This window comes from Flavobacterium galactosi (genome assembly GCF_048158585.1).
Taxonomy (GTDB): Bacteria; Bacteroidota; Bacteroidia; order Flavobacteriales; family Flavobacteriaceae; genus Flavobacterium; species Flavobacterium galactosi.
The window spans coordinates 807400-865070 of sequence record NZ_JBLNKV010000001.1 but is presented as its reverse complement, the minus strand read 5'-3'; the positions used below and the strand labels follow the sequence as shown (position 1 = coordinate 865070).

General features: G+C 35.7%; 45 protein-coding genes and 1 pseudogene (2 of these 46 only partly in view). 22 read left to right on the top strand and 24 right to left on the bottom strand.

Annotated features, from left to right (window positions below; translation table 11 throughout):
* Positions 1-451 carry the 5' portion of a polyprenol monophosphomannose synthase gene (locus ACM55M_RS03685; RefSeq protein ID WP_416856147.1) on the bottom strand. It extends 275 nt beyond the left edge of the window, so only the first 451 of its 726 coding nucleotides appear in the window; it begins with the start codon at positions 449-451; the stop codon falls past the left edge of the window.
* Positions 452-556: 105 nt separating this feature from the next.
* On the opposite strand from ACM55M_RS03685, the gene ACM55M_RS03680 reads away from it, so the two are divergent.
* From ACM55M_RS03680 to ACM55M_RS03670, 3 genes are all read left to right on the top strand, one after another.
* Positions 557-1228 (top strand): DUF4271 domain-containing protein, encoded by a 672-nt coding sequence (locus ACM55M_RS03680; protein ID WP_416856146.1) that lies wholly within the window; start codon positions 557-559, stop codon positions 1226-1228.
* Positions 1229-1241: 13 nt separating this feature from the next.
* A complete protein-coding gene (locus tag ACM55M_RS03675; RefSeq protein WP_416848228.1) occupies positions 1242-1991 on the top strand; it encodes a uroporphyrinogen-III synthase in 750 nt (249 codons plus the stop codon).
* Positions 1992-2254: 263 nt separating this feature from the next.
* Positions 2255-2725 (top strand): Lrp/AsnC ligand binding domain-containing protein, encoded by a 471-nt coding sequence (locus ACM55M_RS03670; protein WP_143387568.1) that lies wholly within the window; start codon positions 2255-2257, stop codon positions 2723-2725.
* A 98-nt stretch (positions 2726-2823) separates the two neighbouring features.
* Here the strand turns inward: ACM55M_RS03670 and ACM55M_RS03665 are convergent, their stop codons facing one another.
* The 5 genes from ACM55M_RS03665 to ACM55M_RS03645 form a co-directional block, all read right to left on the bottom strand.
* Positions 2824-3510 carry a zinc metallopeptidase gene (locus ACM55M_RS03665; protein WP_416856145.1) on the bottom strand — a complete coding sequence of 229 codons (687 nt, stop codon included), beginning with the start codon at positions 3508-3510 and terminating at the stop codon, positions 2824-2826.
* 95 nt (positions 3511-3605) lie between these two features.
* Positions 3606-4202 (bottom strand): hypothetical protein, encoded by a 597-nt coding sequence (locus tag ACM55M_RS03660; RefSeq protein ID WP_416856144.1) that lies wholly within the window; start codon positions 4200-4202, stop codon positions 3606-3608.
* Positions 4192-4662 (bottom strand): RNA polymerase sigma factor, encoded by a 471-nt coding sequence (locus tag ACM55M_RS03655; protein WP_416856143.1) that lies wholly within the window; start codon positions 4660-4662, stop codon positions 4192-4194. The genes ACM55M_RS03660 and ACM55M_RS03655 overlap by 11 nt, the downstream gene beginning before the upstream one ends.
* A complete protein-coding gene (locus tag ACM55M_RS03650; protein WP_416856142.1) occupies positions 4662-5513 on the bottom strand; it encodes an alpha/beta fold hydrolase in 852 nt (283 codons plus the stop codon). Before ACM55M_RS03650 ends, ACM55M_RS03655 begins: the two co-directional genes overlap by 1 nt.
* Before the next feature lie 178 nt (positions 5514-5691).
* On the bottom strand, positions 5692-8733 hold the full coding sequence (locus ACM55M_RS03645; RefSeq protein WP_416856141.1) for a leucine--tRNA ligase: 3042 nt from the start codon (positions 8731-8733) through the stop codon (positions 5692-5694).
* A 311-nt stretch (positions 8734-9044) separates the two neighbouring features.
* Here ACM55M_RS03645 and ACM55M_RS03640 point away from each other — a divergent pair, with 311 nt between their 5' ends.
* From ACM55M_RS03640 to truB, 6 genes are all read left to right on the top strand, one after another.
* Positions 9045-9392: a winged helix-turn-helix domain-containing protein gene (locus tag ACM55M_RS03640; protein ID WP_416856139.1), complete on the top strand. Its 348-nt coding sequence runs from the start codon at positions 9045-9047 to the stop codon at positions 9390-9392.
* 52 nt (positions 9393-9444) lie between these two features.
* Positions 9445-12012 carry a TonB-dependent receptor gene (locus tag ACM55M_RS03635; protein WP_416856137.1) on the top strand — a complete coding sequence of 856 codons (2568 nt, stop codon included), beginning with the start codon at positions 9445-9447 and terminating at the stop codon, positions 12010-12012.
* Between the two features lie 130 nt (positions 12013-12142).
* On the top strand, positions 12143-13018 hold the full coding sequence (locus tag ACM55M_RS03630) for a cell division protein FtsX (RefSeq protein ID WP_416856135.1): 876 nt from the start codon (positions 12143-12145) through the stop codon (positions 13016-13018).
* Positions 13019-13107: 89 nt separating this feature from the next.
* Positions 13108-13350: a DUF3098 domain-containing protein gene (locus ACM55M_RS03625; protein WP_416856134.1), complete on the top strand. Its 243-nt coding sequence runs from the start codon at positions 13108-13110 to the stop codon at positions 13348-13350.
* Entirely contained in the window at positions 13351-14151 is an 801-nt protein-coding gene (locus ACM55M_RS03620; RefSeq protein ID WP_416856132.1) for an undecaprenyl-diphosphate phosphatase, read from the top strand.
* A complete protein-coding gene (truB, locus tag ACM55M_RS03615) occupies positions 14151-14849 on the top strand; it encodes a tRNA pseudouridine(55) synthase TruB (protein ID WP_416856130.1) in 699 nt (232 codons plus the stop codon). Before ACM55M_RS03620 ends, truB begins: the two co-directional genes overlap by 1 nt.
* A gap of 367 nt (positions 14850-15216) precedes the next feature.
* Here truB and ACM55M_RS03610 read toward each other — a convergent pair whose 3' ends face one another.
* Positions 15217-15819: a thioredoxin family protein gene (locus ACM55M_RS03610; RefSeq protein WP_416856129.1), complete on the bottom strand. Its 603-nt coding sequence runs from the start codon at positions 15817-15819 to the stop codon at positions 15217-15219.
* Positions 15820-15924: 105 nt separating this feature from the next.
* On the opposite strand from ACM55M_RS03610, the gene ACM55M_RS03605 reads away from it, so the two are divergent.
* From ACM55M_RS03605 to frr, 3 genes are all read left to right on the top strand, one after another.
* Entirely contained in the window at positions 15925-16704 is a 780-nt protein-coding gene (locus ACM55M_RS03605) for a patatin-like phospholipase family protein (RefSeq protein WP_416856128.1), read from the top strand.
* 67 nt (positions 16705-16771) lie between these two features.
* Positions 16772-17479, top strand: a complete 708-nt coding sequence (gene pyrH, locus ACM55M_RS03600; RefSeq protein ID WP_416856127.1) for a UMP kinase — start codon at positions 16772-16774, stop codon at positions 17477-17479.
* A gap of 79 nt (positions 17480-17558) precedes the next feature.
* Complete coding sequence (frr, locus tag ACM55M_RS03595) at positions 17559-18122, top strand: ribosome recycling factor (protein ID WP_416842508.1); 564 nt, start codon at positions 17559-17561, stop codon at positions 18120-18122.
* A 164-nt stretch (positions 18123-18286) separates the two neighbouring features.
* Here frr and ACM55M_RS03590 read toward each other — a convergent pair whose 3' ends face one another.
* From ACM55M_RS03590 to ACM55M_RS03525, 14 genes and pseudogenes are all read right to left on the bottom strand, one after another.
* Complete coding sequence (locus tag ACM55M_RS03590; protein ID WP_416856126.1) at positions 18287-18727, bottom strand: LexA family protein; 441 nt, start codon at positions 18725-18727, stop codon at positions 18287-18289.
* Entirely contained in the window at positions 18718-19992 is a 1275-nt protein-coding gene (locus tag ACM55M_RS03585) for a Y-family DNA polymerase (protein WP_416856125.1), read from the bottom strand. Before ACM55M_RS03585 ends, ACM55M_RS03590 begins: the two co-directional genes overlap by 10 nt.
* A 164-nt stretch (positions 19993-20156) precedes the next feature.
* Positions 20157-20348: pseudogene (locus ACM55M_RS03580) on the bottom strand (xylose isomerase); the annotation flags it as partial.
* On the bottom strand, positions 20296-20439 hold the full coding sequence (locus ACM55M_RS03575; RefSeq protein ID WP_416856124.1) for an FGGY family carbohydrate kinase: 144 nt from the start codon (positions 20437-20439) through the stop codon (positions 20296-20298). The pseudogene ACM55M_RS03580 and the gene ACM55M_RS03575, both read right to left, overlap by 53 nt.
* Before the next feature lie 75 nt (positions 20440-20514).
* On the bottom strand, positions 20515-20658 hold the full coding sequence (locus ACM55M_RS03570) for a hypothetical protein (RefSeq protein WP_416856122.1): 144 nt from the start codon (positions 20656-20658) through the stop codon (positions 20515-20517).
* 3 nt (positions 20659-20661) lie between these two features.
* Positions 20662-20805: a hypothetical protein gene (locus ACM55M_RS03565; RefSeq protein WP_416856121.1), complete on the bottom strand. Its 144-nt coding sequence runs from the start codon at positions 20803-20805 to the stop codon at positions 20662-20664.
* Positions 20806-20915: 110 nt separating this feature from the next.
* A complete protein-coding gene (locus ACM55M_RS03560; protein WP_416856120.1) occupies positions 20916-21230 on the bottom strand; it encodes a hypothetical protein in 315 nt (104 codons plus the stop codon).
* A 196-nt stretch (positions 21231-21426) separates the two neighbouring features.
* Entirely contained in the window at positions 21427-23175 is a 1749-nt protein-coding gene (locus ACM55M_RS03555; RefSeq protein WP_416856119.1) for a RagB/SusD family nutrient uptake outer membrane protein, read from the bottom strand.
* A 28-nt stretch (positions 23176-23203) separates the two neighbouring features.
* On the bottom strand, positions 23204-26395 hold the full coding sequence (locus ACM55M_RS03550) for a SusC/RagA family TonB-linked outer membrane protein (protein ID WP_416856118.1): 3192 nt from the start codon (positions 26393-26395) through the stop codon (positions 23204-23206).
* A gap of 20 nt (positions 26396-26415) precedes the next feature.
* A complete protein-coding gene (locus tag ACM55M_RS03545; RefSeq protein ID WP_416856117.1) occupies positions 26416-27888 on the bottom strand; it encodes a fasciclin domain-containing protein in 1473 nt (490 codons plus the stop codon).
* Between the two features lie 40 nt (positions 27889-27928).
* Complete coding sequence (locus tag ACM55M_RS03540; RefSeq protein WP_416856116.1) at positions 27929-29725, bottom strand: fasciclin domain-containing protein; 1797 nt, start codon at positions 29723-29725, stop codon at positions 27929-27931.
* An 11-nt stretch (positions 29726-29736) separates the two neighbouring features.
* Positions 29737-31248: a RagB/SusD family nutrient uptake outer membrane protein gene (locus tag ACM55M_RS03535; protein WP_416856115.1), complete on the bottom strand. Its 1512-nt coding sequence runs from the start codon at positions 31246-31248 to the stop codon at positions 29737-29739.
* An 18-nt stretch (positions 31249-31266) separates the two neighbouring features.
* Positions 31267-34545 carry a SusC/RagA family TonB-linked outer membrane protein gene (locus ACM55M_RS03530; protein ID WP_416856114.1) on the bottom strand — a complete coding sequence of 1093 codons (3279 nt, stop codon included), beginning with the start codon at positions 34543-34545 and terminating at the stop codon, positions 31267-31269.
* 1 nt (position 34546) lies between these two features.
* Positions 34547-36751, bottom strand: a complete 2205-nt coding sequence (locus ACM55M_RS03525; RefSeq protein WP_416856112.1) for a fasciclin domain-containing protein — start codon at positions 36749-36751, stop codon at positions 34547-34549.
* A 777-nt stretch (positions 36752-37528) separates the two neighbouring features.
* On the opposite strand from ACM55M_RS03525, the gene ACM55M_RS03520 reads away from it, so the two are divergent.
* The 8 genes from ACM55M_RS03520 to ACM55M_RS03485 all read left to right on the top strand — a co-directional run bounded on the left by ACM55M_RS03520 (position 37529) and on the right by ACM55M_RS03485 (position 52614).
* Positions 37529-39373 carry an NPCBM/NEW2 domain-containing protein gene (locus ACM55M_RS03520; protein ID WP_416856111.1) on the top strand — a complete coding sequence of 615 codons (1845 nt, stop codon included), beginning with the start codon at positions 37529-37531 and terminating at the stop codon, positions 39371-39373.
* Positions 39374-39572: 199 nt separating this feature from the next.
* Entirely contained in the window at positions 39573-41906 is a 2334-nt protein-coding gene (locus ACM55M_RS03515; RefSeq protein WP_416856110.1) for a beta-galactosidase, read from the top strand.
* Positions 41907-42482: 576 nt separating this feature from the next.
* Positions 42483-43559 (top strand): glycoside hydrolase family 43 protein, encoded by a 1077-nt coding sequence (locus ACM55M_RS03510; RefSeq protein ID WP_416856109.1) that lies wholly within the window; start codon positions 42483-42485, stop codon positions 43557-43559.
* Positions 43560-43804: 245 nt separating this feature from the next.
* Positions 43805-44767, top strand: a complete 963-nt coding sequence (locus tag ACM55M_RS03505) for a glycoside hydrolase family 43 protein (RefSeq protein WP_416856108.1) — start codon at positions 43805-43807, stop codon at positions 44765-44767.
* Between the two features lie 11 nt (positions 44768-44778).
* Positions 44779-45810: a family 43 glycosylhydrolase gene (locus tag ACM55M_RS03500; RefSeq protein ID WP_416856107.1), complete on the top strand. Its 1032-nt coding sequence runs from the start codon at positions 44779-44781 to the stop codon at positions 45808-45810.
* A gap of 4 nt (positions 45811-45814) precedes the next feature.
* The gene (locus tag ACM55M_RS03495; RefSeq protein ID WP_416856106.1) at positions 45815-48439 is read left to right on the top strand and encodes an alpha-L-arabinofuranosidase C-terminal domain-containing protein; all 2625 of its coding nucleotides are present in this window, start codon (positions 45815-45817) and stop codon (positions 48437-48439) included.
* 12 nt (positions 48440-48451) lie between these two features.
* A complete protein-coding gene (locus ACM55M_RS03490; RefSeq protein ID WP_416856104.1) occupies positions 48452-50824 on the top strand; it encodes a beta-L-arabinofuranosidase domain-containing protein in 2373 nt (790 codons plus the stop codon).
* A gap of 68 nt (positions 50825-50892) precedes the next feature.
* The gene (locus ACM55M_RS03485) at positions 50893-52614 is read left to right on the top strand and encodes a GH39 family glycosyl hydrolase (RefSeq protein WP_416856103.1); all 1722 of its coding nucleotides are present in this window, start codon (positions 50893-50895) and stop codon (positions 52612-52614) included.
* A gap of 150 nt (positions 52615-52764) precedes the next feature.
* Here the strand turns inward: ACM55M_RS03485 and ACM55M_RS03480 are convergent, their stop codons facing one another.
* On the bottom strand, positions 52765-53637 hold the full coding sequence (locus ACM55M_RS03480) for an AraC family transcriptional regulator (RefSeq protein ID WP_416856102.1): 873 nt from the start codon (positions 53635-53637) through the stop codon (positions 52765-52767).
* Positions 53638-53828: 191 nt separating this feature from the next.
* Here ACM55M_RS03480 and ACM55M_RS03475 point away from each other — a divergent pair, with 191 nt between their 5' ends.
* Together ACM55M_RS03475 and ACM55M_RS03470 are read left to right on the top strand one after the other, a co-directional pair.
* Positions 53829-54425 carry a hypothetical protein gene (locus ACM55M_RS03475; protein WP_416856101.1) on the top strand — a complete coding sequence of 199 codons (597 nt, stop codon included), beginning with the start codon at positions 53829-53831 and terminating at the stop codon, positions 54423-54425.
* Between the two features lie 444 nt (positions 54426-54869).
* Complete coding sequence (locus tag ACM55M_RS03470; RefSeq protein ID WP_416856100.1) at positions 54870-55577, top strand: hypothetical protein; 708 nt, start codon at positions 54870-54872, stop codon at positions 55575-55577.
* An 82-nt stretch (positions 55578-55659) separates the two neighbouring features.
* On the opposite strand, the gene ACM55M_RS03465 is transcribed toward ACM55M_RS03470, so the two are convergent.
* A complete protein-coding gene (locus ACM55M_RS03465) occupies positions 55660-56376 on the bottom strand; it encodes a DsbA family oxidoreductase (protein WP_416856099.1) in 717 nt (238 codons plus the stop codon).
* A 199-nt stretch (positions 56377-56575) separates the two neighbouring features.
* Positions 56576-57671, bottom strand: the 3' portion of a protein-coding gene (locus tag ACM55M_RS03460) for an NADH-quinone oxidoreductase subunit N (protein WP_416856098.1). The gene runs 275 nt beyond the window's last position; 1096 of the gene's 1371 nt are visible here — the last part of the coding sequence; its start codon lies off the right edge, out of view; the stop codon is at positions 56576-56578.

Genomic DNA, 57671 nt, shown 5'->3' with positions numbered 1-57671 from the left:
TAATAAATCGGACATAAACAGAGGCAAAATACGATAGTAAAACACGGCTTAATGGCCAGTTTACCACATTCACACCCGTTACATATCGGGACCCAATTGCTAAATCGGCATCTCCTAAATGGCACGCATTATACAATTTTTCTAAATCATTTGGGTTGTGCGAAAAATCAGCATCCATTTCGAAAATAAAACCATATTTTCGTTCCAAAGCCCATTTAAAACCATGTACATAAGCAGTTCCTAATCCGGATTTCTTGGCTCTTTTTTCTAAAAACAATCGGTCTTTATACTCCGATTGTAGCATAAGTACTCTATCCGCTGTACCGTCAGGCGAATTATCATCAATAATAAGAACATGAAAAGGCTTGTGTTGTGAAAGCACCGTTCTAATAATGCCTTCGATATTTTCAATTTCGTTATAGGTAGGAATTATAACAATACAATCGTTCATATTTTGAGTAATTTCAACGCAAAAGTAAACTTTTTATGCCATTTGATTCATAATAAATTTATAATAAAAAAGAATGATGTAAAAAATTAGTAATTTTGCATCCCTATGATTGAACATATACTTCATCCAAGAATAACCGAAAATAAAGACTGGGCCACACTTTTATTTGTGTTGTCATTTGCTATTATTGCTATTACCAAATCTGTTTTCGAAAATCGTTTTGGTGATTTTGCAAATTTAATTTTTTCAAATAAATACACCAAAATATATAGAGACAGCAGCCATCTTAAAAGCGGTTTTACTGTTTCTTTATTTTTAGTGCAGGTTATTTCATTTGCATTTTTTATTCAACTTTCGTTGAGTCAGTTTGGATATGCCACAAAAACAGATTGGATACTTTATATTCAAATAATCACTTTCCTTATATTTTTCATTTTATCGAAATATCTCATAGAAAAAATTATTGGTACAGCATTCAATATGGAGGAATTTGTAGAACAATTTAACCTCCAAAAAGTGACTTATAGAACCTATATTGGATTATTTATCCTGCCAATCAATATTATTCTGTTCTATTACGACACAATCTTAAGAAATATTCCATTATTTATTATTTGTATAGTATTAATAATGAACATGTTAGCATATATAATTTCAATAAAAAATTATCAAAATTTAATATTAGGTAAGTTGTTTTATTTTATTTTATATCTTTGCGCTCTTGAAATAGCCCCCTATTACTTTATGTATTATTGGCTTACAAAAGGGAGCGCGTAGAAAATGTTAAAATATGAAAGTGAAAACAATTTTGGTGTCACAGCCCGAACCTAAAGTGGAAAATTCCCCTTACTTTGAGCTTCAACAAAAGCATAAAGTTAAAATTGATTTCAGACCTTTTATTCATGTAGAAGGCGTTAATGCAAAAGAGATTAGACTTCAAAAAATCGATCTTAATCATTACACGGCAATTATTTTAACCAGTAAGAATGCTGTTGATCATTTCTTCAGAGTTGCTGACGAAATGCGTTTTAAAGTACCTGAGGGATTAAAGTATTTTTGCCAGTCTGAAGCAATTGCTTTTTACCTGCAGAAATATGTAGTGTACAGAAAACGTAAAATTTACGTGGGTCCTAAAGATTTTGCTGATTTATCTCCACTGATAAAAAAATACAAAGACGAAAAATTCTTATTACCTGCTTCAGACCAATTAAATGCAGATGCGCCAATAACGCTGAATGCATTGAAAGTGGACTGGACTCCAGCGGTTTTTTACAAAACTGTAATGAGCGATTTATCTGATTTAGCAGATGTATATTATGATGTTTTGGCTTTCTTTAGCCCAACCGGAATAAAATCATTGTTTATGAACTTTCCAGATTTCAAGCAAAACGATACCCGAATTGCTGTTTTTGGAAGTACTACACAAAAAGAAGCGTTGGATCATGGTTTAAGAGTAGATATTCTTGCACCAACACCAGCAACACCTTCAATGACAATGGCTTTGGAAAAATACATTGTAGAAGCAAATAAAGGAAAATAGAAAATTACTTTTCAATACAATCAAAAGCCATTCGCAATCCGAATGGCTTTTTTTATGCGACAAAATTGAATAATTACATTATTTCTTAAATGAACTTCTATTTCTTATATGTTGCTAAATACAACCCATATAAGAAATAGAAGTTCATTTGAGCCTAAAAAAAGCACAGTAATCTTATATTTTTATTAACATTAATCATTTTTTCCTTAAATTTGATTTTCAATTCAAACTAAATACAATAGTTTAGTTTAAAATAACAACTTATGAAAATAAACTCCCTTATAGTAGAAATAGACGGTATCGATAAAGAAATTTTACGTGACCTGATGGAAGATGCCCGAAAACCAATCCTTCAAATCGCAAACAAAATAGGGATTTCAGGAGCTGCCATTCACCAGAGATTGCGAAAATTGGAACAATCCGGCGTTATTTCAGGATCCAAGTTTACCGTGAATCATAAGATTCTAGGTTATAATACGATGGCATTTGTTGGGATTTACCTAGACAAAGCAGCTCGGAATCCGGAAGCGGTAAGAGATTTGAAAAAAATCCCTGAAGTATTAGAATGCCATTACACTACAGGAAACTGGTCGATATTAATCAAAATTATTTGTCGTGATAATGAGCATTTAATGCATTTACTAAACACCAAAATTCAGGCCATCGAAGGCGTTTCCAGAACAGAAACGTTCATATCATTAGACCAACAAATTGACAGACAGATTCAATTGTAATTTTGAGTTAATCGATTAATTGTTCATTTTAAGTTATTGGACAAAAAAAATCCGCCTCAGGTTTAAACAAGGCGGATTTTATATTTTTGGAGCGAAAATTAATTTCTTCTTCCGCCCATATAGATTGAAACATAATACAACAAAGTTGCAATAGATCCTAAAGCAGCCACTACATAGGTTCTTGCAGCCCATTTTAGTGAATCTTTTGCTCCAGCCTGCTCTTGTTGTGTCAGCATTCTTTTATTTTCTAACCAAGCTAACGCACGATTGCTCGCATCATATTCTACTGGTAAAGTAATAATAGAAAACAACGTTGTTGCCGCAAAAATCACGATTCCAATTAATAACAACTGAGGAAAAGTTTTAATCATCAAAATTCCAGCCAGTAAAATCCATTGCATGTACGTTGAAGCCACATTTACAATTGGAACCAATTGCGAGCGCATCGTCAACCATCTATATCCTACGGCATGTTGTACGGCGTGACCGCATTCGTGTGCAGCAACAGCAGCCGCAGCCGCATTACGTTGATTATAAACTGCCTCGCTTAAATTTACTGTTTTATCCAAAGGATTATAATGATCCGTTAATTGCCCCGCAACCGAGATTACTTTCACATCCCGAATTCCATTATCAGCAAGCATTTTCTCGGCGATTTCAGCACCAGACATTCCGTTTTGTAATTGTAATTTAGAATAATGTTCAAATTTGCTTTTCAGTCTTGAACTAACTAACCAGCTAAACAGCATAATTGCTCCAGCAAGAATCAAATAACTCATTCCCATATTTTTGTTTGTTTTTTTAAATGTTTAAAATAAAACATCAAATTTTGAACCAATTTTTTACAATGTCAAAATGACACAAGAAAACAGCAACAAAATTATTCATTAACACTAAACTGCTTATTTACAGCTTCAAATTTAGCGATCAAACCGTTGACTCTAGCTTGCTCTTTTTTGATTTCTTTTGGTCTTAAATAAAACCAGGTAAACCCAATCCATCCCAACATTACTACATAAGTAAAAATTCCCCAAAATATTGTCATACGGGATGTGTATTCATACATGTACAAACACAACCCGGATCCGAGCAGTATAAAATATAAACTCAATACGGTAGATTGCAAAAACTGTTGTTTTGTTTTAATCGAAATTAATTTTTGCAAATAGTCATTATTGCTTTGAGCACCATCAATCGTTTTATAAGATGCTACTAATTTATTGTAAACGAATAAATACATAACCATTGCCAAAACAGTTAAAACAATTCCAATTTTGGTTGAAATAAACTCAGGCTGATAATAATACCAGATAGAAATAATAAACGCAATTGTCGCAATAAGCAAAACATTTGTTATAACTAATTTCCTTAAGCTAGCTCTCTTGAAATATTTCAGTTTAGAAAGCAATTCGTCCATATTGGGCTGGCTTACTGCCTGTTTTTTCCATAAATCTTTAAAGTCTATATTATTGTCCATTTTCTTTAAATTTTTGAGTTAATTTTTCTTTTATTCTATGGATTTTCACTCTCGTATTCGCTTCAGAAAGCCCAACGATATTGGCTATTTCTGTTTGTTTTACATCTTCCAGTTCGAGTGAAATAATAATACGGTCGATTTCTGGTAGTTCAGCAATGCATTGGTACAAAAATTGAATCTGAGGTTCTGGCGAATAGTGCTTTTCTTCTATAATATGTATTGGAAGTTCTGACTTGGGAAATCGTTTTTCTTTTTCTATTTGCCTCAGGCAATTATTAGATGCAATCCGAAAAATCCAGGTTCCAATACTGGCTTCATTCCTAAATGTATGGAGTTTTTGCCAAACAATAATAAACGTTTCCTGAGTCATATCCTGCGCAATGTCATAATCATTTACGTAACCCATGCATAAACGAAATATCTTCTGCCAATAGGATTTGTATAATTCTTCAAACTCCATTATTTCGATTGTATAAAGTTGTTTAATTGTGCCAAATACCATTCTTTATCATCATACATAATAAAGTGTAACCCTTTGTTTGAATATTGAAAACTGGCCGTTTTTAAATTTTCGTATTGCGCCTCAATAGGAGCTTTGTAATTTGAAAAACCAAACTCCAGCAATATCAATGAAGGACATTGTATTTTCGCGATTTTATCTCTCAAATCGGTATTGGAAAAATCACAATACATTTCGCCAAACGTTTTTCTGTCTGATTTCATGCTCCAGCTAATTGCTTCATCTTGTTTTGTAGCATCTGCTAAAAGCATGGCCATATTTCTTTTTTGCATTTGATAAAATTCATCTTCAGACATAGCCGTTATTTGAGTGAGCATTGAAGTGCAATCGTTATTTTCTTGTGATTTAAAAGAAGGATCCCTTAAAGCAGCCAAACAAGGAAGCGCATCAACAACTGCAATTTTGTTTATTAGTTCTGGATAATCTGAAGCAAGCGCAAGCGCCAAACCGCCACCCATACTGTGACCAACTATAATTGGTCTTTCGATTTTGTTTGCTTTTATGTAATTGGCAATTTCTGTTTCCCAACTTTTAAATGAAGCATTTGGTTGTGGTTTAACCCCGGCAAAACCAGCCATAGTAAAAGTGTAACAAGTAAATTCTTTTTCAAAATTAGATTTTGTTCCATTCCAGACATCCCCAGAACTGGCAAATCCGGGCAGAAAGATTATGGATTGTTTCCCTTTTCCTGTTTTGGTGATTTCAAACGGATACGATTTAGTTTGTCCGAATACATTTAAACACAATGCTGAAAATAATAAGGCGATAATCAAGAAGAGATACTTTTTCATTTTAATAGATTTAAGTTGTTAAATGATCCAATTCGCCTTTTAGATACAGGACATATTAAAATGTTACAAAAGTTAAAAGTAATTTTTAATTTTCTGTTTATTAGTTGTTTGCAAAACAAAAAAAATCCTAATTCTAAAATTTAGAATTAGGATTGATTATATACTGTGGACGCATTATTTATCCAACCAAATTGATGATTTTCCCAGGAACGATAATCACCTTATTTGGCGTTCTTCCTTCTAATTGTTTGATGGTTCTTTCGTCTTTCATAACGATTTCCTCGATTTGTTCCTTGGTTAAATCCAAAGGTAAAACCATCGTAAAACGCATTTTTCCATTGAAAGAAACCGGATATTCTTTGCTGCTTTCCACCAAATGTTGCGCGTCGAATAGTGGAAAATCAACCGTTGCAATAGAACCTGTATTTCCTAATAACGACCATAATTCTTCGGCAATGTGTGGCGCATAAGGCGAAATCACAATCGCTAATGGTTCCAGAATAGCACGAGAATGACAGTTTTGAGTGGACAATTCATTCACACAAATCATAAACTGAGAAACCGACGTATTAAAAGAGAAGCTCTCAATATCTTCCGCTACTTTCTTGATGGTTTTGTGTAATGATTTTAAGTTGTCTTTGGTTGGTGCGTCATTGGCAACAATCAAACCATTTTCATCAAAATACAAACGACACAGTTTTTTCAAGAATCCAAAAACACCCGAAATTCCTGCCGTGTTCCAAGGTTTTGCTTGTTCCAATGGTCCCAAAAACATTTCATACAAACGCAACGTATCTGCTCCGTATTCATTGCAAATATCATCCGGAGTTACCACATTGTATTTAGATTTCGACATTTTTTCAATTTCACGACCTACTATGTATTTTCCGTTTTCTTCGGTGATAAATTCAGCATCTTTATAATCTTCTCTCCAGTTTTTGAATTTCTCAATATCTAATTCATCCGAAGAATTTACAAACGAAACATCAACATGAATTGGGTTATAATTCGTTTTTACAAAATTCCATTCAACAATAAAATCCTGTGCTTTATATTCATTTTCTACTTCCTCAATAATAGATTTTATTCCCGTGAAATCTCCTGATAAGACATTTGAATAAATATTTTTTGAAATGAAATATTTTTTAAGTTTTACATTTTCCATATTACCAAACTCAACAAGTTTTTTAACCGTCACAGATGGCATAACACGATAAACAAATGCACTCATTCCCAAAATCATTCCCTGATTAATCAGTTTTTTGAATGGTTCTTCGGTTGGTGCAAAACCTTTATCTTTTAGGAATTTGTTCCAAAAACGAGAATACAATAAATGTCCGGTTGCGTGTTCGCTTCCGCCAATATATAAATCCACACTTTCCCAATAGGCCAAAGCGTCTTTACTGGCAAATTCGTTTTCATTGTGCGCATCCATATAACGCATCCAATACCATGAACTTCCTGCCCAACCTGGCATCGTGTTCAATTCAAGAGGATGAATTGTTTTATTGTCGACTAAATCCGTATTAACCACTTCATTCGTTTCTGTATTCCAAGCCCAAATCAAAGCATTACCTAAAGGCGGCAAACCTTCTTCGGTTGGTAAATATTTCTCTACTTCCGGCAAGATGATTGGCAAATGTTTCGCATCAATCATTTGCGGCAATCCATTCACATAATATACCGGAAACGGCTCTCCCCAATAGCGTTGGCGAGAGAAAACGGCATCACGCAAACGGTAATTCGTTTTTCCTTTTCCTTGGTTTAACTTTTCCAGTTCTTCGATAACTTTTTTGGTCGCTTCTTTGTAATTCAATCCGTTTAGGAAATCCGAATTAGCGATAATCACATTGTCTTTCGAACCATACGCCACCTCAGAAATATCGACATTTGCAAAAATGTTTTTAATCTCTGGCATACCTCCCGAAGCTTCGGGATGTCCTTTGAAGAAATTTGCAAAAGCATAATCTCTTTCATCACCACAAGGAACCGCCATCACAGCGCCTGTTCCGTAACCTGCCAAAACATAATCCCCAATCCAAACCGGAATCGGCTCTTTGGTAAACGGATGTTCCGCATACGCTCCGGTGAATACTCCCGAAATGGTTTTAACATCGGCCATACGTTCTCTTTCGGAACGTTTTGACGTTTTTTCTATATAGGCTTCCACTTCCGCTTTTTGTTCCGGAGTAGTTATTTGTGAAACCAATTCGTGTTCCGGAGCCAATGTCATAAACGTCACTCCGAAAATGGTATCAGGTCTAGTCGTGAAAACCGCAATTTTAGCTTCTGAATTTTGAATATTAAATTCCACCGTTGCTCCAACAGATTTTCCAATCCAGTTTCTTTGACTTTCCTTAATGCTTTCACTCCAATCAATAACATTTAATCCTTGTAACAAACGTTCCGCATAAGCCGAAATTCGCATGCTCCATTGGGTCATTTTCTTGCGCACCACTGTAAAACCGCCACGCTCTGAAACACCATTTACGATTTCATCATTCGCCAAAACAGTTCCTAATCCAGGACACCAGTTCACCTCAGTCTCGGCTAAATAGGTCAATCTGTATTGCAGCAAAATTCGCTCCTGCTGTTCTTTTGCGAAAGCGTTCCACTCATTTGCTGAAAAGCTTTCAATAGTATCATCGCAAACTGCATTTAATCCCGAAGTTTCGGGAGCGTTTCCTTCTTTCTCAAAGATGGAAACCAAAGTCGAAATATCTTCGGCTTTATCGCTATTTTTGTTGTACCAAGAATTAAATAATTGGATGAAAATCCATTGCGTATGTTTGTAATAATCCGAATTTGAAGTACGCACTTCTCTGCTCCAATCGAAGGAGAACCCAATTTTATCCAATTGCTTTCTGTAACCCGCAATTTTATTTCCTTCTTTATCCGTTCCTCCGTCAATATTTACCGAAGTCGTATCTTCCGGACGTTGACCCGTTTGAATGGCATATTGTTCCGCAGGCAAACCAAAACTGTCATAACCCATAGGGTGCAACACATTAAAACCTTGGTGTCTTTTATATCTGGAATAAACATCAGAAGCGATGTATCCCAGCGGATGCCCAACGTGTAATCCCGCTCCAGATGGATAAGGAAACATGTCAAGTACGTAATATTTAGGTTTTGTTGCGTTGTTTTCGGCTTTAAACGTTGCGTTTTCTAACCAATATTTTTGCCATTTGGCCTCTATTTCGTTCGGATTGTATTTCATTCCTCTTTATATATTGTTTTTTAATGGAGTCATGCTATCGCTAACTCAAGTCATAATAGGTATTTATTTAACCCTTTCAGGGTTTTGAACCCTGAAAGGGTTGCACAAAAATTGAGTGGCAAATTTACGTTTATTGTACATTGTACCAAAGCTATTTCTTTGACAAAGAAAGAAATAAATAATTATTTAAAAATAAGTAAAAATACTTATGTTTGTAAAATAATATCTACGTACTTTAAATGTATCAAATCTTACAAGATTTTATTTATAAGGAGTTAGTTGTTTTTCACTATATTTTTTAAAACATACTGATGGAAGAAAATAAAAAATACATCATAGCAGTCAGAATCTGGATTGAAGAAGCTGACGGTCCTTTTTTAGGCATTGGAAAGATATGGTTGCTGGAGAATATCGCAAAAACGGGTTCTATCACTAATGCAGCCAAAGAAATGAAAATGGCGTATCGTCAAGCTTGGCAATTAGTGGAAGAAATGAACAAACGTGCCGAAAAACCACTGGTAGAAAAACTACTTGGTGGCAAAGGTGGTGGTGGCGCCAGATTGACAGAAGCCGGAGAAAGAGCCATTCAGACTTTTTATGCATTAGAAAAGAAAATTCAAGATTTTGCCCGAAAAGAAACATTGAATTTGAAATTTTAAAAAATTTGAACAGCAGTATTCTTTTTAAAACATACTGAAAAAAATACCCTTTATGAAATCAAGATTATATCTGATACTAGTATTACTAAGCTTAAAAAGCTTGGCACAATCCCAAAAAGAAAATTCAAAAACAAGCCAAGACAGCCTCAAAAAAGAAATGCTGAAAGAAGTAGTCGTTACCGCTTCCCGTACTCAAGAAACATTTTTACGATCTCCTATAAGTATTGAACAATTAAAAGCTGCAGATGCAAAAAACATGGGTTCCTCATCCAGTTTTGATGCACTCGAAAACTTAAAAGGAGTTCAAATTATCACACCAAGTTTAGGTTTTAAAGTCATCAACACGAGAGGATTTGCCAACACAACCAATGTGCGGTTTGCCCAATTAGTAGACGGCATAGACAACCAAGCACCACATCTGGGGGCGCCCATCGCCAATGCGCTTGGAGCAAACGACCTTGACATCTATAAAATTGAAGTCATTCCCGGAGCGGCTTCTGCACTATATGGAATGAATGCCATCAATGGACTAGCAAATATTCAAACCAAAAACCCCTTTGAATATGAAGGATTGAGCATTCAGCAGTTAACTGGTGTGAATCATGTTGGACATGTAGACCGCTTCTCTCCACAGCTTTACAACCAGACCAATTTCCGTTATGCTAAAGCAATAAATTCCAGAATTGCTTTTAAAATAAATGGTTCCACAACTGGAGGAACGGATTGGGTTGCAGACAACAGAACCGATTTGGCTCCAAATATAAATTCTTCAACCAATTTATATGGAGCTGATAATCCTGCTTTTGATGAAGTAAATGGTTATGGAAACGAATCGGCAAACCGAAGAACGGTAACCCTGAATGGGAAAAAATACATTGTAGCCCGAACGGGATATAGAGAAACCGACATTGCAGATTACAACATCCAAAACTACAAAGGTGATATTGGGTTGTATTTCCGTCCAAAAAAGGGACAGGAATTAGCCATAACGTATAAAGGAGCTTTAATCAATACGGTCTACCAACGTTCGAATCGTTTTAGATTAGAAGATTATACCTTACATCAATATAGCATTGATTATCATACCAATATTTTTCAGATACGAACGCATTTAACCCAAGAGAACACTGGAAAATCATACAATATGCGCTCTCTGGCAGAAAACATGGATCGGGCTTTCAAATCGGACGACCAGTGGTTTGCCAATTATACTACAGCCTATAACAATGCGGTACCCACTGGGGCTACCATTGCAGATGCCCATAGAATGGCTAGAGCAACATCTGATCAAGGAAGATTTATTCCTGGTACTGAGGCTTATAATCAAAAGAAAGAAGAACTGGTCAACACCAATAATTGGGATTTCGGTGCCGCTTTACGAGTAAAATCTTCTTTAGTGCATGCGGAAGGTTTGTTTAATTGGGATAAAGTTTTTGCTGACTTTTTAAAAAAAATCGACACACAACTCTTAAGTGGTTTTGATTATAGAACGTACATCATTGTTCCCGACGGAAATTACTTTGTAAATCCAGTTGATGATGGCAAAAACCTAACCTATGGAAAAACAGGGGGATTTACCCAGTTAAGCAAGGATTTATTTGACAAAAAATTACGTCTGAGTGCAACCGTTCGCGCAGACAAAGCAGATTATTTCGATTTGAAATTTACCCCTCGATTTACTGCTGTATTTTCTCCAAAAGAGGAAATCAACTTTAGAGCTTCTTACCAAAGCGGGTACCGATTCCCCAGTATTTTTGAAGGTTTTTCTAACGTGAACAGCGGTGGTGTAAAACGAGTGGGAGGACTGAAAATAATGTCTGACGGAATTTTCGAAAATTCGTATACAAAAGCATCTATTGATAAATTCCAAGCCCAAGTAACCAGCGATATTAATACGCTTGGTCTAACACAGGCACATGCAATCGACAAAAATAAAGCGATAATCCAGAAAAACCCATATACTTATTTACAACCTGAATTTGTTCGTTCTTTTGAATTTGGATTTAGAGGAGTTACCCTAAATAAGAGTTTGTTTATTGATACCGATTTTTATTACAACTCCTATGAGAATTTTATCGCACAAGTTGAAGCAAGCATCCCTAACACAACAGATGCTGCACAAATACCAACAGCCCTTTATTCTAAGGCTACACAAAGCCGGTACCGTTTATGGACCAATTCTAAAAGTAAAATTTACAATTATGGCGGTAGTGTAGGATTGAAATACAAATACAACAATGTGTTTTCATTTTTAGGAAATGTAACCTATACCAAATTAGACCGAACGGATGATAAAGATGGTTTAGAAGATGGTTTCAACACGCCTAAATTCATTGCAAATGGAACAATCGTAACAGAACATTTGTGGAAGAACCTTGGGGCAAGTGTTACGTATCGCTGTCAAAACAAATATGATTATGTTTCTTTCCTTGTTAGTGGCGAAGTACCTGCCTACTGGTCAATGGATGCACAAGTAAATTATAATTTCGAAAAAACAGGCGTGACCGCTAAATTCGGAGGAACCAATTTCCTAAACAAAACCTATTATTCTATGTTAGGCGGGCCATCAATTGGAGGATTGTATTATGTATCATTGACTTGGAATGTTGGCAAACTCTAAAAAAAGAGTCCTTAAAAGATTGGTTTGCTTTTGAAATTTACGTTTATTGTACGAAAGTTAAAACTTTGAGCGTTATTAACTTTAAATAAAGAAATTCTTTATTATTTTTACCCCTTAATTACAATAAACTATGACTTCTAATTTTGATAAATTTCAAAAACGCAGATTAATTTCCTCTTATTTTTCGGTGGTACTAAGTGTATTCTTGGTATTATTCCTATTAGGAATGTTAGGATTTTTCATTATAAATTCTAAAAAACTGGCCGATGATTTCAAGGAAAAAATTGCCATGACGGTGTTTTTCAAAAACGACGCTAATGACAGTATCTTGAAAGCTTTTGGAACTGATTTAAAATCGGCTGCTTTTGCAAAATCATATGTTTATGTCACTAAAGAGGCTGCAGCTAAACAACATACTGATATTATTGGGGAAGACTTCATGGAATTTCTAGGTGAAAATCCTTTGCAAAACTCTTACGACATTCACTTAAAAGCAGACTATGTAATCAAGGACAGTATTGCAAAAATCGAAACACATTTGCGTAAAAATGCCATGATTTCGGATATTGTTTATGACAAACAATTAGTGAATCTAGTAAATGACAATATCAAAAAAGTGAGTATGTGGATTTTAATAATCAGCGGATTTTTTACCGTTATCGCTGTTTTATTAATCAACAGCTCTTTACGCTTATCCATACATTCGAATCGATTTATCATCAAAACCATGCAAATGGTAGGTGCTACCAAAGCGTTTATCAGAAAACCATTTGTGTTGCGAAGCATAAAACTGGGAATGATTGGTGCAGGTTTGGCCGTTTTAGCGTTGATTGGCGTTTTGATTTACGTTCAAACTAATTTTCCTGACCTTGGTATTCTTGACGACAAATTACTGGTTGGCTTAGTTTTATTAGGTGTTTTGGGAATCGGTGTTTTGATTACTTGGCTAAGCACTTATTTTGCAACACAACGCTTTTTGAATTTAAGAACAGACGATCTTTACTAGATTTCAGACAGCAGGTTTCAGTTTAAAGATAGGAGATTAAAACAACATCAATTTTAGGATTTTAAAAAAGCCTTATAATTCCAGCATAAATGAAAAACGAAGAACAAAAACAAGAATTTCTTTTTTATAAAATAAATTATAAAATTCTATTGATTGGGATTGGAGTAATTGCTTTAGGATTTATTCTAATGTCAGGCGGCGGAAGTAATGATCCAAAAGTATTTAGTGAAGCAATATTTGATTTCAGAAGAATTCGTTTGGCTCCAACAACTGTTTTAATCGGTTTTGGAATCACTGTTTATGCTATTCTTAAAAATCCAAAAAAAGCATAAATGAATACATTACAAGCTATTATTCTTGCCATTATTGAAGGAATTACTGAATTTTTACCTGTTTCTTCAACTGGACATATGATTATCGCATCTTCTTTTTTTGGAATTGCACATGATGATTTTACAAAACTTTTTACGATTGTCATTCAATTGGGAGCTATTCTTTCGGTTGTAGTTTTATACTTCAAACGATTCTTTCAATCCTTTGATTTTTACTTTAAACTACTTGTCGCTTTTATTCCAGCAGTAGTTTTTGGATTGCTTTTCAGCAAAAAAATAGATGCTTTGCTAGAAAGTCCGGTTACTGTTGCTGTTTCTCTTTTGATAGGAGGAATTATTTTATTAAAAGTAGATGATTGGTTTGCAGTTTCAGAAGTTGGTTTTCCAGTCAGTAAAGAAATCACCTATCTTCAAGCATTTAAAATTGGATTGTTCCAATGCCTTGCCATGATTCCCGGTGTTTCCCGAAGTGGTGCCAGTATTGTAGGCGGAATGTCTCAGAAATTATCTCGAACTACCGCAGCAGAATTCTCTTTTTTTCTTGCCGTTCCCACCATGTTGGGCGCAACTGCAAAAAAATGTTATGATTATTACAAAGACGGATATGTACTGACACACGATCAAATTAACTTTCTTATCATTGGTAATGTGGTGGCATTTATTGTGGCACTTTTAGCCATAAAATCATTCATTGGTTTTTTAAGCCGAAAAGGATTTAAACTATTTGGTTATTACAGAATTATAGCTGGAATTATATTATTGATAATCCACTTTTTTATTCATCCCTTGACCATTATTTAATGACAACCGAAGACTTTTTAGAAGGACAAATCATACTCATTGACAAACCTTTGCATTGGACTTCCTTTCAGGCAGTGAACAAATTGAAATGGGCTTTGATTACTAAACTAGGGCTTCCAAAAAAATTCAAGATTGGACATGCCGGAACTTTAGATCCATTGGCAACCGGATTGCTTTTAGTGTGCACCGGAAAATTTACCAAAAGAATTACGGAACTTCAGGGTCAAGCCAAAGAATACACCGGAACGTTCTATATTGGGGCGACAACACCTTCGTATGATTTAGAAACCGAAATTGACCAGACATTTCCAACAGAACATATTGATGAGGCTTTAATTCAGGAAACCGTAAAACAATTTCTAGGTGAAATAGATCAAAAACCACCTATCTACTCCGCTATAAAAAAAGATGGTGTTCGCTTGTATGAGCACGCCAGAGCAGGAGAAACAGTAGAAATTGCAACGAGAAAAACAACTATACACGAATTTGAAATTACAAGAATCGCGCTTCCCGAAGTCGATTTCAGAGTAGTTTGCAGCAAAGGAACTTACATTCGTTCGCTGGCTTTTGATTTTGGAAAAGCTATGAATTCAGGTTCGCATTTAACCGCTTTACGCCGAACAAAAATTGGTGATTATAATGTAAATGACGGAATGGATGTTGAAGCATTTGAACAAAGTCTGGCTCCTCAATTGTAATCAAAAGCAAAAACACATGACAAATACAAAATTGAACTTGCTATGTGTTTTTTCTAAAAAGTTAAAGTAGTTTTAATCCATACTTTTTTTTGTTTACTTGGCTGTGCCGTTGGTTTTAATAATGAGTTACGTTTTTACCTCCAAATAGTAAGCGCGATAAATAATCATAAAACCTTTCAAATAGCTTTTTCATAACGATGTTTTTTTTAATTGTGAAACAATATTAAACACCAATAAAAAAAGTAAATCGTAAATAAAATAGTAAACTTGGTTGGCAATTACTAAATTACAATATTTTTTTGATACAACAAAAAAACAAAGTTATTTTTTTGTATCAAAAAACGTATAGCTAAACCTACTTTTTACATCAGATATTTTGCATCAAATTAATCACTTCTTCCTGGGTACTTAATCCTTTATCTTTCAAATACCACAATTGTAATTCCGTTTTAACTTTTTCATCAATTGCTCCAAATTTCTTTTTATAATCATTTATCAAATCCGTCGCGTCTTTTGGTCTGGGTCCCCAACTGTCTAGTAGACTTCCCGTTTCTCTATCAATTATAATTAATTTGGGAATTGCTCTTTTTTTATTGGTTAAAAACAATTTCATCAATTCCTCGTTTTCATCACGCAAAACAATTTTCATTTCTATTTTACCCTCGGAAGCAATGGCCATTTGATTAAAAATAGGCAGTATTTGTGCTGCATCTCCACACCAACCTTCGGAAATAACTAACCAGATGTATTCGCTTTTTAAATTTTTTAATTTAAAGCTATTTTCATCCGGAATTTTCATCGTTTTATCCAAACGATCCATACGCGTTTCATTCAAAGAACTGTACTGTGTCAAATTTTCGGATTGTTCATTACCCGTTGATTTTCCATCAAATAACAAATCAGAAACTAGTTTTCTATATTCTGAATACGAGTGACTGTTAAATAATGCTTTGGCTATAGTAATTTTCATGATAAGTGATTTATTTACACAAAGTTACCATAAAATCGGATTTTAAACATGACTTATATCAGTTTCCATTCCACAAAAAGACTAATTTTATATCAAATATTTAGAATGGATTTAAAAACGAAATCAATAGGACTTGTACTTTCTGGCGGAGGTTCTAAAGGTATAGCACATGCTGGTGCAATTAAATTCTTGGAAGAGAAAAACATCTTTCCTTCTCGGATTGCCGGAACAAGCGCAGGCTCGATTGTTGGTGCCTTGTATGCGTGGGGAAAAACACCCGACGAAATCCTGGAGTTTTTTAAGTCTATCTATCTTTTTCATTGGAAACATTTTACCTTCACAAAAGCAGGTCTAATTGATTCTGAATCTTTCAAAAGTTATTTTTATGCTATTTTCAAGGATGCATTACTAGAGGAACTAAAAATTCCAATTCATATTACGGCGACTGATATGGTTAGAGGAAGACTAAAAATATTTGGTCCTGAAACAACCATTATTGATGCTATTTTAGCTTCATCTGCATTTCCCGGGATTTTGTCTCCGTACGAAATTAAAGGAAAATTATATAGTGATGGTGGCATATTAAATCATTTTCCCTCAGATATTTTACAAGGACAATGTGATACCGTCATTGGAGTTTACGTAAGTCCTCTTCAAAAAATTGAAGCTAAAGATTTAAGCTCGATAAAAGCTGTAACTACCCGCGCTTTTGACATCCTTTCGGCAAATTCAAATATGCACAAATTCAACGTTTGCGATTGGGTTATTGAACCAAAGGATTTGTGTCTCTATAGTACTTTTGAAACGAATAAGATTAAAATGGATGCGATCTTCAACATTGGCTATGAAGCCGCAAAAAAATCCTACGGAAAACTTAATTTATAAATTTTAAGCAACACTTTTTTTAAAAAACAGAATATGTCTATATTTGCACCAATCAACTCAACACAAAATGAAATACAAAAGAATTCTTCTTAAACTAAGTGGCGAAGCTTTAATGGGCGACTTGCAATACGGAATTGACCCAAAAAGATTAGCTGAATATGCTGACGAAATCAAGCAAATTCATGAAAAAGGAGTAGAAATAGCCATTGTAATAGGTGGTGGAAATATTTTTAGAGGAGTTGCGGGAGCAAGTGCAGGAATGGACAGAGTGCAAGGAGATTATATGGGAATGCTGGCTACCGTTATTAACGGAATGGCTTTGCAAGGCGCATTGGAAGAGAAAGGGATGAAAACTCGTTTACAAACTGCGCTAAAAATGGAATCTATAGCGGAACCGTATATAAAAAGAAGAGCAGATCGTCATCTTGAAAAAGGGAGAATTGTGATCTTTGGTGCAGGAACAGGAAATCCTTATTTTACAACAGATACCGCAGCCGTTTTACGTGGTGTGGAAATTAATGCCGATGTAATTCTAAAAGGAACTCGTGTTGATGGTGTATATGATTGCGATCCGGAGAAAAATGCTTCGGCGGTGAAATTTGAGTTCATCTCCTTTGAAGATGTTCTTAAAAAAGGATTGAATGTAATGGACACCACGGCATTCACATTAAGTCAGGAAAACAAATTACCAATTGTAGTTTTTGACATGAACAAAGTGGGTAACCTGTTGAAAATTTGCGAAGGAGAAAACATAGGAACAGTAGTAAATATATAAATAGATTATTAGATCGTTAGATTATTAATGCTTAAAGTCTAAAAATCCAACAGTCCAAGAAATCTAAAAACCTAAAAAAATGACCGAAGAAATTGAATTTATATTAGATAGTACTAAAGAATCTATGACCGGTTCTATTGCACATTTAGAAAAAGAATTTTTAAATATACGTGCCGGAAAAGCGTCTCCAGCAATGTTAGGAAGTGTTTTTGTAGATTATTATGGGTCTGCAACACCGCTTTCACAAGTATCTAAAATCAGTGTTCCTGATGCCAGAACGATTACTTTACAGCCTTTTGAAAAAAACATGCTGCATGTAATCGAAAAAGCAATTATGGTGGCCAATATTGGTTTCAACCCAATGAATAACGGGGATGTAATTATCATAAGCGTTCCGGCATTAACAGAGGAAAGAAGACGTGATCTTGCCAAACAAGCTAAAGTAGAAGCCGAAGATGCTAAAGTGGGTATTCGTAACGCAAGGAAAGATGCGAATACTGATATAAAAAAATTAGAAAAAGAAGGGACATCCGAAGACATTTGTAAAAGTGCCGAAGAGGAAGTTCAAAACTTAACCAACAGTTACATCCGTAAAATAGATGAGCTTTTAGTTTCGAAAGAAGCTGAAATCATGAAGGTATAACTTTTAAACGTCTTGAGTTAAATACAAGCTAGTTTTATTAGACACAAACATTAAATTAAACAGTTTCGAGAATATTCTTGAAACTGTTTTTTTTTGGTTTAATCCAAAGTCTTTTGTTGAACCATTTAATTTCGGAATTAATGTTTCAACAAAACAGAACTGTTTTAAATCTTTTTTATCACATATGTCACAATTCCCCAAATGATTAATTGGTTTTCTTCGGTGACTTTTATAGGAGAATAATTGGGATTTTCAGGCATAAGATACAAACAATCTTTCTCCAGCTGAATGCGTTTTACAGTAAATTCCCCATCAATAAAACAAATCGCAATTTTGTTGTTTTGAGGTTCTAAACTTCGATCCACGACCAGAACATCTTTGTCATTTATACCGGCATCAATCATGGAATTTCCTTTGACTTTGATATAAAAAGTAGCCAAAGGATTTTCACTTAGTTCTTTGTTCAAATCGATATTGGCTTCCATAAAATCGGCAGCCGGAGAGGGAAATCCCGCCGAAACGCCCTCGGACATGAAAGGAATTTTTAAGTCACTTTCAAAATCAGGCAGAAAGAATGTTAGTTTTTGTTCTTTGTTTATTGGCATTTTATTTCGAGAATATCTTTAAAATTAGTGGTGTATTTAGGCGATAAATACTTCTGGTTCATATTCCAAGTCAGCTTTAAATTTTGAGTAGCCAACTTTACTTTTTTGTCTCCAATTTTAGTATTTAGGCGGTCCATCACTTTCATCAACTCCAAATGTTTTGGATTTTCCTCCTCAAACAACTGCAATTGTTTTCTATTTTCATCAATAAGTTCCGTCACAATAACGCCGGCTTTCTTGAATTTTATATTTTCATTCCCTTGGTACAATTTTTTCAACATAGCTATTGCCGCATTCGAAATTGTCAAAGTAGAATTAGTCCCATAAGGCAAGGTAACGGCCATATTAAAATAATATTTTGACGTTTGCACAGTATGCTTATCGACGACTAACAGTACAATAATCGTATGGCAACACGAGTTTTGCTTTCGTAATTTCTCGGCACAAACCGATGCAAAAGTGGCTATGCGTTCCCGCAACAAATCAAAATCAGAAATCTGTTTTGGAAAGCTTCTGGTTATGGCAATGCTTTTCTTTTGATCCACAAGAGGTTCTAAATCCAAAACTGATTTTCCCTCTAATTCATATTTCAACCGAAGGCCGATAACTCCCATTTCTTTCTTAATCCAGGCTTCGTGTTGTGGAGCGATAAAATCTAATGCAGTAGTAATATTTCGCACTTTCATCTTTTTATTCATGCGATATCCAATTCCCCAAACGTCTTCAATCTTGGTCCATTTCAACGCTTTGATGCGTTTCTCATCAGTATCGATTACATAAACACCGTTTGTTCTGTCTTGGAATTTTTTGGCAATTTTATTGGCTACTTTAGACAATGCCTTAGTTGGTGCAAAACCGATACAAACTGGAATTCCTACCCATTTTTGGACACGGGTTTTCATTTGGACTCCATAATCATGGTAATCAGCAACATTGAGACCATCAAAATTCAGAAAGGCTTCGTCAATGCTGTAAATTTCGACATTAGGGGTAAACTGTCCTAAAATCGCCATCACCCGATTGCTCAAATCACCATAAAGGGCATAATTCGAAGAAAATAACGTTACATTTTTCTCTTTTACCAATTCCTTAATCTTAAATGCCGGCGCACCCATTGGAATTCCAACAGCTTTGGCTTCATTACTTCTGGAAATCACGCAACCATCATTATTGGACAATATCGCAACAGGCTGCCCCACGAATTGAGGTTGAAAAACCCTTTCGCAGGAAGCGTAAAAATTGTTACAATCGACTAAAGCATACATCGTACAAAATTACTCAATATGCCTGTATGCACGTCCGTAATAAAAGTTAATTTTAGCACTGTTGATAATAAAAAAAGGGGACCAAGAATTCGTTTTAAAACTTTAAATAACTAATTATTGATTCCCATTTTTATCTAACATATAAAAATAGTCTAAACTAAATTTTATATGTATTGATTTATAATATTTTCAAAAAGTTCTTGTTTACCGCTTTGCAAAGTAAGCTCTCCATTCTCTTGAGCAATTCTGTATAACGCTTGTAAGTCTAACTTTCCTTCTTCAAAAGCTTTTCCGTTTCCAGAATCAAAAGAACGGTATCTTTCGGTTCTTAATTTTTCGTAAGGAGAGGAAGTAACACCATATTATAGCATTCCGTAATGGGTTGTGTTTTTCGTCAACCATAACCAATCCATGCATTTGATACGAGATACCAATACCCGTTATCATAGAAGCTTCAACATTGGATTCTTTAAGGGCTCTTTTTGTTGCCGCGCATATATGTTGCTACCACATTTCAGGATCTTATTCGACCCAATTTGGGTGTAATGACACAATTTCCATTTCATTTTGAGGCTCGTGTAAAACAACTATTTTTTTACCCGTTTTTGCTTCTACCAAGGCTACCTTGACGGAAGAACTTCCTATATCATACCCTATATAATACATAATTTATAATGATTCTCTTATTATTAAATTTGTTGACACATAATATTGCATCGGTTCGTCATTTGTAATAAATTCGGCTCCTTTAGCTCCTAATTCCTTAAAATCAGTCGAAATGACTGAAACTCCTTTGTAAATAAATTTCTTCATAGGGGTTTCATTGTAAGATAAGAAACCTACATCTTTTCCTGGTTCAAAGTTTTTTTCTCGACATTGTTCTAAGAATATCCCAAGGATTCTGTCGCTTACACTAATATATGCTATGTTTTTTCAATGTTAAAATCATTGGCATTGGTAATAATTTTAAAATCAAACTCGAATTCTCTACAAAATTTTTTAAAAAAAGTAACCGTCTCTAAGGGGTGATTTGTATAATTAGGATACACAAAATCAATTTCTTTGTATTTTCTAAACAAATCAACCGCCCCTTTTAAAGATTCATAAAAAGCTTTACCAAAATCTTGAAAAACATAATTATTTTTAGCATTCGAATGTATGTTCCAATCAATGAGCAATAGTTTTTCATTAGGAATAGCGGTCAAGACAGAAGCTACTTCTTTATCATCAAAATTCATCACAATATATTTATAATACTTCCCAACACTATTGTTAATGATCGTTTTAAAATTATCGATATTATTATGATGAAAGGTGAATTCTTTTACAAATAGGATTACAATAAAAAACCCATAAAATGCAAATCCTTAGAGTTGCATTTTATGGGTTTTTATTATTTAACTCAATCAGAGTCAAAAGAAAACTTCCTTGTTATTACCAAGTAAATGGCAAGTACCAGTTATTTACATTCATTAATTTAGCTCTTACTGTAGCGGCTTGTGAATTGCCTTCCTTACTCAATTTATCATAAATTTTATCCGCTAAGAAAGCAGGATCATTTCTACGTAAACCGATACGAACTAAATCCTCCCAACGGTTTCCTTCGTAAGCCAAATCCAAAGCAGCTTCATCAATGATGTTATTTTCAATAGAAATTAAACTATCCCCTACTACTGCCGCTCTTGGTAAATAGGCACGACTTCTAATACCCCCTCCACGATACCAATTAGCTCTATAGTAAGGAAATTCTCCTTGACGCGCATCAAAATCATAAGGAAAAGCGCCCTTGGTCTTCATCGCATTAGTCACATCAGCTGTAGCACTATTAAGTGCCCCACGATTATAAGCTGCTTTTATACCATTATTTAAAATAGCATCGGCAATTCGATGTTGCTTATCTCTGTTAGCCGCTTCAGCATAACGCAAATGTAATTTTTCAGCACGGTATAAAAACCAATCTCCTTCTGTTTTAAACGGATCGGCAGCGGTTTCAGATTTGTAAAGGTATTTCATAATCACAGGATCACCACTTACCGTCTTGTACGTGAATTTTGAACCACGCGCATCATAAGGGATACCATTACTTTGGGTATTACTATTCCAAAGATCGATAGCACGTTGCGATGGTTTAGCCAAATAATTACCCGATGTTTTGGAAAAAATAGCGATAAAAGGATTTGCAGGAGCAAACTTACTATCAAAAGGCAGTGACCAAATCCATTCAGTATTCCATACAGCATCTTTACTTCTAGCAAAAATAGACCTCCAACCTTGTGTATCCGTATTAAGCAAAGTAGAAACATCGGGACTTCTTGTATAATTAACCAGTAAATCATTATTACCACTACCAGCAAAATTACTTATACGATACACCTCATAACGCTCCGTATCACTTCCGCTAGTAGATGCAGTCTCCAAAACGGTTTTATAATGTGACGCCGCTTTTAAATAGTCCCCTTTCCAAAGTTCTAAATCTCCTAATAGACACTCCTTATTTATAAAGAATTTAGCAGTATTATATCCATCAACAGTAATTACTAAACTGCTTCCTACTTCATATTGTTTTTTATAAGTAAGTCCCTCTGTAAAAGAGACCAGCTTATCAACAAGTTGAGTAAGAGGAATTCTTGGATATTTATTCACATTTTTAACATCATCTAAAGTTTCAATAGGCTCTGTGATATAAGGTACGCTTCCAAAGTGTATCCCTAATTGCAAGTAAACCCAAGAACGAATGCATCCCACATCGGCATAACGTTGCTCATACTGTGCTTGCGTAAATTTCTTTTTAGCCAGCATGATATCGAAATTTTTTAACGCATCATTACAATTTTGAATTACTTCATAAAATTGTTTCGGATTAATATATGGATTTTCTGCCGTTTCATTATGCTCAGACAATTCCTTTAAATAAGGACTTGAATTTCTTGTTGTAGTCATTAAATCGGCGCGCATTTCGTTAAGCATTACGTGCTTTTCTGCAAGTGCCATAAACTTACCATAAATTCCTATAACGGCAGCATCAGCATCAAATACATCTCGATATACTTGAACTCCTGAAAGCTTATCCTCGGGTTGCACATCCAGATATTCTTCACAAGAGCCTAGACTAAGTAGTAGCAGCATACCCGATAGTATGGATAGGATGCTAGTGATTGTTTTTGTTTTAATTGTTGTTATCATTGTATGTTGTTTCTGTAGTGTAAAATAATTAAAGTCCTAGACGGAGTCCTAGTTGCAATGTTCTGAACTGAGGAGCTAAACCTATATCTGTTCCTTGGCCAAATATAGATGAAGTAGCACTGAATTCAGGATCGTACCCAAGATATTTAGTAAACGTAAACAAGTTATTAGCACTGGCATAAAGCTTGATATATTTAACGTACTTCATGTCGTTCACCGCAAAATCATATTCCAAGACTACCGTTTTAAGTCTTAAATAAGAACCATCTTCAATCCATCTGTTTGAAAATTCAGCATTCCCCATTGGATCTCCCCAAGTTGCTTTTGGAATATCCGTTTGTTGTCCTTCTACTCTCCAACGATTAGCAACAGCAGCACTTTGGTTTTCGTATCCACTCATTTTTTCCAGATTGTAACGCAATCCATTATAAATGTCATTCCCAATCGAGAAATTAAACAACCCTTGAAGACTAAAACGCTTGTAAGTAATATTAGTTGAAAAACTACCCGTTACATCGGGATTAGGATTCCCAATGACCATACGGTCTTTGTTATCAATTACCCTGTCATTATTAGTATCTGTAAATCGCATATCACCAGCTGTAAAAGGAACTAATTCACCATTTGACAAACGTTTATTTAAACCGGCTGAAGTGGCTTCGGCAGCAGTCGTATATATCCCATTACTTTTTAAACCATAAAATAAATTGGCATCTTTTCCTACTGATGTCAAATAAGTCGCTCCAGCAAATTGAGTAAGGATATCACCATTTGGCAAGCTTTGAATTTCGTTTTTGTAACGGCTTAAATTTAAATCAAAATCAACAGTAAAATCAGCTGAATTAACAACACGTGCTTTCAATGCCAATTCGGCCCCTAAAGTACGCATTGCTCCACTATTGGAAACAGCATAATCAAATCCACTTACATTACTAACTGTTTCATAAATAATCATGTTCTCCGTTTTATTGGAAAACACATCAAATGAGGCACTAATACGCTCATGCAATATCCCTAAATCAGCACCTAAATTGAATTTTTTTACCGTTTCCCATTCTAAGTTTGGATTTCCAATATTTCCTCTTACCAGACCTTGTAAACCCAATAAATTTTGAGAAACATAGTATTGTTGGGCAGTAAAGTTTCCAATATCGTCATTACCGCTGTGACCATAACTAGCTCTAAACTTTAAATAATCAATCGCCTTTAAATTTTTCATAAAGCCTTCGGATGACACCAACCAAGCTCCTGTTATGGAAGTCATCAGCGCCAATTTATCAGCCCCATCTGATTTTTTATCTCCAAACCTACTTGATCCGTCAACAGCATAACTTGTTGTCAGGAAATATTTGTGACGGTAGTTGTAATTTGCGCTGGCATACATATTTAACCAGTTCCATTCCCCTAAGACTCCTCCTACCTGACGTAACAAGTTAGATCCAGCACCTACACTTTTAAAATCATCTGTAGAAGAATTGTACCCTAACCCTAAATCACTTTCTGATTTATTGCTTTGCGTTCTAATTCCGAAACGAGCGTCTAAGTTGTGCTCATTATTGAAATTTTTAAAGTAGTTCGCATACGTATCGGTATAAAGGCTTTTGTAACTTTGAACTTCACTTCCTGAACGATTCGTTCCTATAGCAGTGGGAAGTATAATATTAGCTACTCCAAAATCTGGAATAAAGAAGGTTTCTCTTTCTTTATTAAATGTTAACCCTAAGATAGAACTAATATTCCAAGCCTTATTTAAAGCATAGTTGAATTTAAAATTACCTGAGAAGCGGTAATTATTGTTCGTTCCAAAACCATTCTTTAAAATCGCATTGGGGTTACTTACATTAAAATTATCTACATCAGCCAAATTGGGCGATACTTCACCAGCGTCATCAATATTATGGTGATATAAAAATGGTGATTTAGTAAGTGCTAAATATATTGGACTTGTTTTGTAAGCAAATCCTTGATCCCATTGATTCTGAATATTATTGATAAAAGATAAATTAGCATCTACAGTAAGTTTCTCTGTCAATCTTAATGCTGCATTTAAACGGGTACTGGATCTTTGAGTATTGGTTTGCTGAACAATCCCTTTACTATCAAGATAACCTACAGACAAACCAAACTTTGCTATTTCATCTCCTCCACGAATTTTTAAAAAATAATTTTGATTTGTACTGGCCTTAAAAACTTGATCTTGCCAATTCGTATTATTGTGGTATTTATAATACCCTGCAGTACCTACATTATCGTTCATATAAGGCAAATCGGCAACCTGCTGTTGTGACAACCCGCGAGAGGCTTCTAATTGAGACAGATGCGTGCGATAGCCCGCTGCATCAAGCAAAGGCAACTGATCCGGAGCTTGATTTATTCCTCCATACATAGTAAAATCAATTTTAGTTGATAGTTCTGTAGCACGAGTAGTCGTAATATTAATTACTCCATTAGCTCCTTTAGTACCGTATAGAGATGATCCATCTTTAATAACAGTTACATCCTCAATATCTTTAACATCTATATTAGTTAAAGGAGAAGAAATATTATTTTGTACAATTCCGGAGCCATAATCCTCATCATCATAAATCATTCCATCTACAACGATCAAAGGTTTATTAGTAGCATACAATGAATTAAAACCACGAAGTGCTAAATAGGCACCCGCCCCAGGTGTTCCGGAGTTTCTAACCGTGTTTAATCCCGCCACTTTTCCTTGAAGAAAACCTCCAACAGATTCATTTACAACACTAGACCATTGATTTTTTTTAAAATTAACCACGCTATTTGCACCTGTATTTTCATATTGCATTTTCTCTCCCGATGGAAGATTAGCGATTTGATAAGCAGGAGCATAATACGGCTCACTAAGGAATATTTCTATTCCTGATTCTTGGTTCTTTAAAGCGTATACTTTAGCTTGAAAAGCTTCACCACTAATTTTAAGTACGGCTTCTAGATTGGGTACTCTAATTTCAAAGCTACCATCATCATTCGTAATCGCTGCCGAAAATCCTTCGACAGCAATGTTAATTCCTGATAAAGCAACTTTGGTTTTTGCATTTTTTACAACACCTTTAACCAAAATTCCTTTTACTTTTTTATTTATGGTTGTGATTGCAGTAGTAGATGGATCCTGAGCCTCTTGTGCATACAATGGCACATAGAGTTCTCCGGCAAAAAACATGCTTACTAGGCAGGTTAGTTTTATAATTTTTAGCATAACTAATTTTTTATAGAATATTATTTAAGGACAGGAACAAATTTCAAATAATCAAGGGTGAGGGAGTTGTTCCCGTTTACGGTACTATTAGCAGCGATTAATGAAATCAAATCGATATTGCGTGCCTTAGTTAGTGTGATATCTCCAATATATACTTCCTCATAAAAATTGGGCTGAACACTTACGGGGGCTATAGTGCCTATTAAATCAGAAACAGTTCTAATATTATTGACAAAAGCATATTTTCCTGCAACTCTTAAACTTTGTTGCACCACAGTGGTCTGGAAATCATTTATCGCTCTCCAAGAGACTTTATAAGTAGTACTGTACATATCTTTAGCCTCATAATCCAGCATAAACTGGGCGGTCCCTGGGTTTAGTACGATCGCATCATTGAATAACACTCCAAATGGATCTTTTCTATCGCGATAATAAATCGCATTACGGCCTCCATTAATAAAACTAATATTCTTTTCTCCTTCAATTTTTGTAGTAACTAAACGTTTTGCCAGAGGTACATCCACTTTTTTCATGATGTAAACTATACCATTACTCAAACGGATAGGCTCTCCAACAATTTGCGTCTTGTCAATAGGAACTTCAACCCCAAATCTTGAAGTTAAAGTTGCGGGCAATTCATTCAACTCATACTTTTTAGGAAAAGCCATATCTCTTAATGTAAAATACTTAGAATAAATTGCTGTAGAATCAATTGTAGGAACATTTGATGTTTTAATTAAATAAGGTTTCATCTTATCCACTTCAACGTTATAACCCGCATCTTGCATCACGAATAAAGTATAAGAATTTTTCTCGTTATTCAAATTATACACATTTCTTAAATACGAATTTGATAATGAATCGGATAGAAATCCAGGTACTGCTCCTGCTTTAGCATCCATATCAGCTTTATAAATACTAAAATCTTTTAAGCTCAATAAGTAATCGCTCGTTGCCGAAACACCTGCTTTAGAATTGATATACTGCCAAATGTTCAATTTAGCAGTAAGTGCTTTATTAATGATGTGAAACACTCCATTAGCCGCATAATGATCCGCTGTTACAATTGTAGCATCATCAATCATACTACTTCCTTTGAATGTTAAGTATTTATCACTAAACATTTTTATTTGTGTTTTCTCCCCACTTCTTATAGACGAATAAGCGGTTAAAGCAATATGATTTGCAACAAATTGTTTAAGGGCCTTAGCATCATTTAGAATGGATTTGTCCAACAGATAGATAGCCTCATTAGTAGGAGCAAAAACGGTATAGGTCTTAGATTCAGAGAGGATTTTGTCATATCCCGTTTGAACGAGTAACGCTCCAAACAGGGATGTTTCAGCTGTATTTGTAATGGCCTCGCTGAGATTAACGCTTAAGTTAGCATCGCCATTGTTTTCACGATCATCCCAAGGATTAGAACAAGAGACTAAGGCTATAGTTAACAAACTAACCAATAGTCTTTTATAATTTAAATTTAATACGATCATTTTTACTTGATTAAGTTTGTACTTGTGCACTTTTATAATTTTAATACCCACTATTACTGTTATCTCCCTTTGTGGCTTGTTCTCTTTGAACTAAATTACTGGTCCCAGCTACTGGAAAACCTTTACTGAATTTTGGCCATATTTGATCCATTTCTACTGGACGAAATTCGACCATATCGAATCTATCTGCATCAGCTGCACTACAACCGGAACAAGCATCTGTAGTAAATTTAATTTTATGTCTTCCTGTTGTTGGTACGTCTACAATACCTACAAGTCTACAATTAACATTATCTGCTTTAACAAATGGAAATATATAACGCTTGTACCCTTGCGACTCTAGTACTCTATCAGTTATTCCCGTTGTAAGAGAAGAAGGATCATTTGCAAATTCTAAATGGTTGATAATCCTAGAAGTTTGCGCACCATCAAAAAATACCTTTGTATTAGTAGAAGCTTTAGAAGTTGCTGCACGGTAAGATACCCATATTTTATAACGGCCTTTAATAATTACGGGGGTATTAAATTCAATATCATTCAAACCTCCTGTACCCGTACGAAAACGAAAAATATTAAAAAGATCTCCATTAACGGCTCCACCATAAGGTTGCCAAGACATATTATATGTTGTATTTCCGGTCCAGGTAACATCCTTAAGTGCTCCTAATACAAAACCGAAAGATGCACCTCCAACTTTTCGGTAATTAGCAACATTTGCAGCCATTTCTGGTTGATTGCATAAATCAAAATAAACGGGTGATGCAACACGCTTTTTAATTGAGAAATTTCCATCCACATAATGCAATACTCCATTAGAAGAAGTCTCGTCACTACTGTTTCTTATAACACCAATCCCTTTTTCAAGTATTCCGTTAAAAATATCCTCATTTAATAAAATATCTTGTTTAACTAATTTTGAGCTAATTACTTCCAACGGAGCCTTGGTAACAAACACTGGAGTTGTTGTAAAATCAGCTAAATAACTCAAACCTGGTATGATACGATATTGTACATACAAATTCAAACTATCTGCAGCTTTCATAGGATCGCCTTGGCTGTATCTTAGTTTTAAATTAGCCAAAGTATTTAATTTAATTGTAACATTATTTTTAGGATTTTTCCATGTAGTATTTTCAAATACGACATTAGATTGTGCTAAAACCGTTAGAAAACTACCGACTTTATTAACATCGTAAACAATCGGTTGGTTTAGTTTCTCATACCATCCAGTAGCTTTTAAAACTTCAGTAAACAAAGAGAGATTTGGATCAGCTTCTATAGTCTGTGCCAAAGTTTTATTGGCAACGCGTAACATTTTATCAATAATATGGATTACACCATTCCCTGCTGCTACGTTAGAAGCTATAATATTTGATGTTTTATTGACCGTTACATTCGAAACGTCATTGACATTAGCTGCCCCAGTTATTAAATACTGCCCAAATAAAGTAGGTATTGCAATTTTTCCATCCGTAAAATCAGTAGTGCTGATTTTTTTATCTAAAATATGCAGTTTCGCTATATTTTGTAAATCTACTAATGGAACATCCTTTAATGAAGCAGCACCAACATCTGTTAGATATTGCTTTACAGCATCATTAGTAGGAAGAAATAAAGTATACGTCCCATACGTATTCATAAATGAGGCATAATTGGTAATATCCAGAATTTCTAAAAACATCGAATAGTCTGGATTAGCCCTTAAATATTCGGTTATATTAAGCGTATCATCCGTGCTTTGTTTTATTTTTTCAGGTGTACAGTTCAGAAACACTATAGTTATTAAAACCACTAAAGTAAGTCTCAATAGGCGAGGTAATCTTAAAAATCTTTTCATGACTTATTTTTTTATTTATAAAATGGATTTTGTACAAGTGCTTTATTAGTATAAAGTTCATACGTATTAATAGGTAAATAGTGACTGTTTGAATCCTTCAATTTTGCAATAATGGATTGTTGTAGATTTGCGGGTGCGGTTGCGACAGCTAAATCTATTAACAATTGTTTACGTTCGTAGTTATTAGCTCGGGCAACACGCAATAAATCATACCAACGTTTTCCTTCAAAAGCAAATTCACGGGCACGTTCCGCTAATATATAATCAATAATACCATTAGTATCACCGGAACCCACAGTTTGTGATGTTTGTAAAAGGGCTTTACGTTTTAATCGGATCTCATTAATAATAGTAATGGCAGCTAGTCCATTCTCATTGCCTCCCATTCTTGCTAAAGCTTCCGCTTGCATCAACATCACATCTGAATAACGATACACAAACCAATGGGTATCCGAATCTTGTAAGGCCTTACGATCCTCCCCATTTAAACCAGTGAATTTATAAATTTCACCTGTTGCGCCAACCAATGATGCTCTATCCCCACGAATATCTTTTTTATTAACAGGATCATCAAAATCAATTCCAAAAACATTATCCATCAAAAGACCATCAGCCTTAAAATGTGGTATTTGTAAAAACAGATTATGAAATGGTCCTCTATTAGATGTAGTGTATTGAAATTCAAAAATACTTTCAGTCGAATTTCCCCTAGCAAACACTGTATTAAACCAAGTACTGGCAGCTGCTTCTATCAATTTGAACTTTCCTGAACCAGTCACCTTTTTTGTAGCTGCTAGCGCTGATGGATAATCCTCAGTCCACAAATAAACATCCGCTAACATCGCATTTATAGCGTAAGTTGTTATACGCCCTTTGTTTGATGCATTATCTCCATAATCTTCAACAGCATATTCATCAGCTTGTTTCAAATCTTTAATTACCTGTGCAAAAACTGCACTTTGTGGACTAGTCGGTATTTGAAAATTGTCTTGATCACTTAAAGTAGCAGTTAACTTTAATGGTACTTCTTTAAAAGTACGGGCCAATGTAAAGTACAAGTACCCTCTTATTGCCAAGGCCTCCGAAAGAAAATGTTTTAGTTGTGCATCCGTTAAGGTTGGATCCTCATTTTTTACCGCAGACGCTAAATCAATCACCGTATTACAATAATTGATTGTTCTGTAAAATGCAGCCCAACTAGCTAACTCATTAGAGGGAAGAATATTAGTATTCATAATATCCCTTTCATCCTCGCTAACGTATATATCTTCAACCACCATACCGCCTCTCAATTCCCCATACATAAATAAATATTGGGTCAGCGTTAAATCTCCCACTCCTGGAGGAGAGCTTAGCATCGACGAGTAGATTCCTATCACAGCCGCTTTTATATCCTCTTTAGTTTTCCAGAATTCATCACGAACAATTCCATCCTGAGGACGTAAATCTAAATAATCATCGCACGAACTTGCCGAAACGAAAAGGATAAAGATTGCTAATATTGTTTTTATTTTAGTTTGCATAAGTCAAATATTTTTTATTTAAAAACGAGTTGTAAGACCAAATGTGAAACGCTTAGTAGGTGGTGTAGAAGCATTATCTACAGCAATACCAAAAGGACCTTTTCCCATACTTACCTCAGGATCTTGACCTCTATATTTTGTAAAAGTGTACAAGTTATCCGCTGTTAGATAAAACCTTAAATCTTCTAAATTTATTTTTTTTAATAGATTTTTTCCTAAATTATAACTAACGGTAACGGTACGAAGACGAACAAATGAAGCATCTTCTACATAACGATCAGAACCCAACCAGTTGTATCCAGCACCATAAACCGCTCTTGGCATATTAGTCACATCACCTGGATTACGCCATCTTGCTAAAACAGCGGTACTTTGATTACTATATCCATACATGTTTGTAGTTCTCATGTCAGTTCCATTAATAATATCGTAGTTTAGACGGTATGTAAAGAAGAGTAATACTTTAAATTGATTATTAAAACTTATTGACGGTCCAAATCCTCCTGTTAGTTTAGGATTACTATTTCCTAAATACACTACGTCACGACTATCAATGTTTCCATCTTTGTTGATATCTTCATAAATAGCGTCTCCTGGTTGAAACACATAATCCGTATTAGGGTAATTGAAACGCATCAATACTTCTTGACCATTAGGTCCTACAATAACATTCCCGCTAGCATCTCTGGCTTTAGTTGCTTCAAGATCAGCATAAACTCCTTTAAATTTATATCCATAAAACGACCCAAAAGGATTATCAACTTGAAGAAAACGCTTAAACTCCCCATTTCTATCGGTGTTTCCACTTTCACTTGGATAATATTCAGAGATCTCTTTAATGATATTTTTGTTACCCGAAATATTAAAATTAAAATCCACTTTCCATTTTCCTGCTTTAAACGGAGTAGCATTCAGACCTATTTCCCATCCGGTGTTTTCCATAGATCCCACGTTTTGGTCTGATATATTATCAAATCCTGAAACGGTACTCAAAGCAAGATTTTCAAAAAGCAAATCTTTAGTAGTATTTCGATATATTTCGGCATCAATAGACAAACGTTTTTTAAACAATTGCAAGTTGAAACCTAGGTTTGTACCCACTATTGTCTCCCAACGTAAATTACTCAATTCCATATTTGTCGGAACCACTCCATTAACGCCTAAATACTGCGTATCATAGTTGTCATAAACATTCAAATAACGGTAATCAAAACGAGGTGCTCTACCGGAATGTCCATAACTAAGCCTCATACTTAAATCATCTACATAATCTAATTTTTTCATAAATGATTCTCCCGAAATTCTCCAACGAGTGGATATAGAAGGGAAATAACCATATCTGTTATTAGCCCCAAATTTTGAATTACCATCAGCTCGCAAACCAACATTTACAATATAACGATCTAACAAACCATATTGAGCACTTATCACTGCACCAACGTTTCTTGATTGACTATTTCCCGTAGACAACACCAAATCCGAATTTTGTGTTCTAGATGGATTGGACGGATCTGTCAATAGAGACGAAGCCGTATTTGACGTTAATGCCTGATGTGATGTATACCGATAATCATTAGATTGTAATGACAAAACAGTTTGAAACGTTTGGTTTTTCCCTATCGTTGGAGTATAAAGAAAATTGGTCTTTGTAATAACATTCGAGGCATCGATATCAGCATCAGAAGCTCTATTCACGACTGTTTCTGTGAAAGGACGACCCGTTGCATTTTGTGGCAAAAATGATTTAGCCTTGGTACTGTTAAAATCAAATTGAAGGTCAAAAGTCGACATTAAAACTTTAGGAATAATATCTACACTTAAATTAAAGTGAGGAACTATACGATCTCCAACTTGATCATTAGTTGCATACTCAGCCATCGCTAGCGGATTGTAAGTTCCTGGATAAGTCCCCTGAACGTTTCCAGCTGGCGAGAAATAATTTGGAGTAAGATTTCCCATTGCATCATACTCATAAATACTCATATTTGGCATTTTAGTATAGGCAACTCCTCTCAATTTGTCCTCAGTATCCTTTGAATTAGAATAATTACGTTGTGTATCAGTATGCGTGTAAGACAAATCCGTTTTAAATTTAATACGATCTGAAACTATGTAGTCTAAATTTAATCTGGCATTCATTCTTTCTAAACCAGTACCTACAGTCACCCCTTGTCCTTTATAATAACCCACTGAAGTGAAATATCTTGCTTTTTGTCCACCACCTTGTAATGATAAATTGTGTTCTCCGGTAAGAGCTGTTTGAGAAATAGCATCTACCCAATTGGTATTTTGACTATAGTTCTTATAATAATAAACATCTTGTGGATCGTACTGAAATTCTTTAATAAATAAAGTATTCAAAGGCACCCCATTTCTATTCATATATTCTTCAGGAATCAATTGTGAATATTGATCTCCATTTAACATTGGAATAGTTGAAGGCAATTCAGAATAAGTTCCTTTAAAAGTATAAGTGATTTTTGGCGCGCTAACTCCACCACGTTTAGTAGTAATCAATAAAACCCCACTGGCAGCACGAGACCCCCAAATAGCAGTAGCAGCAGCATCTTTTAAAATAGTTATCGTTTCTATATCTGAAGGCGCAATATTTAATAAAGCCGCATACCCTTGTTCATCAGCAGAACCAAAGTTAAAATCTTGGGGTATTGAAGTTTCATATGGCATCCCATCAACCACTACCAAAGGATCCGAAGAGCCAGTGATGGATGAAGTACCACGAATACGTATTTGCATACCCGCACCAGGATCCCCACTGGTGGCCGTGATATCCACACCAGGCAAACGCCCTTGTAAAGCCTCATCAATAGATGCTGCCTGCGTATTTTCTAAATCCGCAGCATTGATACTAACAGCACTGGTAGTCCGGTCCCGATCCGCAATTTTCATTAATCCGTTATCGGATGCCTTTGCAGAGGTAACAACGATCTCCTTTAATGATTCAATACTGGAAACCAATTTAATCTTAATAGATTGTCTGCCATTAAGAGGCACACTTTGAGATTTATAACCAATAGTTGATATAAATAATTTATTCTTTGGATTTATACGTATTGCAAAATTTCCATCAGCATCAGTTATCACTCCCCCTACAGTACGATTCTCGCCATCCTGTTCTACAACAGTTGCTCCAGGAATACTTAGATTATCCCCTGCGTCTAATACCTGACCACGAACCAAAGTAGCAGTAGCAGGCTGTTGCGCAAATGCTGGTACAGCTGCCAGCAAAACAAGGGCAATTGTAAAACTATAAAATATATTTGTAATTTTTTGTTTCATTTTATTCCGTAAATTTAAGATAGTTGTCTACTAAATGGATTAAGGATCTATCTGCTAAGTTGTTACTACTGGCTGAAATAAAATTAGCAGCTGGATTACTTCCTGAATTATCTCTAAACGATAATGTCCCAGGCGTGCTAATTATTTCAACATACGTTTTATCCCCTCGAGTATTTTTTCTTAGTGTTTCATACAGCCCAGTAATAAGTCCGTCACTTGAAGCTGTCCTATTAGATATGATATGGTACCGGATAAAATCCGCAATCAAATCCCTTTCCCCTTGAATTGTTGTAGCAGGATTAGCGGGAAGCACTCCAGCCGTTACTGCTTTTGCAATAGCTGCCGTATTGGGAACTATAAAAGTATAAGAGGTACCCAAGTCAACTCCTTCAATTTTACCAGTAGTTGCGTTATATATTGAAGAATTTAATAGATATTGATAAAAGTTATTAAATTGGGTATTGCTAGTTGCTAAACGCTTAATTACTAAACCTTGTAATTCCTCCGAATATTGAGGTAGATTATCTACATAATAAGCTGTTCCATTTTGTTGCACTTCTTTTCCTGTAACATTAACAGCAGTAGCACCTGGAATAACATTTCCTGCTGCATAGATTTTGTTATTGCTCCATTTTATGTATTCACCTGGAAGATCACTATCCCCTGTACGAATAATTCCTGAAGTAGTGGCAATATTATTTAACTCTCCATTAGGGGTATAAACGATACAATTGTAAAAAAGTCTTAATAATCTATTTCTAGCATTCGCTCCTGTTATAGTTGCTCCATTTGCTGGAGAAACATAAACCCAATATAAATGGGTCGAATCATATTCATAACCAAGACTTCTCAATATGGCATCAGAAGGCAAGAAAATCGTGAATTTTTTATTTATATTACTAATCATTTCCTTGTAACCTGAACCGTCACTGTATAATCTAGTTGCAAAACTATACTTAGGATCTAAATAAGCCGAAGTGTATACACTATAAAATAAATTTGATTTTTGAACTATATTAGACCCATAAAAAAATCCGTTGCTTAAAACTTTTTTATCGGTAATATTACTATTGAAATCAAATCTTAAATCCTCTTTTAAACCATTAATAAAATTTCCTTTCATACTTGGCCACACCGCACCTTGTACCATGTGTGCATTTACCAAATCTTGAAAAACATATCTAGGCAGTTTATCCAGCGAAGGATAATTCTTAAGCAAAACCGTATTTATAAAATTCTGCAAAACAGCATTTTCAGGAACAATCATAGTATAAGCATCTGCTTGACCATCATTATCTTCCACTTTTAGATAATTTTCATTATTAGGCGACATTACTAAACTAGGATCATAAAATCGTACATAAACATTGTCCGATTTACCAGTGAAATTTTTGTAATTAGTTGTTGCAGTTTGACTAAAAATATAAGTAATTAAATTATCCTCTATAATTTTACGGAAAAGACTGTAATTACTATTTCGTTCCAGATACTGGTCAATATTCTCTAATGGAAGATTTACCTTATCTACCTCATGAATAAATCCATTTTCGGCAACAATATTCGCCTCAGTTACTTTTGAATCTAAAACATTAAATCCTGTATATGTTGCACCAGGATAGAAATAATTAAAATCATACGAACTTAAACCCTTGGCGGTAAAATATTCCTTTGTAAAATAAGTAACATACTTATTATTGTTATCTCCAGCAAACCAAGCTCCATTACGATTAGCTCCAACAGTTACGGTTGGAACTCCATTTATTAATTTAGTTTGGTAACCGTCATAAAATGCTGTTCTTCTTCGAAAGGCATTATCTAACACCCATCCTTTTGATGATTGATAATCGGAAAGTTGCTCTTCTCGAAACGCATTGTAGACCAGAGCAAATCGCACAATCTTAGCCGCAGTAACAGAATCAATGTCCGCCACGTTTGAAATTCCTTTTTCCTGAAAGAATTTTACGAACGCTGCATCATTAGGAGCGAGCATCGTCCAATATCCTGCTTTGCTCAAGATATCTTTGTAACCCGCTCTTCCTATTAAAGCCGTCAGGTTACTGAAATTGCCGCGAGCTTCGAGTCGTTGATAAATAGGAGCTTCAAGACCTTCTGGACGTGCATAGTACTCATCAAATACGTCTTGACTACAACTGGTCAAGAAAGCCAGAAATGGAAGGACAAATAAATAGTAATGGATTTTTTTCATTATAGATTAACTTATAAAGTTGTGAACAAATATTTATACTTTTTTTAACTTTTTTTATGAATATTTAACATTTTCAAATTTATGAGGTCAGCTTGCTACATCTATCCTGTTCTATCCTGTTTTTTTTGTGTTAATAAAAAAAAGCCAATTAAATATCAATTTCACAATCTATTAACCGTTATTCTAACAATATGAAAATCCTTGTATTTGTTGGGGCTTAGCCTGTTAAATCTTTTAAAACTTAAGCGTACAAACCACACTTAAGGAATTTAACATATCTTTTGTAATTCGAAAAAATAACATATATAAATCGAATAATTATATATTCTGGGGCTTTTACATAACTCAAAAATAAATTTAGTACGATTTTTATTCTACTATGAGGTATATTTGTCAAAATGACCATTATAAATTACAAGAATTTTGTCCCCCTTACCGTCAAAATCGTACTATCGGCATTGCGGACAGTTTTGCTAAAAACTGCAATAAAAAACTCCAAACTGTTGCGACTAATTAATCCGTAATTTTTTAATCCAATTCCTTTAAATTCACAAAGAAAAATAACCTTAATAAAAATCATTTGAGGGTAATGAAATTTTTATTTTCTGTATAAAACAACTGCTGTTTTGTTGACAGCTACAAACGTAAATTACAATACTCCTATTCTTAACCCATTTTTTATCCTGTTCATTTGTTTATCTGTCTTTTTTTTAATTAATTTACAAATGTTAAAAACACACTTATACGCAAAAATGAAATTCTAAAAATATCATTCCCATGATTCCATTTAAATTTAATAAAGAAGCACTCTCCGTCTTACTTTTTTTCATATTCAACTATGCAGTTCAATCCCAAACCAAGAAAGACTTCCATGATTGGGCAGCATCTCCCCCCATGGGATGGAACAGTTGGGACTGTTTTGGACCTACAGTTACAGAGGCAGAAGTAAAAGCCAATGCTGATTATATGTCCAAATATTTAAAGCCTTATGGTTGGGATTATATTGTAGTCGATATCAGATGGTATGTTGGGAACGATAAATCACATGGGTATAATGAAAAAGATCCGGATTATGTATTGGACCAATACGGCAGATTTATGCCCGCTATAAACCGTTTCCCATCTGCGGCGGGAGGAAAAGGATTTAAACCCTTGGCCGATTATCTTCATAAAAAAGGGTTGAAGTTTGGCATTCATATCATGCGGGGCATTCCGGTAATAGCCGTAAAACAAAACTTGCCAATCAAAGGCACGAATCTAACAGCCCGAGCTATATATTCAGAAAAAGACCAGTGCAGCTGGTTGCACGATATGTACACCGTAGTTCCGGGCAAGCCAGGCGCACAAGAATACTATAATTCCCTTTTTGAATTGTATGCTTCCTGGGGTCTCGATTTTGTTAAGATAGATGATCTTTCTTCCCCTATTTACTTTGAAGCAGAAATCGATATGATTCGCAAGGCCATCGATCGCACCGGACGTAAAATTGTATTGAGCACTTCCCCTGGAGAAACGCCAATTGCACATGCAGATCACGTTCAAAAAAATGCGAATATGTGGCGTACTGTAGGCGATTTTTGGGATAGCTGGCAACAATTAAAAGACCATTTTGAAGTCTTTGAGCGTTGGAACAAATGGCGTTCCTATGGTGCCTATCCAGACGGAGACATGTTGCCTCTAGGACGAATTGGCATCCGGGCAGAAAGAGGAGATCCTCGAATGACGGCATTTACAAAGGACGAGCAATACACATTAATGACTTTATGGAGTATTTTTAAATCTCCGTTAATGTTTGGCGGCAACCTTCCGGAGAATGATTCTTTCACGCTTTCGTTACTGACGAATAAAAATGTACTGAAAGTGTTGAACGAAAGCACCAACAACAAACCCCTTTTTACCGATAAAGACAAAGCCGCCTGGATTGCAGACGAACCAAAAACAGGAGCTAAATACTTGGCGGTCTTCAATACAGCCGATCAAAAATTGGTCTCTGAAGAAAAAGCAGTTTGGAACAGCGGCTTGATATCAAAAATAACTCTGGGACAAAGTGCCACGGTAGATATTGATATTTCAGGGGCTAAAAAACTGTATCTGGTGGTAAATGATGGAGGGGACAAAACCGATTGGGATCATGCGAACTGGATCGAGCCAACCCTGTACAAAGGAAAAGACTCTCTTAAACTGACCAGTTTAAAGTGGAAAAAAGCAACATCCGGATGGCAAAAACCACAGATGAACCGTAGCGTTTCCGGGAATGCTCTTACAGTAAATAAAGTTAAATATGAAAATGGTATCGGTACGCATTCCAATTCCATTATAGAATTTGACCTACCTGAAGGCTACACTCGTTTTAAAGCAGTTGTAGGATTGGATGAAGCCTGTATTGCTCAAAACACGGGAGCCACCGTTAAATTTTTTGTTTTTACCCAAAACCCATCAGGACTACCTCCTCCACCGAGTGCAAAAATCCTGGTAAATTTGAAAAAAAACGGCCTTCCGGAAAACTATTTAATCACCGATTTATGGTCAGGAAAAGTAGTTGGAGAATTCTCTGGAGAGTTTGCTCCTGAAATCAATTCGCATGGTGCCGGATTGTATAAAATGATTAAAGTTTCAAAATAACCTGTTTTTAGTTTCGTCCCGGTTTTGATGCCTTTTTCATGGAGCATCAATTGACACTTGGAATTTAGAACACGCTAATCGAAATTATGAATAGCTATTTTATTTAGCAGCTTCATAACCGAAAATTTATCCCAAACAAAATACATAAAGAACGCCCATTGGTTAAACTTTATCAGCGGCTCTTTTTTAAAATGAAAAAATGAAAAAATTACTAATTGTCCTTTTAATATTCGGTCTATTTATAAATGACGGAATTGCGCAACAGCAAAACAATTCGTTCACTCTTGGAAACAAAGAATTCTTATTAAACGGAAAACCTTTTATAATTCGTGCGGCAGAGTTGCATTATCCTCGTATTCCAAAACAATACTGGCAACAAAGAATACAACTTTGTAAAGCCATGGGAATGAACACCATTTGTATTTATCTATTCTGGAACCTACACGAACAAAAACAGGATTACTATGATTTTACAGGACCAAATGATGTCGCTGAATTTGTGCGCTTAGTACAAAAAAACGGAATGTATTGCGTGGTCCGTCCTGGACCTTATGTGTGTGCCGAATGGGATATGGGAGGCTTACCCTGGTGGTTGCTAAAGAAAAAAGACATTCGCTTGCGTACTCTTTCGGATTCGTTTTTTATGGAACGCACCCGAAAGTTTTTTAAGGAAGCCGGTAAACAGCTTGCTCCTTTACAAATCCAAAATGGCGGAAACATTATTATGGTTCAGGTAGAGAATGAATATGCTTCCTATGGATCAGACGGTGCCTATATGGAAGCGATGCGGGATAATGTGAGAGAAGCTTTTGACAAAGCACAACTATTTCGTTGTGACTGGTCTTCTAATTTTAATAAATACAAATTAGACGGTGTTGCCACGACTTTGAATTTTGGCGCTGGAGCCAACATTGACAAGGAGTTTAAAACCTTTCAAGAAATTAATCCAACTGCCCCTTTAATGTGTAGCGAATATTGGACTGGCTGGTTTGATCATTGGGGAAAACCGCATGAAACCCGTTCTGTTGACAGTTTCATAGGAAGTTTAAAGGACATGATGGACAGGAAAATTTCGTTCAGTCTTTATATGGCTCACGGAGGAACATCTTTTGGTCAATGGGGTGGCGCAAATGCAGCTCCATACTCGGCCATGGTATCTTCTTACGACTACAATGCACCAATAGGCGAACAAGGCAATACCACCGAGAAATTTTTTGCTATTCGCAATTTGTTAAAGAATTATTTGCAAGAGGGTGAAACTTTGGGAGAGATTCCTCAAGCGATGCCCATTATCGAAATCCCAGCTTTCGAGTTAAAAGAAAGTGCTTCTTTATTTGCTAATTTGCCTATTGCCCACAATACAGAAAACATCCAACCCATGGAAAACTTCGATCAGGGCTGGGGACGCATTCTTTACAGAACGAAATTGACAGCTTCAACTGTAAAACAAAAAATAATTATAACCGAGCTTCATGATTGGGCTACGGTATTTATAAATGGGAAAGCCATAGGAAAATTAGACCGCAGAAAAGGAGATCACACAATTGAAATCCCGGCTCTCCCTGAAAATGCACAACTAGACATTTTAGTTGAAGCTACTGGCCGCGTAAATTACGGAAAAGCGATTCTTGACAACAAAGGGATAACAGAAAAGGTTGAAATCACAGATGGCAAAACAACCAAAGAATTAAAAAATTGGCAGGTCTATAATTTCCCTGTTGATTACAAATTTCAAGCAAACGTTAAATATACAACTACCGCAGTAAACGGTCCGGCATGGTATAAAAGTTCATTCAACCTGACCAAGACGGGCGATACTTTTTTAGACATGAGTACTTGGGGCAAAGGAATGGTTTGGGTTAATGGGTATAACTTGGGCCGTTTTTGGAAAATTGGACCGCAACAGACTTTATTTGTACCGGGCGCATGGCTTAAAAAAGGGAAAAATGAAATCATCATTTTGGATGTTGACAAACCAGTTAGTCTAAAAGTGGCGGGCTTGTCTAAACCTATTTTAGACAAAATCAATATTGACGAATCCTTACTGCATAAAACAGCCGGGCAAAAACTGGATCTCTCAGTAGAAACGCCAGCACATACAGGGACATTTACCAATGAAAATGGCTGGAAAGAGATTAGCTTTTCTAAACTATACAACGGAAAATATTTTTGTCTAGAAGCATTGAATTCGCAAAAGAAAATCGATCCACTTACTACTCTTTCAGAATTGGAATTAATAGGAGCCGACGGAAAAATAGTACCGGTTTTAAAATGGAAAATTGTTTATGCCAGTAGTGAAGAAGTGACTGCAGGAAATTATACGGCAGATAAAATTTTCGACCAACAGGAATCCACTTTTTGGCAAACCCAATCTGTTGGTGCAAAACCATCACATCCTCATCAAATTGTAATTGATTTGGGACAGGTTGAATCCATAAAAGGTTTCAGATACTTACATCGTTTTGACAATAAAACAGATGGTATGATTAAAGATTACAAGGTTTTTATTAAATTGGATCCATTCCAACTATAGTCAAATTGAATTATCTTGAAAAATGTTTAAATCGGAGACAGCAGTCTCCGATTTAAACATTTTTTTTTGTTTGATTTCATTTCTCTTTTAATAATAACAAATTCTTATTTTCACACAGAAGTTTCAAAATAAAATATTTTGAGTAAACTCATAAATTTAGAAACGACTTCTTCCAAAAACATCAAATTTAAATTACAAGACTCTTAAATTATAGCTCCTTTTTTTATCAGGTTGATTTGTTTACTTGCTTTTTTTAATTATATTTACAAATGTAAAAAATACACTTATGATGCCAAAAAATTAAAAATTCATCATAATATTAACCGATTCCTTAAAAACACAACAATGCGTTTCAAGCAATTACAAAAAATTACGATAACCGATTCGATTTAAATTTAGCAAAATAACACTCTTGTCTTATTTTTTTTCCAATCTCAGACTGATAAGAATTTCATAACGGAACAGCAATTACCCCTGTGGGCTGCATCAGCTAGGCTTGCTTTGAATCTAGAATTCCTGAAGTAAAAGCCAGTCCTGATACGTATGCCTAAATAACTAAATTGTATAAAATAAAACATGAATTACAATTCAATAATACCCACAAAAAAAAGGAACACTTATAAATGGCTCGGTTTATTTTTAGCCCTGAATATTCTTGGATCGATGTCAGCACAACAACTTTCTAAAAAGAAAGTTTCGAAATCCGAAATGGAGACTTCCAATAAAAAAACAAGTGCCTACTTATTCACCTACTTTTCTGGTAATGGAAAAGATAAAGAAGCCATCCGGTTTGCCATCAGCAAGGATGGTTATAATTTCAGTGCTTTAAATAATAATATGCCCGTTATTAGTTCAGCCCAGATTAGCTCTACAGGAGGAGTCCGAGATCCGCATATTCTTCGTGGGGCCGATGGAGAAACATTTTATATGGTGGCTACCGATATGAATACGTCAAAAAATGGCTGGGGACCAACTTATGCCATGGTATTATTAAAGTCCAAAGATTTGGTAAACTGGACTTCACATGTTGTAAACATTCCACAAAATTTCCCTGAATTAGCAACAGTCAGCAAGATTTGGGCTCCACAAACCATATTTGATCCAGAGAAAGGAAAATACATGATTTATTGGTCAATGAGTTTCGGTGATGGTCCCATTAAACTATATTATGCTTATACTAATCCCAATTTTAGCGGATTAGCGACCACTCCCAAACAGCTTTTTTTTAGCCCTGACGACAGCACTTGTCTTGATGGCGATATTGTTTTCAAAGAGGGTAAATACCACTTATTCTTTAAGGCAACCGGAATGCATCCAGGTATTAAACAAGCCGTTTCTGACAAACTTACCGAAGGGTATGTCTTTCAGGATAAGCGGCTGGAACAAACGGATCAAGACGTAGAAGGTTCCGGTATATACAAATTGAATAATTCCGATACTTGGATATTAATGTATGACCTGTATCGTAATGGAAAATATCAGTTTACTAAAACAAAGGATCTGGAACATTTTACGCTTATAGACCAAGAAGTAACCATGAACTTTCATCCAAGACACGGAACCGTTATGCCAATCACTGCAAAAGAGGCTAAAAAATTAGAAAGCAAATGGGGCTACGAAAAAAAAGACACTGGTTCTACAAATTCAAACTAAAATAATTCTGAAATCGCCATTAACAAGACGGTTGCACAAGTAAATGAAATTCGCTGAACACCTATGAAAAATATTAACTCAGTGAAGCAAACACCAATAAATAAAAGAGATACCAAATAGGACCAGTAAGAATAACTTTTATATCTATGAACAAAATTAAATTTCTAGTTGTTTTTAGCATGTTGTTTTTTGTCAGCAATTCTGTGTTGGCTCAGAAAAAAAACAAAGTACCAAAAGAAAAAAATATGAGAGGGTATCTCATGGTATATTTTAAAGACGATACCCATGGTTTGTATATGGCATTGAGTAAAGATGGCTATAGTTTTACCGATATAAACAATGCCAAACCAATTATAGCCGGCGATACGATTGCAGAGCAAAAAGGAATTCGTGACCCTTACATTTACCGAGCACCAGACGGAATGTTTTATTTGGCACTGACCGATCTACATATTTATGCCCAAAAAGCTGGTTATCGCACTACAGAATGGGAACGCGATGGAAAACAATACGGCTGGGGAAACAATAGAGGATTGGTTTTAATGAAATCTCCCGATCTGATACATTGGACCCATACCGTACTTCGTGTGGATCAGGCTTTTCCTGAATTGGCAGACATTGGCTGTGCGTGGGCACCTGAACTCGTATATGACGATAAAAAGCAAAAGACCATGATCTACTTTACCATGCGCTTTGGCAACCAAAAAGACAAAGTGTATTATTCTTATATGAATTCCGATTTTACAAAATTAGAAACCGCTCCAAAACTTTTGTTTGAGTATCCAAAAGAGGTTGCCTATATTGATGCTGACATTACCAAAGTAGGCAATAAATACCACCTGTTCTATGTGCCGCATGACGGAACAGCGGGTGTTAAGCAAATGATTTCTGACTCCATCAATACAGGTTATAAATATGACGATAAATGGTACGACCCGGAACCGGTAGGATGTGAAGCGCCTACTATTTACAAACGCATTGGTGAGAATAAATGGGTATTGATATATGACATCTACCGCATCAATCCGCACAATTTTGGGTTTAGTGAAACCTCTGATTTTGTAAATTTTAAAAATTTGGGACACTTCAACGAAGGAGTTATGAAATCGATCAATTTTTCGTCGCCAAAGCATCCGGCGGTTATTCAAATTACAAAAAAAGAAGCCCAAAAACTGGCTAAAAATTGGAACTGCGAAATAAAATTTTAAAAACATAAAAAATGATTCTAACAAATTGGATTAAAGGCTTTGTATTTATCTTACTATTAACTTATGGTAATACTGCTGTTAGCCAAAAATCAACATCCAACAAAAACAAAAAAAATAACAACCCTGCTCTAAAAGGATTGTATGCTGATCCCGATATTATATTCGCCAAAAAAACTGGAAAGTTTTATATCTACCCTACCAGTGATGGATTTGAAAATTGGTCAGGCACCTATTTTAAAACCTTTTCTTCGACAGATCTAGTCAACTGGAAAGAGGAAGGCGTAATCCTGGATCTGCCTAAAGATGTGAGCTGGGCAAAGAAAAACGCATGGGCTCCTTGCATTATAGAAAAGAAAATAGGAAATAAATACAACTATTTTTTCTATTTCTGTGCTGCGCAAAAGATTGGTGTCGCTGTGTCAGACAATCCTACGGGACCCTTTGTTGATTCAGGAAAACCTTTAATCGATAAATATCCTGAAGGCATTACAAAAGGGCAACAAATTGATCCAGATGTATTCACGGATCCCCAAACAGGAAAAAACTATTTGTACTGGGGAAATTCTTATATGGCTTGCGCCGAACTTAATGATGACATGGTTTCCATCAAACAAGAAACTATCAAAGTAATCACTCCTGACAAGACCTTCCGTGAAGGCGCTACCGTTTTTTTTAGAAATGGCAACTATTATTTCCTTTGGTCAGAAGATGATACACGAAGCGAAAACTATAAAGTGCGTTACGGAACTTCGGATTCTCCAATGGGGAAAATAAATATCCCACAAAATAATCTTGTCATTGCAAAAGACGCACAAGCTGGAATATATGCAACAGGTCATAATTCAGTGATTCAAATTCCGGGTAAAGACGAATGGTATATTGTTTACCATCGCTTCAATTATCCAAATGGAATCACCATGGGAAGATCAGCGGGATATAATAGAGAAGTATGTATTGACAAACTGGAATTCAATACTGATGGTAGTATAAAACAAATAATACCAACCCATCAGGGAATTAAAAAAGTCAAATTTAAAAAATAATACAATGAAAAATAGTTGCCTATTTCAAAAACAAAAAAAGCACTTTCTAGGTCTATTACTGTTTGTGTGTTTTTCGGCATTTTCGACTTTCGCTAACAATCCAAATGAGGCCTATATATTCTCCTATACTTCAGGAAAAAGTTTCGACGGACTTCATTTTGCTTGGAGTATCGATAAAATCAATTGGCATCCCATAGGGCCGGAATACCATTATATCCATTCCGATTATGGAAGATGGGGATCGGAAAAAAGAATGGTTTCGCCAATACTATTTCTGGGTGCCGATGGACTGTGGCATTGCATTTGGAGCTTGAACGAAAAGGACGGAACTTTTGCCCACGCTTCGTCACAAGACCTTCTCTATTGGGGTCGTCAGTCTTACCCTGTTGTTATGATCAATAAAAACTGTTTGACTCCAGAAGTGACTTACAACAAAGAAAAAGGGGAATACACGATTTCATGGTTGAGTAAAGATCAAACCGAAACCAAAGCTTGGTGTACCACAACCAAGGATTTCAAAAAATACTCGGAAACCAAAAATATCCCAGTAACAGAATACAAAAACTCACGAAGCACTATCCTTATCGCTGGAAAACAAGAAACTGGGTCCATCAATAAAGTGGCTTGGAGTATTGTTGATGGCTTGATTAAAACCCAACAATTATCAGCTTATAAAACCCAACTTTGGGCGGAAACCACCAAAACCGACACCGAACGTTTTGCCGACTTGAAGCCTGTGGAAGCGAAGTTCACTTTGGACGTTACAAAATCTAAAAAAATCAGCAATACGCTCTTGGGCATCTTTTTTGAAGACATCAATTACGCTGCCGATGGTGGTCTATACGCTGAACTGGTTCAAAACAGGGATTTTGAATATACTATAAGCGATACAAAAGGCCGGGATGTCACCTGGAACAGTACCAAAGCTTGGAGTCTAAAAGGCGAAACCGCCAGTTATACTATTGATTCGATAAACCCAATCCATCCAAACAACAAACATTATGCAAAACTTGCAATTAAAAAAACAGGAGCGGCATTGGTCAATGAAGGTTTTGACGGTATTGCAGTAAAAGCGGGCGAAAAATACGATTTTTCAATATTTGCCCGTGCTACTCATGGTAAAGCAGGCAAACTTCTTATTCGTTTGGTGGGTAAAAATGGAGAAATCTATGGAGAAACTACAACCCAATCGATTACTACCAATTGGAAAAAATACAATGCAGCCCTTACAGTAAAAACAACTATGGCCGATGCCGGTCTGGAAATCATTCCACAAATGACAGGAACTTTGGACTTAGACCTGATTTCGCTTTTCCCTCAGAAAACGTTTAAAGGACATAAAAGTGGATTGCGTGCCGACCTAGCACAAACATTGGCGGACTTAAAACCAAAATTCATGCGTTTTCCAGGAGGCTGTGTTGCGCACGGCGACGGAATTGGCAATATTTATAATTGGAAAAACACCATTGGCCCACTCGAAGCCCGTAAGCCGATGCGCAATCTTTGGGGCTATCATCAAACGGTTGGTTTAGGTTATTTCGAATATTTCCAATTTTGCGAAGATGCTGGTGCCGAACCATTACCCGTTATTGCTGCTGGTGTTCCTTGTCAAAACTCGTCAACAGGAAGTGCTGGACAACAAGGCGGAGTTCCAATGTGTGATATGGAAAATTACGTGCAAGACATTTTGGATTTGGTTGAATATGCCAATGGTGATGCAACTACCAAATGGGGGGGGAAACGTGCCGAAGCCGGACATCCGAAGCCTTTTAACCTGAAATATGTTGGTATCGGAAACGAAGACCTTATCACTGATATTTTTGAAGAACGTTTCACCATGATCTTCAAAGCAATGAAGGAGAAACACCCTGAAATAACGGTAATTGGAACCGTAGGTCCATCCTTTGAAGGCACTGATTATCAGGAAGGCTGGGATATCGCTTCAAAATTGGGTGTGCCAATGGTTGACGAACACTACTATCAATCGCCTGGATGGTTCATCTATAATCAGGATTATTATGACCAATATGATCGTTCCAAACCCAAAGTATATCTTGGCGAATATGCTGCCCACTTGCCTGGGAAACCCAATAATATCGAAACAGCCTTGGCGGAAGCCTTGTATTTAACTTCTTTGGAACGCAATGGTGATGTAGTCAGCATGACTTCTTATGCGCCATTATTGGCCAAAGACAAACATACACAATGGAATCCCAACCTGATCTATTTCAGCAATACGGAAGTGCGACCAACGGTTGGTTATGAGGTACAGAAACTCTATGGTCAAAACGCCGGTGACTACTATATCCCTAGTGAGATTAACCTTTCCAACAACCAGGAAAATGTAAAAACCCGTATTGCCATGTCTGTTGTTAAGGACACTAAAAGTAACGACATAATCGTAAAACTGGTCAACCTCCTACCTGTTGCCGTTACTGCATCCGTTGACTTGAAAAATGGTAATCTAGGAAGCAATGAGGCTATAAAAACCGTATTAAAAGGTGATCCAAGCGACAAAAAAGCGAAACCGATAGTTTCCACTTCTCCTGTTTCAGAGTTAATGAATGCTGAATTACCGGCATACTCGTTCACCGTATATCGCATTAAAACTATTGGCTTAAATAAATAAAATTCAAAAAAGATGATACCAAATAGTATTAAAAAATCATTTTGGCTCGGACTTGTACTGGTTTCAACAGCTTCTGTTTACGGACAGTCGTCCCAACTTCAAAGTTTTCCGTTATCCTCGGTTCGTTTACTGGAGGGTCCTTTTAAAGCGGCTCAAGAAACCGACATGAAATATATTTTGGCCCTTGATGCTGATCGACTATTAGTTCCTTATTTGAGAGAAGCAGGAATAGAATCTAAATCAAAAAGTTATGCCAATTGGGAAAATACCGGTCTTGATGGTCATATTGGCGGGCACTATCTTTCGGCTTTGTCAGAGATGTATGCCACAACCGGAAATAAGCAAATAAAGGAAAGACTTGACTATATACTTAACGAACTCGAAAAATGTCAGCAGAAAAACGGCAATGGATACATTGGAGGTGTTCCCGGAAGCAAAGCCTTGTGGGAGGAGATTGCCAAAGGAAAAATTGACGCTGGAAGTTTTTCATTGAATAATAAATGGGTGCCTTGGTACAACATCCATAAAGTATATGCCGGATTGGTAGATGCTTACACTTTGACTGGAAATGAAAAAGCCAAAAAAATGCTAATCCAACTTTCCGACTGGTGTTTGAATCTTACCGAAACCCTTTCCGATGATCAGATCCAACAGATGTTGCGCAGTGAGCATGGCGGCATGAATGAGGTTTTTGCCGATGTAGCAGCGATAACGGGCGATAAAAAATATTTGGTTTTGGCTCGAAAATTCTCCCACAAAGCAATTCTTGACCCACTTTTGAAAGATACCGATGCCCTTAACGGAATTCATGCCAATACCCAGATTCCTAAAGTAATAGGTTTTATGCGTGTTGCCGAAGTTTCTAGAGATAAAGAATGGGCAAATGCAGCTAAATTTTTCTGGAATACGGTGGTAAACAACAGAACGATTTCTATTGGAGGAAATAGCGTGAGAGAACATTTTAATTCCGCCACCGATTTTTCATCTATATTGGAATCGCGAGAAGGCCCTGAAACGTGTAACAGTTACAACATGCTTAAATTAAGTAAGCATTTATTTCTTGCAGACCCTTCTTCAAAATATATAGATTATTACGAACGGACGACCTACAACCACATCTTGTCATCCCAGCATCCTGATGGTGGATTCGTTTATTTTACCCCTATCCGACCTCGTCATTACAGAGTCTATTCAGAATCCCAACAATCTTTCTGGTGCTGCGTAGGTTCTGGTTTGGAAAACCACGGGAAATATGGAGAACTCATTTATGCACACGACAAACAAAATCTTTATGTTAACCTTTTTATTCCTTCGACGCTGAATTGGAAAGAGAAAGGAATTACGCTTACGCAAAATACAAAGTTTCCGTTTGAAGAACAATCGTCCATCACACTAACGTTGAAAAAATCACAAAAATTTACCATTAAGTTCCGTTATCCATCTTGGATAGAAGACGGCAAAATGAAAATTACGGTCAACAACACAACAATTAGCCTTATAAAAGACCTGAATTCTTATGTTTCTATTGAACGAAAATGGAAAACGGGAGACGTGATTTCAGTTATTTTACCCATGCAAAACAAAACGGAACAACTTCCGGATAAATCGGCCTGGGTTTCTTTTGTACATGGACCTATTGTACTTGCTGCAGTAACAGACACAACAGATTTAGTTGGCCTTCATGCAGATGACAGTCGTATGGGACATATTGCCAACGGCCCAATTTACCCAATAGAAGATGCACCTTTACTCGTTTCCAACAACACTGATTTAGCCGCTTCATTGAAAGCTGTAGCCAACAAACTATTTACTTTCAGCGCTTCGGATCTTATTTATCAGGAGAAATACAAGAACCTGCAACTCGTTCCGTTCTTCCAGATTCATGATGCCAGATATATGTTATATTGGCCCTATACCACCAAAGAAAAGTTGCCAGAAATACAAAAAGCCATGAAAGAAAGAGAGGAAGCGCAAATGAAATTAGAAGCAATTACCGTTGATGTGGTTACCGCAGGAGAACAACAACCGGAATCCGACCATAATTTCAAAGGAGAAAAAACAGATACCGGAATGTTTAAAGAACGTCATTACCGAAATGGGCAAGGTTATTTCAGTTATGATTTGAAAAATAATAATTTAGAAGCCCGTAAATTGCGCATTACCTATTTTGGTGCCGACAAAAATAGAAATTTTGATATTTATGTTAACGATGTTTTGGTAGCATCGATGAATATGGACGGATCAGAAGGAAATCAATTTATAGATAAGATAATCGAACTTCCTTTAGCGATTCTCAACGGAAAACATAAAATTTTGCAAGTACAATTTAAAGCAAAACCAAATTCGACCATTACCGGTATTTACGAGGTTCGGATATTAAAATAGAACAACTTCCCAACTCCATAATAAAGTTTTGATACCTATTCTATTAATGTAATTCAAATTGAGACCAAATGATTAACAAAGAAAACAAAATGATCCTAAAAAGTAAAGTGGCAGTACTTGCCTTTGTAGTCCCATTTCTATTTAACTGTATAAGTGCTTTTTCGCAAACTACAGAGAAACCCGTCGAAGTAAAAATAATGCTGGACAAACCAGTCGGTGACATGTATCCAATGTGGGCATGGTTCGGGTACGATGAACCTAATTATACCTACATGAAAGATGGCAAGAAGCTACTCACCGAACTGGCAGCACTTTCGCCTACGCCGGTATATGTTCGGGCGCATAGTTTGTTGGTAAGCGGGGATGGCGTTGCCGCTCTTAAATGGGGCAGCACGAATGCTTACACGGAAGATGCCAAAGGCAACCCCATATATAACTGGCGTATTATCGACAGCATTTTTGACACCTATATTAAGCGCGGCATGAAACCACTTGCTCAGATTGGATTTATGCCGCAGACACTGAGTACGCATCCAGATCCCTATAAACATTCCTGGAAACCAGGCGATCCTTACAGCGATATTCTGACGGGCTGGGCTTATCCGCCAAAAGACTACAATAAATGGGGCGAACTGGTGTACCAATGGGTAAAACATAGTGTGGAACGTTATGGCAAAAAAGAGGTAGAAAGTTGGTATTGGGAAGTGTGGAACGAGCCTAACGGTTACTGGAAAGGCACTATGGACGAATACTTTAAACTCTACGATTATTCAGCTGATGCCGTAAAAAGAGCACTTCCAACAGCTAAGATCGGTGGCCTTAATATCGCTGGTACAAGGAGTGAGAATTCCCAAAAATGGACGAACGCTTTTTTGCAGCATTGCATTAGCGGCACTAATTATGTAACGGGCAAAAAAGGTGCGCCACTGGATGCTTTTCTTTTTCATGCAAAAGGAAACCCAAAATTAATAGATGGTGTAGTACGTATGGATATGTCGCCGCAATTAAAGGATATTTCTACCGGGTTCAGGATTGCCTCTTCTTATCCGGAAGTTAAGAATCTACCCATCATCATTGGGGAAAGCGATCCCGAAGGATGTGCCGCTTGTGGCATGGCTACTAACCCGCAAAATGCCTACCGCAACGGCACTATGTACAGTAGTTATACTGCTGCATCGTTTGCCAGAAAATACCTGTTAGCCGATAAATATGATGTCAATTTTCTGGGTGCTGTTTCTTGGTCTTTTGAATTCGAAAACCAACCTTGGTTCTATGGTTTCCGTGATTTAGCTACAAATGGGGTAGACAAGCCGGTACTGAATGTGTTCCGTATGTTCGGAAAAATGAGCGGTAAACGCGTAACTGTGCAAAGCGACCGGATGACGCCATTAGAAGCCATTGTAGAGAGCAGCGTACGTGGTGAGCAGTCTGAAATAGGTGCACTTGCCAGCGTGGATAGAAAAACAGCCGGCATCATGTTGTGGAACTACCACGACCTGGACCAATTGGGAGCTGCAGAACCAGTTCGGGTAAGCATCAGCGGTGTTAATGCCCGAAAAGTAACACTCACCCACTACACCATCGACAGCCAACACAGTAATTCATACGAAGTTTGGAAAAAAATGGGCTCACCGCAAAATCCTACGACTGCGCAAATAACAACACTCGAAAAAGCCGGTCAATTAGAAACCGTTGGAAATCCACAAAAAATAGACGTGAAAGGAGGCACTCTGGTGGTTGACATCGTTTTGCCCAGACAAGCTGTATCGCTTTTGAAACTAGACTGGTAAGCTATCCAGATGTCATTAGCGTCGTTTGAACTGCAATTCATGATCACCTATCGGTCTTGTTTGATTATTTATTTACAATGCCCCTTATTATCTGGGGTATTGTAATTTTTAAAGATCCTACCCCAACAACTATTACCGCTAAAAATCACATTACTTAAGCACTGATCTAAGTTCCTGACGGTATTCTGAAGCACTTTTACCTGTAAACTCTTTGAACGATTTATTGAAATAACTGAAATTATTGAATCCACTCTCATAGCATATTTCAGTAATACTTATCGGTTTTTCGGCTAATAACTTAGACGCATGAACCAAACGGTAATCATTTACAAACTTCGTAAATGTTTTATTGGCTATTTTTTTAAAATACCGACAAAAAGAAGGCACAGTCATACTTACCAATACAGCCACTTCTTCGAGAGCAATATGCTCCTGAAAATTATCTTTTACATAATTAAAAACAACATTGATACGGTCATTATCTTGCATCTGCATTTCCATAGAGAAGCCTTTTGCATTTAAAACAATACTTTCTTTGGATTGTTCGAGTTCATTTAAAATTGACAACATACTTAATAACCGCTCTAATTGAGACTGTTCCTCCATTGCTTCAATTTTAGTACCAATTGCTTTCTTAGTTTCTCCCAAAAATGAAATCCCTGATTTGGCTTGGTTAAATAAGTTTCTAATATTTTTCATTTCGGAAATATCAAAAAAGTCATTTCCAAGAAAGTCAGGCTTCATTTGTATAACCGTTTCCTTTTTATTCCCCGTTTCTTCATTCGTAAATCCGCAATGCGGTAAATTGCTTCCGATTAATATCAAATCCCCGTCATTATAATAGGAAATATGACTTCCTACTTGTCGCTTTCCAGATCCTCCATTAATATAGACCAATTCGATTTCAGGATGATAATGCCAGTGATTCGCATTATTGTTAGCATTTTCTTCATAATTAGAGAAAAAAAATGAACTTCCAAAAGAAGGTGTAATGATTTCCAAGTTGGGCAGTATAGGTCTCATGTTCCATGAATTTTAGAATTAATGTAAAAATACCTAAAATGCGAATACTATAGCTTTTTTTAACCTTTATCGATTTCGTAAAAGATAAAATAGCACATATATTAGAAAATCCTGTACTATTCTTAATGAATCTGTTAGAATAATTTAGCATCAGATAAATAATCAATTATAAATCTAAAACATTTACTATTATGAAAAAGATTGTAAAATTTAGTTTAATGCTAGCCGTAGCAGCATTAACTACCGTAGAAGCACATGCAGGGAACGCTGATTTCTCATTGGATTTAAAAAAAGAAGAAGGAAAAACTGTAAGTTTTACTTTAAGAGAGACCAAGAAAATCGACTTATCGATTTATGACACAAGTGACAATTTAATTTATCAAGAGAATGTTACTTCTGACGATAATATTAACAGAACATATGATTTGACGGCTTTCCCTGACGGAGTATATTACCTACAAGCAGAAAGCGACCTTAAAATCTCAAAGTATAAAATTGAGGTTGTGGGTAAAGTAGCCAAATTATCTGCTGATGCCATTTCTGAAGTTTACAAACCCATTTTGGTAAACAAAAACGGAATAGTAAAACTTAATCTACTAAACTTAGACAAAACTCCTGTTTCTGTTAAAATTTATAGCTCAAATGATACCGAGTTGTATAATGAAACCTTGCCTGCTGAATTGAATGTGGGTAAAATATTTGACGTAAGTAAGATGCCAGGAGACAGATATACGTTTGTTATAACGTCTAACGGAAAAACTTTTGTCGAAACAGTTGATGCCAAATAATGATTAAATAAATGTCTAATTGAGGAGGCTGTCTTTTGGGATAGCCTTTTTTTTTGTTTTAAAACTAACGAAGCTAAAACACTCATTAAGGTAATGTGACAACTATTAGAAATAAAAAGAGTATCTAGTTTTAGTCATTACCATTGAAGTCGCAACTAATTTTTACCTGTTCTATTCTGAAAAAAGGTAATAAAAAAATTCCAACAAAGGAATTGCAATAAAAAAACACTGAATCACCACTTCTGGATAAATTATTATCACTTCATTTCTAAAATTTTAAAATATTGATTTTCAAATATTTAAAATTAAAAAATAAAGCATTAACCTAAAACACGTAATCAAGATTATAATTTCTGGCACGCTACTTGGATATACCTAATCAAATAAGTAAAAAAGCGTAAGCCGAAAAGCTCATGAGTAGGCAAAACCCAAATTATATTGATTATGAAAAAAATTACCCTTTTAGTAGCTAGTATCTTCCTTATTGGAGGTGGTGTAGCGAATGCAACAGAAAAAACTAATTTTTCAATTGAGAGAAGACTACCTGTTGATTTTAGAAATGCGGAACCAATTGTGTTCACCGAAAGAGGAATCGAATTTTTTGTATTTCCTGACGGACAATTTGATTTTAATACACGCCCATCAAATGGTAACGATATGTACTACAAATCAAGAAGAACAAGTGCAGTAAATAAAACGTATGGTACGCCCACAAATTTTAGAAACCAAAATTACGGTGTAAAAGTGGAACATGATTATTCTGGTAAAGTAAGACGTATTGGAAATGTATTTATCAACTATGATTCAAATGATAGAATTAAACGAGTTGGTTCCGTATACATGACTTACAACCGTTATGCCTTAGAACAAGTAGGTGGATTGCAAATTATCTACAACCGTCGTGGTCAAATTGTTGATATTGTTGGAAGTGTAAATGGACGTAGAGCGAATGAATACAGCCAAAACAACTATGACAATAATGATCGTGATTATAGAAATAATCAAAATAACGATTATAATAACAATCGTGATTATGGAAACAATCAAAATTCAAATGATCAGGATCAATACTATTATAAAAATGATGGTACAAAAAACCAAAAAGACACTAAAGTAACAAGAAGTTTAGATATTAGAGTAGATAAAAGATAATTAGTTTGTTTAAAATGGTTAGTTAAAAAAGTCCCGTTGGTATTCTTATCAACGGGACTTTTGTTTGAAACTATTCTCCGGTTTAGTCACAACCATTGATATCGCAACTATTTTCGGTTATAGTATTCAACAAAGTAACTTTCGATTCAAATTTACCTTCTTCCCATACTTTTTCCAATGTCTGTAAAAAAGTGGCTACGGGTTGCGCTCCGGAAATTGCATATTTAGTATCGAAAACAAAAAAGGGAACGCCTTGCACACCTATTGAATTTGCAGCTGCAATATCCTCCTTTACTTCATTTGCAAAAGCATCAGAATACAACACTTGTTTAATTTCTTCCGCTTCAAGTCCCACTTCAAGCCCTAATTCGGCTAATGTATTTAAATCATTGACGTTCTTGCCTTCGGTCAAATACGCTTTGAACAACAGTTCTTCTAAATCATTTGCCAAATTGTACTTTTTAGCCAAATGCAACAGACGATGTGCATTCAATGAATTTGCCAGAACTGCTTTTTCAAAATGAAAATCCAATCCTGCCGTCTTTGCATTTTGAGTCATGTTATCGAGCATGTTTTGAGCCCAATCCGTATCTTTTCTATATTTTTCAGCCAAATGTTCCGCCATAGTATCGTCAGGTGAAGCAATAAAACCAGAGTCTAACTGAAAGCTTTTCCATTCAATGGCAACAGCTTCTTTATGATCGAAAAGCTGTAACGCTTCTTCAATCCTTCTTTTTCCTATATAACAAAACGGACACATGATATCCGACCAGATTTGTATTTTTAATTTATTTTCCATCTACATTTAATTGAAATTCAAAATTGATTCTATAGGACAAAATTAATCAATTCGTTTTTGAGCTTTTTGAGTTTTGGAATTTTATTATGAATACCCGAATAGTAAATATTTATTACAATCAAGGGAACAGGACATCCATAAAACCCAAAAAACCATCAAAATTGCTCCTGATGGTTTTTGTATGTTTTTAAACTTTCTTTTATCCCAATAAATCCAAAACAAAAGATGGAAACAAACCTAAGGCAATATTCAAGACAATCGCTATAACGGCAACTGCATAAATAATAACCGGCGTTCCTTTTCTTTCTTCATTTGGTTCTTTGGTATACATCGCCAAAATCAATTTGAAGTAGTACCCAACGCTTATAATAGAATTCACAACTGCTACGATTACTAAAGCCAAATAGCCCGCTTGAATCGTTTGATTGAACAAAACCAATTTGGCAAAGAATCCGGCAAAAATTGGAATACCAGCCATAGAAAGTAAAGCGGCAGTAAGAATCGCTGCTAACAACGGATTTGTTTTTCCTAAACCGTGAAAATTCACAATATCTTCGTTATCTCTATTTTTACAAACGTATAAAATTACACTAAAAGCTGCGATTCCTGATAAAGAATACGCTGATGCATAATACAACAAACTACCCGCTGAAGAGGACAAACTCAACAACGTCATCAACATAAAACCAGCATGGGAAATCCCTGAAAAAGCCAACATACGTTTCACGTTTGTTTGTCTTAAGGCCATAATATTACCAACAGTCATAGAAGCCATAGAAATCACAACCACAATAGTTTTAAATGACTCTGAAATATCAGCATTCATAACGTAAAGCAATTTATATAAAGTCGCCATAGCAACTACTTTTGCCAAAGTGCTCATCAATGCTGTTGTCAACGCAGGAGAACCTTCGTAAACATCCGGTGCCCAAAAATGAAAAGGAACTGCTGCAACTTTAAATAACATTCCAATGGTTAACAATACAATCCCAATTGGAAACCAAATTGGCAATTCAGCCGATTGTGATAATTCACTGATTTCAGTAACGTCAAAACTTCCCATCGCTCCGTAAATTAAACAGATACCAAAAAGAATGATTCCCGAAGCAAAAGAGCCCATTAAGAAATACTTCATTCCCGCTTCGTTACTTTTCAAATTCATACGGTCACTTGCCGCAAGAATATAAAGTGATATGGATAATACTTCGATTCCCAGAAAGAACATCGCTAAATTTCCAAAAGAAACCATCGCCACTGCTCCCGCCAGTAAAAATACTTTTATGGCAATGAAATCA

Bases quoted from the DNA above. Each gene is read 5' to 3' on its own strand.
- frr (WP_416842508.1), top strand. From the start codon at position 17,559: ATGACCGAAGAAATTGAATTTATATTAGATAGTACTAAAGAATCTATG.
- ACM55M_RS03620 (WP_416856132.1), top strand. From the start codon at position 13,351: ATGAATACATTACAAGCTATTATTCTTGCCATTATTGAAGGAATTACT.
- ACM55M_RS03530 (WP_416856114.1), bottom strand. From the start codon at position 34,545: ATGAAACAAAAAATTACAAATATATTTTATAGTTTTACAATTGCCCTT.
- ACM55M_RS03550 (WP_416856118.1), bottom strand. From the start codon at position 26,395: ATGCTAAAAATTATAAAACTAACCTGCCTAGTAAGCATGTTTTTTGCC.
- ACM55M_RS03625 (WP_416856134.1), top strand. From the start codon at position 13,108: ATGAAAAACGAAGAACAAAAACAAGAATTTCTTTTTTATAAAATAAAT.
- ACM55M_RS03535 (WP_416856115.1), bottom strand. From the start codon at position 31,248: ATGCAAACTAAAATAAAAACAATATTAGCAATCTTTATCCTTTTCGTT.
- ACM55M_RS03465 (WP_416856099.1), bottom strand. From the start codon at position 56,376: ATGGAAAATAAATTAAAAATACAAATCTGGTCGGATATCATGTGTCCG.
- ACM55M_RS03645 (WP_416856141.1), bottom strand. From the start codon at position 8,733: ATGAAATACAATCCGAACGAAATAGAGGCCAAATGGCAAAAATATTGG.
- ACM55M_RS03475 (WP_416856101.1), top strand. From the start codon at position 53,829: ATGAAAAAGATTGTAAAATTTAGTTTAATGCTAGCCGTAGCAGCATTA.
- pyrH (WP_416856127.1), top strand. From the start codon at position 16,772: ATGAAATACAAAAGAATTCTTCTTAAACTAAGTGGCGAAGCTTTAATG.
- ACM55M_RS03480 (WP_416856102.1), bottom strand. From the start codon at position 53,637: ATGAGACCTATACTGCCCAACTTGGAAATCATTACACCTTCTTTTGGA.
- ACM55M_RS03665 (WP_416856145.1), bottom strand. From the start codon at position 3,510: ATGGGAATGAGTTATTTGATTCTTGCTGGAGCAATTATGCTGTTTAGC.
- ACM55M_RS03545 (WP_416856117.1), bottom strand. From the start codon at position 27,888: ATGATCGTATTAAATTTAAATTATAAAAGACTATTGGTTAGTTTGTTA.
- ACM55M_RS03635 (WP_416856137.1), top strand. From the start codon at position 9,445: ATGAAATCAAGATTATATCTGATACTAGTATTACTAAGCTTAAAAAGC.
- ACM55M_RS03510 (WP_416856109.1), top strand. From the start codon at position 42,483: ATGAATTACAATTCAATAATACCCACAAAAAAAAGGAACACTTATAAA.
- ACM55M_RS03605 (WP_416856128.1), top strand. From the start codon at position 15,925: ATGGATTTAAAAACGAAATCAATAGGACTTGTACTTTCTGGCGGAGGT.
- ACM55M_RS03675 (WP_416848228.1), top strand. From the start codon at position 1,242: ATGAAAGTGAAAACAATTTTGGTGTCACAGCCCGAACCTAAAGTGGAA.
- truB (WP_416856130.1), top strand. From the start codon at position 14,151: ATGACAACCGAAGACTTTTTAGAAGGACAAATCATACTCATTGACAAA.
- ACM55M_RS03630 (WP_416856135.1), top strand. From the start codon at position 12,143: ATGACTTCTAATTTTGATAAATTTCAAAAACGCAGATTAATTTCCTCT.
- ACM55M_RS03520 (WP_416856111.1), top strand. From the start codon at position 37,529: ATGATTCCATTTAAATTTAATAAAGAAGCACTCTCCGTCTTACTTTTT.
- ACM55M_RS03515 (WP_416856110.1), top strand. From the start codon at position 39,573: ATGAAAAAATTACTAATTGTCCTTTTAATATTCGGTCTATTTATAAAT.
- ACM55M_RS03560 (WP_416856120.1), bottom strand. From the start codon at position 21,230: ATGAATTTTGATGATAAAGAAGTAGCTTCTGTCTTGACCGCTATTCCT.
- ACM55M_RS03525 (WP_416856112.1), bottom strand. From the start codon at position 36,751: ATGAAAAAAATCCATTACTATTTATTTGTCCTTCCATTTCTGGCTTTC.
- ACM55M_RS03495 (WP_416856106.1), top strand. From the start codon at position 45,815: ATGAAAAATAGTTGCCTATTTCAAAAACAAAAAAAGCACTTTCTAGGT.
- ACM55M_RS03650 (WP_416856142.1), bottom strand. From the start codon at position 5,513: ATGAAAAAGTATCTCTTCTTGATTATCGCCTTATTATTTTCAGCATTG.
- ACM55M_RS03505 (WP_416856108.1), top strand. From the start codon at position 43,805: ATGAGAGGGTATCTCATGGTATATTTTAAAGACGATACCCATGGTTTG.
- ACM55M_RS03585 (WP_416856125.1), bottom strand. From the start codon at position 19,992: ATGTATGCTTTAGTCGATTGTAACAATTTTTACGCTTCCTGCGAAAGG.
- ACM55M_RS03590 (WP_416856126.1), bottom strand. From the start codon at position 18,727: ATGCCAATAAACAAAGAACAAAAACTAACATTCTTTCTGCCTGATTTT.
- ACM55M_RS03490 (WP_416856104.1), top strand. From the start codon at position 48,452: ATGATACCAAATAGTATTAAAAAATCATTTTGGCTCGGACTTGTACTG.
- ACM55M_RS03485 (WP_416856103.1), top strand. From the start codon at position 50,893: ATGATTAACAAAGAAAACAAAATGATCCTAAAAAGTAAAGTGGCAGTA.
- ACM55M_RS03655 (WP_416856143.1), bottom strand. From the start codon at position 4,662: ATGGAGTTTGAAGAATTATACAAATCCTATTGGCAGAAGATATTTCGT.
- ACM55M_RS03555 (WP_416856119.1), bottom strand. From the start codon at position 23,175: ATGATAACAACAATTAAAACAAAAACAATCACTAGCATCCTATCCATA.
- ACM55M_RS03575 (WP_416856124.1), bottom strand. From the start codon at position 20,439: ATGATAACGGGTATTGGTATCTCGTATCAAATGCATGGATTGGTTATG.
- ACM55M_RS03570 (WP_416856122.1), bottom strand. From the start codon at position 20,658: ATGTATTATATAGGGTATGATATAGGAAGTTCTTCCGTCAAGGTAGCC.
- ACM55M_RS03470 (WP_416856100.1), top strand. From the start codon at position 54,870: ATGAAAAAAATTACCCTTTTAGTAGCTAGTATCTTCCTTATTGGAGGT.
- ACM55M_RS03540 (WP_416856116.1), bottom strand. From the start codon at position 29,725: ATGAAAAGATTTTTAAGATTACCTCGCCTATTGAGACTTACTTTAGTG.
- ACM55M_RS03670 (WP_143387568.1), top strand. From the start codon at position 2,255: ATGAAAATAAACTCCCTTATAGTAGAAATAGACGGTATCGATAAAGAA.
- ACM55M_RS03610 (WP_416856129.1), bottom strand. From the start codon at position 15,819: ATGAAAATTACTATAGCCAAAGCATTATTTAACAGTCACTCGTATTCA.
- ACM55M_RS03680 (WP_416856146.1), top strand. From the start codon at position 557: ATGATTGAACATATACTTCATCCAAGAATAACCGAAAATAAAGACTGG.
- ACM55M_RS03565 (WP_416856121.1), bottom strand. From the start codon at position 20,805: ATGAAGAAATTTATTTACAAAGGAGTTTCAGTCATTTCGACTGATTTT.
- ACM55M_RS03660 (WP_416856144.1), bottom strand. From the start codon at position 4,202: ATGGACAATAATATAGACTTTAAAGATTTATGGAAAAAACAGGCAGTA.
- ACM55M_RS03640 (WP_416856139.1), top strand. From the start codon at position 9,045: ATGGAAGAAAATAAAAAATACATCATAGCAGTCAGAATCTGGATTGAA.
- ACM55M_RS03500 (WP_416856107.1), top strand. From the start codon at position 44,779: ATGATTCTAACAAATTGGATTAAAGGCTTTGTATTTATCTTACTATTA.